The 55,998-nt window shown below is 59.2% G+C and carries 54 protein-coding genes and 1 pseudogene; 34 read left to right on the top strand and 21 right to left on the bottom strand.

Features of this window, described 5'->3' with window-relative positions; translation table 11 throughout:
* Window positions 1-75: 75 nt before the first annotated feature.
* A complete protein-coding gene (locus tag RPMA_RS19485; RefSeq protein ID WP_211909324.1) occupies window positions 76-1,098 on the bottom strand; it encodes a methionine synthase in 1,023 nt (340 codons plus the stop codon).
* Window positions 1,099-1,270: 172 nt separating this feature from the next.
* Here RPMA_RS19485 and RPMA_RS19480 point away from each other — a divergent pair, with 172 nt between their 5' ends.
* From RPMA_RS19480 to RPMA_RS19465, 4 genes are all read left to right on the top strand, one after another.
* Window positions 1,271-1,981 carry a glutathione S-transferase N-terminal domain-containing protein gene (locus tag RPMA_RS19480; protein ID WP_211909323.1) on the top strand — a complete coding sequence of 237 codons (711 nt, stop codon included), beginning with the start codon at window positions 1,271-1,273 and terminating at the stop codon, window positions 1,979-1,981.
* 155 nt (window positions 1,982-2,136) lie between these two features.
* Window positions 2,137-2,751 carry a 2-hydroxychromene-2-carboxylate isomerase gene (locus RPMA_RS19475; protein WP_211909322.1) on the top strand — a complete coding sequence of 205 codons (615 nt, stop codon included), beginning with the start codon at window positions 2,137-2,139 and terminating at the stop codon, window positions 2,749-2,751.
* Window positions 2,751-3,728 (top strand): NADPH:quinone oxidoreductase family protein, encoded by a 978-nt coding sequence (locus tag RPMA_RS19470; RefSeq protein WP_211909321.1) that lies wholly within the window; start codon window positions 2,751-2,753, stop codon window positions 3,726-3,728. The genes RPMA_RS19475 and RPMA_RS19470 overlap by 1 nt, the downstream gene beginning before the upstream one ends.
* A gap of 76 nt (window positions 3,729-3,804) precedes the next feature.
* Entirely contained in the window at window positions 3,805-5,850 is a 2,046-nt protein-coding gene (locus tag RPMA_RS19465; protein WP_211909320.1) for a methyl-accepting chemotaxis protein, read from the top strand.
* Between the two features lie 96 nt (window positions 5,851-5,946).
* Here the strand turns inward: RPMA_RS19465 and RPMA_RS19460 are convergent, their stop codons facing one another.
* The 8 genes from RPMA_RS19460 to RPMA_RS19425 form a co-directional block, all read right to left on the bottom strand.
* Window positions 5,947-6,621, bottom strand: a complete 675-nt coding sequence (locus tag RPMA_RS19460; RefSeq protein WP_211909319.1) for an alpha/beta fold hydrolase — start codon at window positions 6,619-6,621, stop codon at window positions 5,947-5,949.
* A gap of 18 nt (window positions 6,622-6,639) precedes the next feature.
* Window positions 6,640-7,530, bottom strand: a complete 891-nt coding sequence (locus RPMA_RS19455) for a crotonase/enoyl-CoA hydratase family protein (protein ID WP_211909318.1) — start codon at window positions 7,528-7,530, stop codon at window positions 6,640-6,642.
* Between the two features lie 181 nt (window positions 7,531-7,711).
* Window positions 7,712-8,872 (bottom strand): M20 aminoacylase family protein, encoded by a 1,161-nt coding sequence (locus RPMA_RS19450; protein WP_211909317.1) that lies wholly within the window; start codon window positions 8,870-8,872, stop codon window positions 7,712-7,714.
* Between the two features lie 54 nt (window positions 8,873-8,926).
* On the bottom strand, window positions 8,927-10,450 hold the full coding sequence (locus tag RPMA_RS19445; RefSeq protein ID WP_211909316.1) for a M81 family metallopeptidase: 1,524 nt from the start codon (window positions 10,448-10,450) through the stop codon (window positions 8,927-8,929).
* Between the two features lie 109 nt (window positions 10,451-10,559).
* Entirely contained in the window at window positions 10,560-12,254 is a 1,695-nt protein-coding gene (locus tag RPMA_RS19440; RefSeq protein ID WP_211909315.1) for an ABC transporter ATP-binding protein, read from the bottom strand.
* A complete protein-coding gene (locus tag RPMA_RS19435; RefSeq protein WP_211909314.1) occupies window positions 12,251-13,135 on the bottom strand; it encodes an ABC transporter permease in 885 nt (294 codons plus the stop codon). Before RPMA_RS19435 ends, RPMA_RS19440 begins: the two co-directional genes overlap by 4 nt.
* 12 nt (window positions 13,136-13,147) lie before the next feature.
* A complete protein-coding gene (locus tag RPMA_RS19430; RefSeq protein ID WP_211909313.1) occupies window positions 13,148-14,089 on the bottom strand; it encodes an ABC transporter permease in 942 nt (313 codons plus the stop codon).
* 210 nt (window positions 14,090-14,299) lie between these two features.
* Window positions 14,300-15,433, bottom strand: coding sequence for a M20/M25/M40 family metallo-hydrolase (locus RPMA_RS19425; RefSeq protein WP_211909312.1), 1,134 nt, complete (start codon window positions 15,431-15,433; stop codon window positions 14,300-14,302).
* 432 nt (window positions 15,434-15,865) lie between these two features.
* Between RPMA_RS19425 and RPMA_RS19420 the strand changes: the two genes are divergently transcribed.
* Window positions 15,866-17,404: an ABC transporter substrate-binding protein gene (locus tag RPMA_RS19420; RefSeq protein ID WP_408056557.1), complete on the top strand. Its 1,539-nt coding sequence runs from the start codon at window positions 15,866-15,868 to the stop codon at window positions 17,402-17,404.
* Window positions 17,405-17,737: 333 nt separating this feature from the next.
* Here RPMA_RS19420 and RPMA_RS19415 read toward each other — a convergent pair whose 3' ends face one another.
* Window positions 17,738-18,046: a GIY-YIG nuclease family protein gene (locus tag RPMA_RS19415; RefSeq protein ID WP_211909311.1), complete on the bottom strand. Its 309-nt coding sequence runs from the start codon at window positions 18,044-18,046 to the stop codon at window positions 17,738-17,740.
* A 406-nt stretch (window positions 18,047-18,452) separates the two neighbouring features.
* On the opposite strand from RPMA_RS19415, the gene RPMA_RS19410 reads away from it, so the two are divergent.
* The 15 genes from RPMA_RS19410 to RPMA_RS19340 all read left to right on the top strand — a co-directional run bounded on the left by RPMA_RS19410 (window position 18,453) and on the right by RPMA_RS19340 (window position 31,725).
* Window positions 18,453-20,081, top strand: a complete 1,629-nt coding sequence (locus tag RPMA_RS19410) for an ABC transporter substrate-binding protein (RefSeq protein ID WP_211909310.1) — start codon at window positions 18,453-18,455, stop codon at window positions 20,079-20,081.
* A gap of 369 nt (window positions 20,082-20,450) precedes the next feature.
* On the top strand, window positions 20,451-21,482 hold the full coding sequence (locus tag RPMA_RS19405) for a 2-keto-3-deoxygluconate permease (protein WP_211909309.1): 1,032 nt from the start codon (window positions 20,451-20,453) through the stop codon (window positions 21,480-21,482).
* Between the two features lie 2 nt (window positions 21,483-21,484).
* Entirely contained in the window at window positions 21,485-22,738 is a 1,254-nt protein-coding gene (locus RPMA_RS19400) for a four-carbon acid sugar kinase family protein (protein ID WP_211909308.1), read from the top strand.
* Window positions 22,735-23,730, top strand: a complete 996-nt coding sequence (gene pdxA, locus RPMA_RS19395) for a 4-hydroxythreonine-4-phosphate dehydrogenase PdxA (RefSeq protein ID WP_211909307.1) — start codon at window positions 22,735-22,737, stop codon at window positions 23,728-23,730. The genes RPMA_RS19400 and pdxA overlap by 4 nt, the downstream gene beginning before the upstream one ends.
* A gap of 74 nt (window positions 23,731-23,804) precedes the next feature.
* Window positions 23,805-24,560: a DeoR/GlpR family DNA-binding transcription regulator gene (locus RPMA_RS19390; RefSeq protein ID WP_249225303.1), complete on the top strand. Its 756-nt coding sequence runs from the start codon at window positions 23,805-23,807 to the stop codon at window positions 24,558-24,560.
* Window positions 24,561-24,745: 185 nt separating this feature from the next.
* On the top strand, window positions 24,746-25,969 hold the full coding sequence (locus RPMA_RS19385) for an ABC transporter substrate-binding protein (protein ID WP_211909305.1): 1,224 nt from the start codon (window positions 24,746-24,748) through the stop codon (window positions 25,967-25,969).
* A gap of 611 nt (window positions 25,970-26,580) precedes the next feature.
* The gene (locus RPMA_RS19380; protein WP_211909304.1) at window positions 26,581-27,117 is read left to right on the top strand and encodes a hypothetical protein; all 537 of its coding nucleotides are present in this window, start codon (window positions 26,581-26,583) and stop codon (window positions 27,115-27,117) included.
* A gap of 86 nt (window positions 27,118-27,203) precedes the next feature.
* Window positions 27,204-27,524: a helix-turn-helix transcriptional regulator gene (locus RPMA_RS19375; RefSeq protein WP_211909303.1), complete on the top strand. Its 321-nt coding sequence runs from the start codon at window positions 27,204-27,206 to the stop codon at window positions 27,522-27,524.
* A 64-nt stretch (window positions 27,525-27,588) separates the two neighbouring features.
* Window positions 27,589-27,792 carry a hypothetical protein gene (locus tag RPMA_RS19370; RefSeq protein ID WP_211909302.1) on the top strand — a complete coding sequence of 68 codons (204 nt, stop codon included), beginning with the start codon at window positions 27,589-27,591 and terminating at the stop codon, window positions 27,790-27,792.
* A gap of 8 nt (window positions 27,793-27,800) precedes the next feature.
* Window positions 27,801-28,397, top strand: a complete 597-nt coding sequence (locus RPMA_RS19365; protein WP_211909301.1) for a hypothetical protein — start codon at window positions 27,801-27,803, stop codon at window positions 28,395-28,397.
* A gap of 152 nt (window positions 28,398-28,549) precedes the next feature.
* Window positions 28,550-29,449 carry a hypothetical protein gene (locus RPMA_RS19360; RefSeq protein WP_211909300.1) on the top strand — a complete coding sequence of 300 codons (900 nt, stop codon included), beginning with the start codon at window positions 28,550-28,552 and terminating at the stop codon, window positions 29,447-29,449.
* A gap of 131 nt (window positions 29,450-29,580) precedes the next feature.
* A complete protein-coding gene (locus RPMA_RS19355) occupies window positions 29,581-29,988 on the top strand; it encodes a hypothetical protein (protein WP_211909299.1) in 408 nt (135 codons plus the stop codon).
* Between the two features lie 329 nt (window positions 29,989-30,317).
* Window positions 30,318-30,794: a hypothetical protein gene (locus tag RPMA_RS19350; protein WP_211909298.1), complete on the top strand. Its 477-nt coding sequence runs from the start codon at window positions 30,318-30,320 to the stop codon at window positions 30,792-30,794.
* Window positions 30,795-30,914: 120 nt separating this feature from the next.
* Window positions 30,915-31,121, top strand: coding sequence for a hypothetical protein (locus tag RPMA_RS19345; protein ID WP_211909297.1), 207 nt, complete (start codon window positions 30,915-30,917; stop codon window positions 31,119-31,121).
* Window positions 31,122-31,212: 91 nt separating this feature from the next.
* Window positions 31,213-31,725 (top strand): hypothetical protein, encoded by a 513-nt coding sequence (locus RPMA_RS19340; protein ID WP_211909296.1) that lies wholly within the window; start codon window positions 31,213-31,215, stop codon window positions 31,723-31,725.
* A 1-nt stretch (window position 31,726) separates the two neighbouring features.
* On the opposite strand, the gene RPMA_RS19335 is transcribed toward RPMA_RS19340, so the two are convergent.
* Together RPMA_RS19335 and RPMA_RS19330 are read right to left on the bottom strand one after the other, a co-directional pair.
* Entirely contained in the window at window positions 31,727-32,047 is a 321-nt protein-coding gene (locus RPMA_RS19335; protein WP_211909295.1) for a hypothetical protein, read from the bottom strand.
* A 3-nt stretch (window positions 32,048-32,050) separates the two neighbouring features.
* A complete protein-coding gene (locus tag RPMA_RS19330; protein ID WP_211909294.1) occupies window positions 32,051-33,508 on the bottom strand; it encodes a DUF4041 domain-containing protein in 1,458 nt (485 codons plus the stop codon).
* 483 nt (window positions 33,509-33,991) lie between these two features.
* Here RPMA_RS19330 and RPMA_RS19325 point away from each other — a divergent pair, with 483 nt between their 5' ends.
* Genes RPMA_RS19325 through RPMA_RS19315 form a run of 3 tightly spaced genes read left to right on the top strand, consistent with a single transcriptional unit; the run spans window position 33,992 to window position 35,236 of the window.
* Window positions 33,992-34,384 (top strand): hypothetical protein, encoded by a 393-nt coding sequence (locus tag RPMA_RS19325; protein ID WP_211909293.1) that lies wholly within the window; start codon window positions 33,992-33,994, stop codon window positions 34,382-34,384.
* A 17-nt stretch (window positions 34,385-34,401) separates the two neighbouring features.
* Complete coding sequence (locus RPMA_RS19320) at window positions 34,402-34,764, top strand: DUF3768 domain-containing protein (RefSeq protein WP_211909292.1); 363 nt, start codon at window positions 34,402-34,404, stop codon at window positions 34,762-34,764.
* Window positions 34,765-34,777: 13 nt separating this feature from the next.
* Window positions 34,778-35,236 (top strand): hypothetical protein, encoded by a 459-nt coding sequence (locus RPMA_RS19315; RefSeq protein ID WP_211909291.1) that lies wholly within the window; start codon window positions 34,778-34,780, stop codon window positions 35,234-35,236.
* 918 nt (window positions 35,237-36,154) lie between these two features.
* Here the strand turns inward: RPMA_RS19315 and RPMA_RS19310 are convergent.
* The 3 genes and pseudogenes from RPMA_RS19310 to RPMA_RS19300 form a co-directional block, all read right to left on the bottom strand.
* Entirely contained in the window at window positions 36,155-36,409 is a 255-nt protein-coding gene (locus RPMA_RS19310) for a hypothetical protein (RefSeq protein ID WP_211909290.1), read from the bottom strand.
* A 101-nt stretch (window positions 36,410-36,510) separates the two neighbouring features.
* Complete coding sequence (nhaA, locus tag RPMA_RS19305; protein WP_211909289.1) at window positions 36,511-37,689, bottom strand: Na+/H+ antiporter NhaA; 1,179 nt, start codon at window positions 37,687-37,689, stop codon at window positions 36,511-36,513.
* Window positions 37,690-38,068: 379 nt separating this feature from the next.
* Window positions 38,069-38,511, bottom strand: a pseudogene (locus RPMA_RS19300) (DUF1330 domain-containing protein).
* 299 nt (window positions 38,512-38,810) lie between these two features.
* On the opposite strand from RPMA_RS19300, the gene RPMA_RS19295 reads away from it, so the two are divergent.
* Complete coding sequence (locus RPMA_RS19295) at window positions 38,811-40,055, top strand: DUF2254 domain-containing protein (RefSeq protein ID WP_211909288.1); 1,245 nt, start codon at window positions 38,811-38,813, stop codon at window positions 40,053-40,055.
* 399 nt (window positions 40,056-40,454) lie between these two features.
* Here RPMA_RS19295 and RPMA_RS19290 read toward each other — a convergent pair whose 3' ends face one another.
* Window positions 40,455-40,721: a PRC-barrel domain-containing protein gene (locus tag RPMA_RS19290; protein WP_249225302.1), complete on the bottom strand. Its 267-nt coding sequence runs from the start codon at window positions 40,719-40,721 to the stop codon at window positions 40,455-40,457.
* 152 nt (window positions 40,722-40,873) lie between these two features.
* On the opposite strand from RPMA_RS19290, the gene RPMA_RS19285 reads away from it, so the two are divergent.
* Both RPMA_RS19285 and RPMA_RS28590 read left to right on the top strand, forming a co-directional pair.
* Window positions 40,874-41,098, top strand: coding sequence for a hypothetical protein (locus RPMA_RS19285; protein WP_211909287.1), 225 nt, complete (start codon window positions 40,874-40,876; stop codon window positions 41,096-41,098).
* Window positions 41,099-41,230: 132 nt separating this feature from the next.
* On the top strand, window positions 41,231-41,464 hold the full coding sequence (locus tag RPMA_RS28590; RefSeq protein WP_408056556.1) for an SH3 domain-containing protein: 234 nt from the start codon (window positions 41,231-41,233) through the stop codon (window positions 41,462-41,464).
* 47 nt (window positions 41,465-41,511) lie between these two features.
* On the opposite strand, the gene RPMA_RS19275 is transcribed toward RPMA_RS28590, so the two are convergent.
* From RPMA_RS19275 to RPMA_RS19255, 5 genes are all read right to left on the bottom strand, one after another.
* Window positions 41,512-42,360, bottom strand: a complete 849-nt coding sequence (locus tag RPMA_RS19275; RefSeq protein ID WP_211909285.1) for a universal stress protein — start codon at window positions 42,358-42,360, stop codon at window positions 41,512-41,514.
* Between the two features lie 93 nt (window positions 42,361-42,453).
* Window positions 42,454-42,678, bottom strand: coding sequence for a hypothetical protein (locus RPMA_RS19270; RefSeq protein ID WP_211909284.1), 225 nt, complete (start codon window positions 42,676-42,678; stop codon window positions 42,454-42,456).
* A 102-nt stretch (window positions 42,679-42,780) separates the two neighbouring features.
* Window positions 42,781-42,858, bottom strand: coding sequence for a BA14K family protein (locus RPMA_RS28585; RefSeq protein WP_398464510.1), 78 nt, complete (start codon window positions 42,856-42,858; stop codon window positions 42,781-42,783).
* A gap of 406 nt (window positions 42,859-43,264) precedes the next feature.
* Complete coding sequence (locus RPMA_RS19260) at window positions 43,265-43,924, bottom strand: response regulator transcription factor (protein WP_211909283.1); 660 nt, start codon at window positions 43,922-43,924, stop codon at window positions 43,265-43,267.
* Window positions 43,921-45,897 (bottom strand): sensor histidine kinase, encoded by a 1,977-nt coding sequence (locus RPMA_RS19255; protein ID WP_249225301.1) that lies wholly within the window; start codon window positions 45,895-45,897, stop codon window positions 43,921-43,923. The genes RPMA_RS19260 and RPMA_RS19255 overlap by 4 nt, the downstream gene beginning before the upstream one ends.
* A 251-nt stretch (window positions 45,898-46,148) precedes the next feature.
* On the opposite strand from RPMA_RS19255, the gene RPMA_RS19250 reads away from it, so the two are divergent.
* From RPMA_RS19250 to RPMA_RS19215, 8 genes are all read left to right on the top strand, one after another.
* Window positions 46,149-47,003 carry a Crp/Fnr family transcriptional regulator gene (locus tag RPMA_RS19250; protein WP_211909281.1) on the top strand — a complete coding sequence of 285 codons (855 nt, stop codon included), beginning with the start codon at window positions 46,149-46,151 and terminating at the stop codon, window positions 47,001-47,003.
* 761 nt (window positions 47,004-47,764) lie between these two features.
* Window positions 47,765-50,029, top strand: a complete 2,265-nt coding sequence (locus RPMA_RS19245; RefSeq protein WP_249225300.1) for a DUF3772 domain-containing protein — start codon at window positions 47,765-47,767, stop codon at window positions 50,027-50,029.
* On the top strand, window positions 50,022-50,237 hold the full coding sequence (locus RPMA_RS19240) for a hypothetical protein (protein ID WP_211909279.1): 216 nt from the start codon (window positions 50,022-50,024) through the stop codon (window positions 50,235-50,237). The genes RPMA_RS19245 and RPMA_RS19240 overlap by 8 nt, the downstream gene beginning before the upstream one ends.
* Before the next feature lie 219 nt (window positions 50,238-50,456).
* A complete protein-coding gene (dctP, locus tag RPMA_RS19235; protein WP_211909278.1) occupies window positions 50,457-51,506 on the top strand; it encodes a TRAP transporter substrate-binding protein DctP in 1,050 nt (349 codons plus the stop codon).
* A gap of 104 nt (window positions 51,507-51,610) precedes the next feature.
* Window positions 51,611-52,153, top strand: a complete 543-nt coding sequence (locus RPMA_RS19230) for a TRAP transporter small permease subunit (protein ID WP_211909277.1) — start codon at window positions 51,611-51,613, stop codon at window positions 52,151-52,153.
* A 15-nt stretch (window positions 52,154-52,168) separates the two neighbouring features.
* On the top strand, window positions 52,169-53,491 hold the full coding sequence (locus RPMA_RS19225) for a TRAP transporter large permease (RefSeq protein WP_211909276.1): 1,323 nt from the start codon (window positions 52,169-52,171) through the stop codon (window positions 53,489-53,491).
* 504 nt (window positions 53,492-53,995) lie between these two features.
* Window positions 53,996-55,033, top strand: coding sequence for a zinc-dependent alcohol dehydrogenase family protein (locus RPMA_RS19220; protein WP_211909275.1), 1,038 nt, complete (start codon window positions 53,996-53,998; stop codon window positions 55,031-55,033).
* A 211-nt stretch (window positions 55,034-55,244) separates the two neighbouring features.
* Entirely contained in the window at window positions 55,245-55,787 is a 543-nt protein-coding gene (locus RPMA_RS19215) for a recombinase family protein (RefSeq protein WP_211909274.1), read from the top strand.
* Window positions 55,788-55,998: the final 211 nt, after the last annotated feature.

Genomic DNA, 55,998 nt, shown 5'->3' with positions numbered 1-55,998 from the left:
GTGCCCGCCGTCGTCCTTCGAGGCTCGCCGAAGTCGGCGAGCACCTCAGGATGACGGCTTTGGAGTGGACGGAGGCTACCCCAACTTCTCCCGCGCCAGCTTCGCCCCCGCACCCAGCGCCCGCAGTTTTGCTTCCGAAATATTCCGCTGCATCGGCGCCATGCCGCAATTGGTCGTGGCGACGATGCGCTCCTTCGGCACGTGCTTCATCACCGCCTCGATGGTGGCGACCACATCTTCCGGAGTCTCCACCTCATCGCTGGCGACGTCGATCACGCCGGCCTGTACGACCTTGTTCTTCAAGAGGCCGAGCAATTCCAGCGGCACGCGCGAATTGCGGCATTCGATGGCGACCTGCTGGATCGGCGACGCGTCGATGGCCGGGAAGATCTCTTCGTACTGCCGCCATTCGCCGCCCAGCGTTTCCTTCCAGTCCGTATTGGCCTTGATGCCGTAGCCGTAGCAGATGTGAACGGCGGTGGCGCAAGTGAGGCCGCGCGCTGCGCGCTCCAGCGCCTTGACGCCCCAGTCGGCGGCGTCCTTCATGAACACATTGAAGGCGGGCTCGTCGAACTGGATCATGTCGACGCCATCGGCCTGCAGCGCGAGAGCTTCCTGATTGAGGAGTTCGGCGAAGGCAAATGCCATCTCGACGCGATCGCCATAATGGCTGTTCGAGAGCGTGTCGATGATGGTCATCGGGCCGGGCAAAGTGAACTTGAACTTGTTCCTGGTATGCGCGCGCACCACCTGCGCTTCGAAATCATGCACGCGGCCCCGGAGCTGCAGCGGCGCAACCACCTGCGGCACCATCGCCTTGTAGCGATCGTTGCGGATGCCCATTTCGACCTTGTTCTTGAAGTCGATGCCCTCGACCTTTTCGAGGAAGCCGTGAACGAAGTGCTGCCGCGCCAGTTCACCATCGGTGACGATGTCGATGCCCGCATCTTCCTGCACCTTGACCGCCAGCAGCGTGGCATCCCGCTTGGCGCGTTGCAGCTCCTCGCCCTGGGCACGCCAGGTCGGCCACAATTTATTGGGCTCGGCGAGCCATTCGGGCTTCGGCAATGAGCCGGCGATGGTGGTTGGAAACAGCATTGTTCGCTCCCCGGAATTGTTCGTTCTGGCCGCCTGTCTGCCATGTTCCACGGCCGCTGTACATGCTCCGTCATTGCGAGGAGCGGAGCGACGAAGCAATCCAGTCTTGTTGCCTTTGGATTGCTTCGCTACGCTCGCAATGACGACGGAGAAACAAGAGGGAAAAACCCCGATGATCGACCTGCATTACGCGCCGACGCCGAACGGCTGGAAGATCACCATCATGCTGGAGGAATGCGGCCTGCCTTACACGGTGGTGCCGATGCAACTCGGCCGCGGCGACCAGCACCAGCCGGATTTCCTTAAGCTTTCTCCTAATGGGCGCATGCCGGCCATTGTCGATCACGCGCCGGCCGATGGTGGCGATCCCATCACCATGTTCGAGAGTGGTGCGATCCTGATCTATCTCGCCGAAAAGTCCGGCCGCTTCATGCCATCCGACCAGCGCGGTCGGTTCAATGTGGTGCAATGGGTGATGTGGCAGATGGGCGGCCTCGGCCCGATGCTCGGCCAGAACGGGCACTTCCTGCTCTACGCCCCCGAAAAGATTCCCTATGCCATCGATCGCTACACCCGCGAGGCGAAGCGCCTCTATGGCGTGCTCAATGCGCATCTCGCTGATGGCCGCGACTATATCGCTGGCGACTATTCCATCGCCGACATGGCCTGTTTTCCGTGGATCATGACCCACAAGGCGCAGGGCCTTACGCTGGATGATTTCCCGCATGTGAAGCGCTGGTACGCACTGCTCCGTGCCCGGCCGCAGGTGCAGGCGGGTCTGGCGGTGGGGAAGGCCGAGCGCAAGCCGATGGATGAACAGGCGCGGAAGATCATGTTCGGCGTCGATCAGCCATCGCACGCGCAGGCGCAGCAGCAGCAATAAACTTCCTTGTCATCGCCCGGCCGTGCGCGCAATTGCGCGCTAGGACCGGGCGATCCAGTAAACACCGCTGCTTCGGAGTGTACTGGATCACCCGCTTTCGCGGGTGATGACATGGGGAGCGAGTTGACAAAGAAAACAAAGCGAGGAAACACCCCATGATCGAATTCTTCTTCGACTGCTCGAGCCCCTGGACTTATCTCGCCTTCCACAACATCCAGCCGCTGGCGAAGGAGGTCAATGTCGAGATCTCCTGGCGCCCGATCCTGGTAGGCGGCATTTTCAACACCATCAATCCGTCGGTCTATGCGTCGCGTGAAACACCGGTGCCCGCCAAGGCGCGCTACATGAAGAAGGACCTCGGCGACTGGGCACGCCACTCCGGCCTTGCCATCAAGATGCCGCCCACCGTGTTTCCCGTGAACAGCGTCAAGGCCATGCGCGGCTGCATCTGGCTGTTGCATGAACAGCCGGAAAACATGGTGCCTTTCGCGCGCCATGTGTTCGAGATCTACTGGGGCGAGGATCAGGACATCTCGAAGGACGACGTCCTGACGGAAGTCTGCAAGCGCACCGGTCTCGATCCCGCGCCGTTCTTCGCTGGGATCAGTGAGCAGGCCATCAAGGATGAATTGAAACGCAACACGGACGAAGTCATGGCGCGCGGCGGCTTCGGCTCGCCCACCATCTATCTCGACAAGACCGACATGTATTTCGGCAATGATCGGATGCCGCTGATCCGCGAAGCGCTGCAGCGCCGGAGTGCTGCCTGATGCCGAAAGCGATTGTCTGCCGTGAACTTGGTTCGCCCGAAACGTTGCGCCTTGAAGAGTTTGCCTCGCAGGTGCTGAAGCCCGGCCAGGTCCGCGTCCGCATCCGCGCCGCTGGGATCAACTTTCCGGATATCCTGATGGCCGCCGGCGAGTATCAGCTCAAGCCCGAACTGCCCTTCACGCCTGGCATGGAAGCCGCTGGCGATATCAGTGAGGTCGCAGGTGATGTGACCGGATTCAAGGTCGGCGATCGCGTCATCGTCAAGCTGCGCTTCGGCGGCTATGCGGAGGAAGTCGTGGTGACGCCGTCGCAACTCACGCCGCTGCCCTCGACCTTCGACTATGCGGAAGGCGCCACCTTCCTCGCCGCGCACGGCACCGCGCATCATGCGCTGGTGGATCGCGGGCAGTTGCGCGCAAGCGAAGTGCTTCTGGTGCATGGTGCAGGCGGTGGCGTTGGTCTCGCCGCAGTCGAGATCGGCAAGCTCCTCGGCGCCACGGTCATCGCTGCAGCATCCTCGCAGCAGAAGCTCGATGTCGCCAAAGCCCGCGGTGCCGATCACGGCATCCTCTATAGCGCCGGACCGTTCAAGGATGCTGTCAAGCGCATCACCGACGGGCGGGGCGCCGATGTCGTGTTCGATCCTGTCGGCGGTGATATTTTCGAGCAGAGCCTCCGCTGCATCAATTGGGGAGCCCGCCTGCTGGTGATAGGCTTCACCGGCGGCATTGGCGTGGCGAAGACGAACCTCGTCCTCATCAAGGGCGCCAGCGTGCTCGGCGTCCGTGCCGGCGAAGCCGCGCGGCGCGATCCGAAGATCGGCGAAGAGCGCATCAAGACTCTGCTCGCATGGGCCGAAGCTGGAAAGATCCGTCCAAACATTTCCGATCGGTTACCGCTTGCCGATGTTGCTCAAGCGATGCGCTTGTTGACCGATCGAAAGGCAATTGGCCGTGTGGCACTGCTGATGGAGTGACCAAACTTTGGTCACTTCGATCCACCGGTTCCTTTACCATTATACGCGTAAAACGTGTGTCATCCCCGAGGTGACCATGTTGAAGCACACCAAGATTCTTTATCGCATTGCTCTCTCCGCCATTCTTCCTCTGATCATCGTTGCCGCGCTGGCGGCCTATGAAGTCGCCAGCAAGGCGCGCGTCTATGGCGAGATGGATCGGCTGCAGCCGGTCGCAGCAGGTGTCACGAAACTCAGCCGCCTCGTGCATGAACTGCAAAAGGAACGCGGCATGACCTCCGCCTTCCTCAGCAGCAAGGGCGCGCAGATGCGCAGCGAATTGCCGGAGCAGCGGAAGCGCACGGATGTCGAACGCGCCGTCGCGCTTCCGGCACTTGGCGAATTGAAGCGTGCACCCGCAAGCGATCTCGCAGCGGCAGCGGATCGCGCCGCCGACGTCATCGGCAAACTCGATGCGCTGCGCAGTGACGTCGATGCACTCTCCATCGCGCCACCCGCCGCTGTCGGCCGCATGACCGAGAACATTGCGCGCCAGATCGCGGTCATCACCGGCATCGCAAAGCTCAGCAGCGATGATGATATCTCCAAAGCGATCTCTGCCTATGCCAATCTGATCGAAGGCAAGGAACGCGCAGGGCAGGAGCGGGCGCTCAATGCCGGCGCCATCGCCGCTGGCAAGTTCGAACTGCCGGCCTTTTCGCGCGGCATCGGCCTTGCGGCCGGGCAGGAAGGCTTCTTCGCTGCCTTCCGCGCATCGGCAACGCCGCAGGCGTTGGAACTGTTTACGCGCACCTTGGCTGGCCCCGTCATCGAGCGCGTCGATGCCATGCGCAAGACCATCGAGCAGGGCGGCCTTACCGGCGACTTCAAGGGGCTGGACAGCAAGACCTGGTTCGACGCGAGCACCGCGCGCATCGACCTCCTGAAAGCCATCGAAGACGGTCTCGCCGATCAACTCTCCAGGACCGTGACAAGCAAGAAGGCCGATGCCGCCAGCACGCTGACAATCGCCTCGGTGCTGATGCTGTTGGCGCTCTTGATCAGCGGCGCTGCGGTGCTGGCCATGGCACGCAGCATCACCCGTCCGATCGGCGACCTATCGGCATCGATGACCGATCTCGCCAATGGTGATGTGACCACAGACATTGGCGGCACCGATCGCCGCGACGAGATCGGCGGCATGGCGCGCGCGGTCGCCTTCTTCAAGGACAATATGATCAAGACGAATGAACTCAGCGCCCGCGAGGCCGAGGAGATCAACCGCCGCAGCCAGCGCACCGCGCGCGTCACCGAGCTCACCGGTCGCTTCGATGACGAGATCGGAGCTTTGCTGTCGTCGTTGACCACGGCGTCCTCGCAGCTTCACGGCACCGCGGAGTCGCTCTCTACCACGGCCGGCGAAACCATCCGTCAGGCTACGGTGGTGACGGCGGCCTCCACCGAAACGTCCACCAATGTGCAGACCGTTGCCGCGGCTGCGGAAGAGCTATCGAGTTCTGTGGTCGAGATCGGTCGTCAGGTGTCGCATTCCGCCGCCATCGCCCAGAAGGCGGTGGAGGAGGCCGGCCGCACCAACGACACCGTGATGGCGCTGTCATCTGCCGCCGAGCGGATCGGCGACGTCGTCAATCTCATCACCGAAATCGCCAGCCAGACCAATCTGCTGGCGCTCAACGCCACCATCGAAGCGGCGCGCGCCGGCGAGGCCGGTCGCGGCTTCTCGGTCGTGGCGTCCGAGGTGAAGAGCCTTGCGGGCCAGACAGCGAAGGCCACCGAGGAAATCCGCACCCAGATCGCGGCGATCCAGTCGTCATCCGGCGATGCCGTGGATGCCATTCGTGCCATTACCGGCACCATCGGCGCCATGAACGAGATCGCATCTTCCATCGCCAGCGCTGTGGAAGAGCAGGGCGCCGCGACGCAGGAAATCGCGCGCAACGTCCAGCATGCTGCGCAGGGCGCCAACGAAATCTCGCGCACCATCAGCGGCGTCACCGACATGGCGGGCGACACCGGATCATCGGCCGGCGATGTGCTCGCGGCGTCCGACGATCTGTCGCGCCAGTCGGGCCAGATGCGCGATCAGGTCGAGCGTTTTCTCGCCGCGATCAAGACGGCCTGATCTTTTGTAGGGTGGGCAAAGGCGCTCTTGCGCCGTGCCCACCTTCAAGTGTCGTGCGCGTGACGGTGGGCACGCTGCGCTTTGCCCACCCTACAGTCAGCAATTGAACCGGCCATCCTGCAAAAACGCGATCGTCTGTGCGATCGCCGCTTTGGTCTTCATCATGAACGCATGCGACGCCGGGATCACGACGTGATCCGCCATCCCATCGAGCTTCGTGCGTTCAACGGTGACGCGCCCGTCGTCCGCACCCGGCAGCATGAAACGCGAGGCGATGGGGTCGAGCGAGCGATTGCCGGCGATGATGCCGACGGGATAATCCACCGGTGGCAGCAGCGCTTCGGTGTCCGCGTCGCGCTTCGTCACCAGCTGCTGTCCTGCCGGGCCAAAATACAGCCGATAGAGCATCCTGTCCTTCAGCCGGTCCGCGATCTCGCTGCCGCCATTCGGCGTGCCCAACATCACCACGCGACCCAGCCGAGCAGGGCGATAGCGCGCGATATAGGCGCGCGCCAGCAGGCCGCCCATGGAATGGCAGACGAAATGCGTGGCGCCGTCATTCGCTTCGGTAAAGGGCGCGATGGCTGGATGAATGTCATCCACCAGATCGGACAGCGGCTTCTCGCGGCTGGGATAGCCGATGTTCCGCGTGGCAAAGCCGGCTTTGTCCACGGCCTGCTGCAGCTTGATGAGGGAACGGAAGGAGCGGCTGATGCCGTGCAGAAAAACGACGCCCTCGGATGGACGATCGGAGGGCGTCGAATAAGTCATGATCTCGCTTGCAAGGTCCTATTTGTAACCGCGCTCGTCCCACCACGGAAAATAATCGGGCATGTCGGCGCTGACCTTGTTCTTAAACTCCGCCGGGCGTTTTTCAAGGAAGGCGACGACGCCTTCTTTCACATCGTCCGAGCGGCCACGGGCATAGATGCCGCGGCTGTCGATCTTGTGGGCTTCCATGGGATCGTCCATGGCGGAGAGGCGCCACATCATCTGCCGGATCAGTGCGACCGAGACCGGCGCCGTCTTCTCCATGAACGACTTGGCCAGCGCGCGTGCGGTGGGCAACAGCTCGTCATGCGGCACCACCTTGCTGACGAGGCGGCCGGCGAGGGCTTCCTGCGCCGGGAAGACGCGGCCGGAATAACACCATTCCAGCGCCTGGGAGATGCCGACGATGCGCGGCAGGAACCAGCTCGATGCGGCCTCTGGCACAATGCCGCGCTGGGAGAACACGAAACCGAAGCGCGCATTTTCCGAGGCGATGCGGATATCCATGGCGAGTTGCATGGTGGCGCCGATGCCGACCGCGGGGCCATTGATGGCGCCGATGACGGGCTTGAGGCACTTGAACATGCGCAGCGTCACCTGTCCGCCGCCGTCGCGCACCATCTCGTCGCTGTAATCGACGCTGCCATCGGCATTGCGGCGCACCGGGCCGCGCCGCGCATCGCGGTCGAACGTATTGCCGCCGGAGGATAGGTCCGCGCCTGCGCAAAACCCGCGGCCGGCGCCGGTGATGATGATGGCGCGCACATTGTCGTCGGCATCCGCCTTGTCGAAGGCGTCGATCATCTCCGCCTGCATGGTGGCGTTATAGGCGTTGAGCTTGTCGGGGCGATTTAGCGTGATGGTGAGGATCTGGTCCTCGACGCTGTAAAGAATGGTCTCATAGGCCATGTCGGTTTCTCTCCCGTTATTATTATTGTTTTTGAAGCACGTCCGGCCGTGTTGTTCAACGCCGTCATTGCGAGGATCCTTGGCGAATTGGCAAAGCCAATTCGCTAGGGCGACGAAGCAATCCAGTTCTTCCTGACGGAAAAAGGCTGGATTGCTTCGCTGTGCTCGCAATGACGGAGAGTTACGCCGGCAGCCGGGTTTCGATGATGCGGGCAAACATGCTGGCACCGATCGGGAGGATCTTGTCATCGAGATAGAAGCCGGGATTGTGCACCGGCACCGAGCCTTCATGACCGACCCAGAAGTAAGCGCCGGGCACGGCATGAAGCATGTCGGCGAAATCTTCCGAGCCCATCTTCGGCTTCGAGCGCGTGATCACATTGGCATCGCCGACAATGGTGCGCGCAACGTCTTCCACGGCCTTGCTGTGCTCTTCCTGATTCACCAGCACGCTGAAACCGTCGCGGATATCGACCTTGATTTCGACATCGAAAGCGGTCGCGATGCCCGCGGCGAGCTTGTGCATGCGATCGCGGATCTGCTGGCGTACGGTTTCCGAGAAGCAGCGCACGGTGCCGCAGAGCTTCGCGTCGTCGGGAATGACGTTATAGGCCGAGCCCGAATGGATCTGGGTGATCGACAACACGGCCGATTGGAACGGATCGACATTGCGGCTCACAATGGACTGCATCGCCTGGCCGAGCGTCATTGCGATGACTACCGGATCCTTCGAGCGCTCCGGCATCGCGCCGTGTGCGCCATAGCCCTTGATATGGATGTCGAAGAAGTCCGCTGCTGCCATGGCCGGGCCGGGGAAGATGCCGACTTCGCCGTGATTCATGTCGGGCGCGTTATGCAGGCCGTAGATCTCGTCACACGGAAACTGCTTGAACAGCCCGTCCTTGATCATCGCGCGCGCTCCGCCGAGACCTTCTTCGGCGGGCTGGAAGATGAAATGCACGGTGCCGTCGAAATTGCGGGTTTCGGCGAGATAGCGCGCGGTGCCGAGCAGCATGGTGGTGTGGCCGTCATGGCCGCAACCGTGGAAGCGGCCGGGAATGGTGGAGCGCCAGGCGAGATTGGTGTTCTCTTCCATCGGCAGCGCGTCCATGTCGGCGCGCAGACCAATGCGCTTGGTGCCCGAACCCTTGCCCTTCAGCGTGCCAACAACGCCGGTGCCGCCGAGGCCGCGATGCACGTCGATGCCCCAGCTTGCGAGCTTGTCGGCGACGATGCCGGAGGTGCGGACTTCCTCAAAACCGATTTCCGGATGCGCGTGAAGATCACGACGGATGGCGGTGAGTTCGTCGGCGAAAGCGTCGATGCGTTCGAGTGTGGGCATGGGGTTTCCTCGGATAAGAGCGTTTCAACGATCTTGCTTGTTCAAGAACCCTCGCTAGGGAGCGAGGGTCGGCGATGCAGTATCAGGCGTGAACGGCGCCCCATTCGGCTTCAGCTTGATGCCGGGGCGCAAATGCTTCCAGGGCAGCACGGATGTATCCGCCGGCATCGCGCCGGGCGCCGCGCAGATCATCAGCTGGCCTGCGATCGGCTCGAAATCGGCACGGAAATGCACCGAGCTCTTGTTGACCAGAATGTTCTGCTCGGTTGGCTCGATGCCGACATAGCGATACATGGCCTGATCGGCGAGCTGCGCCTTGTGAGAGGAGATGACGACGCGGACATCGTCGATGCGCAGGCAGGCGGAGGGGCCCATGTCCATGTCACGGCCGCCGTAATAGGGGCCGGGCGCGACGAATTTGCCGTCGGAGAGTTTCTCGACGACGAACGTGTTCTCATAAGGCGCATCGCCGGGAATGCCGGACTTGCCGCCGATGGAGAGTTTGACGGTTGCGCCTTCACCGGCTTCATGCGCGGCCTTGGCGGCAGCGGGATCATAGATCACGCCATGGGCGGCCTTGATCGCCTTGTTCTTCACCAGCGCGCGCAGCATACCGGTGGTGTCACTGTCGCCGCCGGCGCCGGGATTGTCTTGCGTGTCGGCGATGACGACCGGCTTGTCGAGTGTCTTCGCGAGCTCCATCGCATGCAGCACGCCTTCATCGGGCTGCCAGATCTTGCCGTCGAAATCGTTCTCATGGCCGAGCACCAGATTGACCACGGTGTCTGCCGCCGCATCGGCATCGGCCTGAGTCACGCCATAGGCGAACACGCTCGGGCAGCAATGCTCGAAATCCGCGGCGGGGAATCCGGGGCAGAAGGAGAGCGTCGGCACCTGGTCATGCTCGATCGCCGCCAGCATCTGGTAGATGCGCTTGGTCGGCTCGTCATTGGTGCACTGCCAGGAGATCGGGATCAGGAACGGCAGTTGCCGGAACGCTTTTGCGAAGCGGTTGCCGGCGAGCAGCAGCTCCATATGACGGGCGCAGGCGCGGCCGGTATCGGCCATGTCCACATGCGGATAGGTGCGATAGGCGATCAGCGCATCGGTGTATTCGACGCTCTCCGGCGAGATGTTGCCGTGCAGATCGAGACTCACGACAAAGGGAATATCCGGCCCGATGACCTCGCGCACGCGACGCGCGATCTCGCCTTCGCCATCGTCGAGATGTTCGGTCACCATGGCGCCGTGCAAATCGAGATAGACCGCATCCAGCGGCATCGCCTTCCTGATGCCGTCGATCATCTCGCCGACGATGCGCTCATAGGCGTCTTCGGTGACATGCGCCGACGGGCTGGCGCCACAGGCGATGGTGGGGATCAGCTCCCAGCCGCGGGCTTCCGCTTCCTCGACAAAGCCGGCCAGGCCGACATTGATGCCGCGCATCACTTTCAGCACATCGGCGCCATGGGTCATCGACGGCCAGCCGCCGCCATGCACGAAGGCCTCATAGGTGGCCTTGGTAGGGGCAAAAGTATTGGTTTCGTGCAGGAAGCCGCCGACGGCGATACGGGTCATGAAGTGCTCAATGCTTTCAGTCGTCGTTGCGAGCGAAGCGAAGCAATCCAGAAAGCCAAGAACTGGATTGCTTCGTCGCTTCGCTCCTCGCAATGACGGGGAGGATGGGTTAGGCCGAAGCCACCACGGCGGGATCGACCGGACGGAAATTGGCGAAATCCCATCCTCGTCCGGGCGCTGCGTCAAGCAGCTGCTTCGTATAGGCCTGCTGCGGATTTGCGAGGACTTCCGCCGCCGGCCCCTGTTCCACAACCTTGCCGTGCTGCATCACCGCGACATCGTCGCAGATCTGCGCGGCGACGCGGAGATCGTGGGTGATGAACAGGATCGCGATGCCAAGCCGGGTCTGGATGTCGTCCAGCAGCTTCAGCACCTGCGCCTGCACCGACACGTCGAGTGCCGACACCGCTTCGTCCGCCACGAGAACTTCCGGATCGAGGGCGAGCGCACGCGCAATGGCGATACGCTGGCGCTGGCCGCCGGAGAACTGGTGCGGATAACGCGACACCGCGTCCGCGGGCAGATCGACCAGTTCGAGCAATTCGCGCGCACGTGCCATCGCCACCGAGCGCTTGACGCCGTAATTGATCGGCCCCTCGATGATGGATTCACCAACGGTGATGCGCGGATTGAGCGAGCGATACGGATCCTGGAATACGATCTGGATCTTCTTGCGGTGCGGTTGCAATGCGCCACGCGACAGGCCGGAAATCTCGCGGCCGGCGAGACGAATACCGCCCGAGGTCGGATCGATCAGACGGACGATGCAGCGGGCTACAGTGGATTTGCCTGAGCCACTCTCTCCGACGATGCCGAGGGTGCGGCCCTTGCGCAGGGTCAGCGTCACGTCCTTCGCCGCATGCACTTCGCGGGCTTTACCGAAGAACGAGCGCTCGCGATAGACCTTGCCGAGCTCGTTGGCTTCCAGCACCACCGGATGGAAACCGTCTTCCGCGCGTGCCGCGCGCGGCACCAGACTCGGCACCGAGGATAGCAGGTTGCGGGTGTAATCCATCTCCGGCTTGGCCAGGATCTGCTTCAGCGGCCCCGTCTCCACCAGACGACCGCTGCGCATCACAGCGACGCGGTCGGCGATGTCCGCGACCACGCCCATGTCATGGGTGATGAACAGCACGGCGGTGCCGTGGTCCTTCTGCAGGTCGCGGATCAGTTTTAGAATTTGCGCCTGTGTCGTCACGTCGAGCGCCGTCGTGGGTTCGTCGGCGATCAGGAGCTTCGGTTCGAGCACGAGCGCCATCGCGATCATGATGCGCTGGCGCTGGCCGCCGGAGAGGCGATGCGGATAGGACGAATAGATCCGCTTCACGTCGGGCAGGCGAACCTGCTCCATCATGTCGAGAATTTTTGCACGACGCGCCGAAGCCGACAGGTCGGTATGCGTGCGGAGCACTTCGTCGATCTGCTTGCCCACGGGGATGACCGGATTGAGCGCCGTCATCGGCTCCTGAAAGATCATCGCCATGGTGGTGGCGCGCAGATCACGCAGGCGGCCGTCGCTGGCCTTCAGCACGTCCTCGCCTACCAGCTTGATAGTGCCGCCGATGGCTTTGAGCGAATCCTTTGGCAACAGGCCCATGGTGGCGAGCGAGGTCACCGATTTGCCGGAGCCGCTTTCGCCGACCACGCAGAGCGTCTCGCCTTCGCGCACCTGCAGCGAAATGCCGTCGATGATCTTCTTGCCTTTGCCGTCCTTGCCGACGCCGACAACGAGGTTTTCGATTTCGAGTGCGATGGGACGGTCGTTAGGACTTGCGTTCACAGAGTTGCTCACTGATGCGTTCATTTGCCGGCCTCCCGCTGCTTCATGCGGGGATCGAGTGCGTCGCGCGCGGCGTCGCCGATCAGGTTGACCGAAAGGATGGCGATAGAGAGCAGGAGACCCGGCCAGAAGATCAGCGAGGGCTTGATCTGGAAGAACTGGCGGCCTTCGGCCATGATGTTGCCCCAGCTCGGCGTTTCCGGCGAGATGCCGGCGCCCAAGAAGGAGAGGATCGCTTCGGTGAGGATCGCCGAGGCTGCCACATAGGTGCCCTGGACGATCAGCGGCGCCACGGTGTTCGGCACCAGATGCTTCCACATGATCTTCGGCATGCTGGTGCCGAGCGAGATCGCCGCTTCCACATAGGGCTCTTCACGCGCCGACAGCACCACCGAGCGGACCAGACGCGCGACGCGCGGGATTTCCGGAATGGTGATCGCGATCAGCACCGTGGTGAGGCTGGCGCCGGACAGCGACACGACGGCGATGGCGAGCAGGATGCTCGGAATGGCCATCAGGCCGTCCATGATGCGCATCATCACGGCATCCACATAACGGAAGAAGCCGGAGACGAGGCCGATGAACAGGCCGATCGCAATCGAGGTCACGGCGGCGCCGAGGCCGATCAGCAGCGAGATACGGCCGCCATACAGAATACGCGACAAGAGATCGCGGCCGTAAGCGTCGGTGCCGAGCAAGAATTCGCCGCCCGCCGGCTTCAGGCGGTTGGCGGGCACCAGTTGCTGCGGATCATGTGAGGTGAGCCACGGCGCGAAAATCGCCGAAGCGATGACCAGCACCAGGCAGATCGTCGCGATTGCGATGATCGGTGAGGAGGTGAGGAAGCCGAAGGACGGACCGCGTCGCGACGGTACGGCTGCGTTGGGGAGTGTATCGATCGCCATCTGTCTTCAGTCCTAGTAACGAATACGGGGATCGAGCAGCGAGTAGGCGAGGTCGATCAGCAAGTTGATGGTCACGTAGATGCCGGAGGTGAGCAGGATCATGGCCTGGATCACCGGATAGTCGCGCGCCAGCACCGCATCCACGGTGAGACGGCCGATGCCCGGCAGGTTGAACACGCTCTCGGTCACGACGACGCCGGAGATCAGCAGCGCGAGACCGGTACCGATCACGGTGATGACGGGCACCGCGGCGTTACGCAGCGCGTGGCGCATCAGCACGCCGCGCTCGGTGATGCCCTTGGCGCGTGCGGTGCGGACATAGTCCTCGCCGAGTACGTTGAGCATCGCCGCGCGCGTCATGCGGGCGATCAGCGCGACATAGATGAAGGAGAGCGCGATCGTCGGCAGCACCATGCGTTCGAAGAACGGGCCAAATCCCTTGAATATACTGCGGAAGCCCTGCACCGGCACCCAGCGCAGTTCGATCGCAAAGATCTGGATCAGCACATAGCCGATCACGAAGACGGGGACGGAGAAGCCGATCACCGACAGCGCCATCACGAAACGATCGATCCAAGTGCCATGCTTCCATGCGGCGATCACGCCGAGCGGCACGGCAACGAGGATCGAGACAATCATCACGCTGACGGCGATCGAGATCGAAGGCTCCATGCGCTGGGAGATCATCTTCAGCACCGGCACATTGGAAATCAGCGAGGTGCCGAGATCGCCATGCAGCAGACGACCGATCCAGGTGACGAACTGGATATAGAGCGGCTCATTGAGACCGAGCTGGGTGCGAATGCGCTCCAGGGTTTCGGGCGTCGCATTGTCGCCGGCGATGATCGCGGCGGGATCGCCTGGCGTCAGTCGCAACAGCAGGAACACAAACAGCGCCACCACGCCCATCACGGGAATGGCCGCCAGAATTCGGCGAATGAGATATCCGAGCATAACGTTGTCCTATTGGTCGTGTTGATCGAACGTAACTGGACCGTATCGGTCAACCGGAAACGTCACGGGCGCACAGCAATTGATCTTCATCAGTGAGAACAGTGGCGATACACCTCAACCCGAAATTCAGTGATCAAAAAGGTAGCAAGTAGCGTGCCACTTTTTGTGGTCCGCGCATCCCATGCGATGCGCGGACCGGTCGAAACTGCATCAATCGAGTGTCGCCAGCAATCCCGCCATCAGGCGACCGCGATCGACCAAGCTCTGCGCGATGATATATTCGTTGAGCGTGTGCATGTCGGCGCCATGCACGCCAAGGCCGTCGAGCGTCGGGATACCCATGGCGCCGGTAAAATTGCCGTCCGAACCGCCGCCCTTGCTGCCATGGGTGAGTTCGGGCAGGCCGAGGCTTGCATTGATGGCCTTGGCTTTTTCGAATAGTGCCAGCGTTGCTGCGGAAGGTTCCCAGACCGGGCGGGTAACGCCGCGGGTGACCTTGAACTGCACGTCATTCTCGGTGCCTGAGAGAGCAAGCATGCGCTCGACACCCTTGTCGAGATCCTCCTGACGCTTCGCCATACTGAGTGCTTCGCCGGTGCAGGATGAGGCAACACAGTTGACCCATTGTCCGCCATGCACGATGCCGACGCTAAAGGTGCAATCGGGGCCGGTCATCTCGTCGATCTGCACGATCTTCTTGGCCATCTCGCGGATCGCCGAGCGACCGTTCGACAACGTTGCGCCGGAATGGCTGGGGCGACCGATCGCTTCGAGGTTGAAACGGGCGATGGCGTAGCGACCGGAGGTCGTGCCGTTGTTGGCGCTACCGGGCTCCGGAACCAGCACATATTTGTTACGGGCAGCTTCGGCTTCGATCACGTCGCGGGTGGAGGGGGTGCCGACTTCTTCATCCGGCGTGAACAGAACGGTGATGGGCAGCGGCGTGGTGTAGGAAATTTTGGCCAGTTGGCGGATCGCTTCGACCGACAGGTAATTGCCGCCCTTCATGTCGCAGATGGCAGGGCCGTAGCAGAGCTCGCCATCACGGCGCCATTTCAGTTTCTCGATGGTGCCGACCGGATGCACCGTGTCCATGTGACCGGCGATCAGAATGCCGGGCTCGCCAAACTTCGGGTGGGGGAAGCGGGCGCGAATGCAACCGCCGAAACCCTGACGTCCCGCGATGCGCTCGATGGTCGCACCCATGATCTGCATATCGCGCGCAGCGAGATCGAGCATGCTGTTGACAGCGTTCGCATCCCAGGTGGGGCTTTCGCACTCGACCCAGACGCGCAGGCCTTTGAGCATGTCATCGAGATCGAAGGGGAGTTCGGCGGGATTCATCAAGTCATTCCTCTTGGGTGAGAATTTCGTCGTCGATGGTCGCGCGACACAGGTTGATCATTGGGGATACGTCGCGGGCTCTCATTCCCGACTTTGCAGCAGTGCGATTGCCTTTGCAAATTAACGATGTGCATCGCCCGTTTCGTTGCGCACAGATTCTGTCAAATGCGTTGTTTGGAGCGAGTCGATGCATCGCGTCGAAAACACGATTGACCGGCATCGCGCATGATGCAAGGCTCGAATGCCTAATTAACAAAGGCAATACGCGAAGCAGCCTAAAATTCTATCGCGTTGCACAATCGATCGTCGGTCGATGGTGAGAATCCAGTCAGGAGAGCTTGAGTGTTTGATATGTTACGTTGGCGGCAGTCTGCGGCCATCACGAAGTTTACGTTGCCGGGTTTGGCAGTCGCCGTCGCGCTCGCGCTGCCGATGATGTCGTCGCCCGCGGACGCCGCCGGCAAGACCATCACCGCGGTGATGCATTCCGATCTGCGCGTGCTCGATCCGATCATCACCACCGCCTATATCACCCGCGACCACGGCTATATGGTGTATGACACCTTGCTTGGCATGAACTCGAAATACGAGATCAAGCCGCAGATGGCCGACTGGAAGGTCTCCGACGACAAGCTCGTCTATACATTTACCCTGCGCGACGGCCTGCTGTGGCATGACGGCAAGCCGGTGACCGCGGAAGACTGCGTTGCCTCGCTGAAGCGCTGGGGCGCCCGCGACGGCATGGGCCAGAAGCTCATGGACTTCACCAAGAGCATCGAGGCGCCCGATGCCAAGACGATCGTGCTGACGCTGAAGGAGCCCTACGGCCTTGTGCTCGAGTCGATCGGCAAGCCGTCTTCGGCCGTGCCGTTCATGATGCCGAAGCGCCTCGCCGAGACCGCGCCGGACAAGTCGATTCCCGAACAGATCGGCTCCGGTCCGTTCAAATTCGTGCAGTCGGAATTCCAGCCGGGCGTGAAGGCCGTCTACGACAAGTTCAAGGAGTACAAGCCGCGCTCCGAGCCGACCGACTGGCAGGCCGGCGGCAAGGTGGTCAAGGTCGATCGCGTCGAATGGATCACCATGCCCGATGCGCAGACCGCGGTGAATGCGCTGCAGTCCGGCGACATCGACTTCATGGAGAATGGTCCCTACGACCTGCTGCCGATCCTGTCGAAGGATCCGGAGCTGAAGATCGAGGTGCTCAATCCGCTGGGCTTCCAGACCTTCACGCGCATGAACTTCCTCAATCCGCCTTTCGACAATCCGAAGATCCGCCGCGCGGCCTTCCTGGCGATGAACCAGAAGCCGGTGCTGGATGCGCTGGTCGGCGATCCCAAATACTTCAAGGTCTGCGGTGCGGTGTTCGGCTGCGATACGCCGAATGCCACCGATGTCGGCGCCGAAACCCTTATCAAGGGCAATGGCGTCGCCGAGGCCAAGAAGCTGCTTGCCGAAGCTGGATATGACGGCACCCCGGTGGTCATCATGGCGCCGACTGACGTGACCACGCTGAAGACGCAGCCAATCGTCGGTGCTCAGCTGCTGCGCGATGCCGGCTTCAAGGTCGAAGTGCAGGCCACCGACTGGCAGACCATCATCAGCCGTCGTTCCAGCCAGAAGCCTGTGAAGGAAGGCGGCTGGAACATGTTCTTCTCCAACTGGGTCGGTGCGGACATCCTGAACCCGATCGCCAACGTCGCGACCTCCGGCCGCGGCAAGAGCAATGGCGGCTGGTTCGGCTGGAGCGAAGATGCCGAGCTGGAAGTGATGCGCGACAAGTATGCCCGTGCGACCAGCGTTGACGAGCAGAAGAAGCTTGCCGCCGAGATCCAGAAGGAGATCTACGACAAGGTGATCTACATTCCGCTCGGCGAATACAAGGTGCCCAGCATCTGGCGCACTTCGATCACCGGCCTGACCCAGGGCGCGGCCATTCCGATGTTCTGGAACGTCGACAAGAAGGACTGATCACCTCTGCTTCGGCGGTCCGTGTGAAGCAACCGAACGCCGACCTGAGCAATCAGGCCGGCGTTTTTTGTTTTTGGAGCGCACACTCACAGTCCCTCATGGTGAGGAGGCGCCACTTGGCGCCGTCTCGAACCATGAGTTGGTTTGGCTCGGAGCTTGCCGCCATCCTTCGAGACGCGCGCAAGAGCGCGCTCCTCAGGATGAGGGCGGAGTTTGATAAGGGGAGAGCTTGCGGCCGCTTCGTCCATATCCAGCCCCACCCACCACCTTCGTGGTGAGGAGCGCGCCAAAGGCCCGCGTCTCGAATCATGTGCAGAAAAGCTCCAGCGGTCGTCACACGCACGGTTTGCTCCGCCCCTTCCGCGACGCCAGCATCCGCAATGCGGCAAAATCGCCTCGGATCAGGGCTTCCTTCTTGGCGCGGCTCCAGCGCTTGATCTGGCGCTCGCTTTCAATGGCATCAGTGATCCGCTCGAACCACTCGACGAACACCATTTCAACGGGACGGCGTGTGATTGTATAGCTGGGAAAGCTCCCGACATTGTGCTGCGCTAGTCGCAGTTCGGGATCGCCGCGCGTGATGCCGACATAGTAGCTACGGTCGGCGCATCGCAAGATGTAGACACAAGCCCCTTCCAGCATGCGCGTCTCGCCCCGCTTTAAGCCGAGTGAGGATGGCGGCTGGGGCCGTGGAGTCAAGCGCTACAGCGCAGCCCTCATGGTGAGGAGGCGCGCAGCGCCGTCTCGAACCATGAGCTGGCTCGGCTCCGAGCGTGCCGCCATCCTTCGAGACGCGCACAAGAGTGCGCTCCTCAGGATGAGGGACAAGTGCGCGCAGCTTCCGACCCTCTCTCTTCGCTCGCACTCCGCATATTCCGTCGCGCGCTGCGACGTTTCGGTACGCGACGAAATCGCGATTGACGCGCCTCCTGCTTGATGCAAGTCTTTGAAGTCTAAATCATAAAGACAAATGCGAAACGCTCAAAAATGGATCGCATTGCATAAGCAATCATCGGCCTATGACCAGATTCAAGTCAGGAGAGATCGAATGTCTATGATGTCACGTTGGCGGCACTCCACTTCCTTCACAAAAGTCACGCTGCCTGGCCTGGCACTCGCTGCTGCGCTCGCGCTGCCGATGATGTCGTCGCCCGCGGATGCGGCCGGCAAGACGATTACCGCGGTGATGCATTCGGATCTCCGCGTGATCGATCCGATCATTACCACGGCCTACATCACCCGCGATCACGGCTACATGGTGTACGACACGCTGCTCGGCATGAACTCGAAATACGAGATCAAGCCGCAGATGGCCGACTGGAAGGTCTCCGACGACAAGCTGGTCTATACGTTCACGCTCCGCGACGGCCTGTTGTGGCACGACGGCAAACCGGTGACGGCAGAAGATTGCGTCGCCTCGCTGAAGCGCTGGGGTGCCCGCGACGGCATGGGCCAGAAGCTCATGGACTTCACCAAGAGCATCGAGGCACCCGATGCCAAGACCATCGTGCTGACGCTGAAGGAGCCCTACGGCCTCGTTCTGGAATCGATCGGCAAGCCGTCCTCGGCCGTGCCGTTCATGATGCCGAAGCGTCTTGCTGAAACGCCGACCGACAAGTCGATCCCTGAGCAGATCGGTTCGGGTCCGTTCAAATTCGTGCAGGCTGAATTCCAGCCGGGCGTGAAGGTCGTTTACGAGAAGTTCAAGGAGTACAAGCCGCGCTCCGAGCCGATCGATTGGCAGGCCGGTGGCAAGGTGGTGAAGGTCGATCGCGTCGAATGGATCACCATGCCCGACGCACAGACCGCAGTGAATGCGCTGCAATCCGGCGACATCGATTTCATGGAGAACGGTCCGTTCGACTTGTTACCGATCCTGTCGAAGGACAAGGATCTGCAGGTCGAGGTACTCAACACACTCGGCTTCCAGACGCTGGGTCGCATGAACTTCCTCAATCCGCCCTTCGATAATCCGAAAGTCCGGCGCGCGGCATTTTTGGCGCTGAGCCAGAAGCCTGTGCTTGATGCGTTGGTCGGCGATCCCAAATACTACACGGTGTGCGGCGCGGTGTTCGGCTGCAACACGCCAAATGCCACCGATGCCGGCGCTGAAACGCTGATCAAGGGCAACGGCATGGAGGCCGCAAAGAAGGCGCTCGCGGAATCCGGTTACGACGGCACGCCCGTCGTCATCATGGCGCCGACCGACGTCACCACGCTGAAGGCGCAGCCGATCGTCGCCGCACAGCAGTTGCGTGATGCCGGCTTCAAGGTCGAGGTGCAGGCCACCGACTGGCAGACCGTCGTCACCCGCCGCGCCAGCCAGAAGCCTGTGAAGGAAGGCGGCTGGAACATGTTCTTCACCAACTGGGTCGTCGCCGACATCCTGAATCCGATCGCCAACGTCTCGACCTCGGGTCGCGGCAAGAGCAATGGCGGCTGGTTCGGCTGGACCGAAGACGCCAAGCTGGAAGAGCTGCGCGACAAATATGCGCGTGCGACCTCGCCGGACGAGCAGAAGAAGCTCGCCGCCGAAGTGCAGAAGGAAGTCTATGACAAGGTGATCTACATCCCGCTCGGCGAATACAAGGTGCCAAGCGTGTGGCGGAAATCGCTGACCGGCGTCACCTCGGGCGCGGCTATCCCGATGTTCTGGAACATCGACAAGAAGGACTGATCGCGGCAGGCGACTGATCGCCTCATTGCCGTCACATCCTGACGAACCGGCGCGCCGGCCTGAACCTTCAGGCCGGCGCTTTTTGTTGCGGCAAGGCTGCGGCCGCTGCGACGGGCTTGCAGCGTCCTTGCGTAAAACGTCTCCAGCCACCTTTGTTCAGCGCTGTTTTGCACCGATCCGACGTCGATTTCGGGAATATTGCGAGATTTCCGTGGCAGGGGAGCCGGGAACCAGCCGGCGTTAAGACACTTTTAGAAGATGCGCACAATGCGCAAAACAGGGTTGTCATTTGCGTGTCATGCGCATAAACCGCCGCCCGCGCTGGGGCCGTTAGGGCAAAATGCGCAAAATAGGCAGAGGAATACGAAAATGCAGATTCCAATTAAACGGGCGATTGAAAAAGTCCCGGGCGGTATGATGGTGGTCCCGCTTCTGGCCGGCGCGCTTATCGCGACCTTCTTCCCCGGCACCCCGAAATATTTCGGCTCCTTCACCGGCGCGCTGTTCTCGGGCGCCCTGACCATTCTCGCCGTGTTCTATGTCTGCATGGGCGCCAGCATCGACATCAAGGCGACCCCCTACATCGTCAAAAAGGGCGGCACGCTGCTGATCGTAAAGGTCGCCACCGCCATGGTGCTCGGCCTGATCTTCGGCCGCGTCCTCGGCTTCGCTGAAGCCCCTGTGACCGCCGGCATGTTCGCCGGTCTCTCGACCCTCGCCATCGTCGCCTCGATGAACGACACCAATGGCGGCCTCTACATGGCGCTGATGGGCCAGTATGGCCGTCCGCGTGACGTCGGTGCCTACACCATCATGTCGCTGGAAAGCGGCCCGTTCCTCACCATGATCACGCTCGGTGTCGCCGGTCTGTCGGCATTCCCGGTGCAGACGCTGGTCGGCGCGATCCTGCCGCTGGCCGTCGGCATGCTCATCGGCAATCTCGATCGCGAGATGCGCGAATTCCTCAGCAAGGCGATCCCGGTGATGATTCCGTTCTTCGCCTTCGCGCTCGGTGCAGGTCTCGATCTCAGCAAGGTCTGGCAGGCTGGTCTGCTCGGCCTCGGCATGGGCGTCGCCGTCGTCGTGTTCACCGGCATTCCGCTGTTCTTCGCTGACCGCCTGATCGGCGGCAATGGCGTCGCCGGTGTCGCAGCGGCTTCGACCGCAGGGAACGCGGCTGCCGTGCCCGCCATCGTCGCTGCCGCCAACCCGGCCTATGCGGAAGCCGCCGCACCTGCGACCATCCTGGTTGCAGCCTGCGTCGTCGTCACCGCCATCCTGGTGCCGATCGCCACCGCCTGGACTGCAAAGATCGTCGGCCGAGAAGTCGAGCCGGCAGAAGAAGCAGCCGCCACGCCTGCAGAAGTGCCGGCATCCTCGGCTCCAGCAGCTGGACACTAAACATGACTGATCGCTGGCTGATCCTCGCGGACGATCTCACCGGTGCTGCAGACTGCGCCATCGCTTTTGGGCGAAGGGGACAGGCAGCCGCGGTGACATGGGGCGAAATATCCGATGCGTCGGATCACCAGCTTCCGGTCATGGCCTATGATGCGGCGAGCCGCGGCATGAGTGCCGCGGACGCAGCAAAGCGGCATGCGGATATCCTGGCTCGTTTGTGCGAGCCCGGCCGCACGCTGTTCAAGAAAATCGACTCGACGCTGCGGGGCCAACCCGCAGCTGAGACGAAGGCTGCGCTCGATTATCTCAAAACCAATGTCGGCGCCGGCTTTGGTGTGTTCGCTCCGGCGTTTCCGGCCACCGGCCGTACCACGATCGATGGCCGTATCCTTGTGAAGGGCGCGCCGCTTGAAGACGCCGAAGTCTGGCAGCGCGACCACACCTATCCCAATGCCGATCTCGTCGATGTGCTGGCCACCGCCGGCATCCGCGGCGAGAAGGTGACGCTCGCCACCATCCGTGGCGGCAATCTCAAATCCGTCTTTGCCAAGCTCGCAGCCGAAGGCGATGTCGTCGCGTCCTGTGACGCCGAGACCGATCACGATCTGCATTTGATTGCCGAAGCGAGCCTGCATGCGTCGAAGGCGACCTTCTTCATCGGCAGCGCCGGTCTCGCCCATGCGCTGGCTGGCCTCGATGCCGGCAATGCAGTCGAGCCTTTGAAGATTCCCGTGAGTGAGCAGGGCACCTTGATCGTGGTGGGCTCGGTCGCCGGCGCCTCGCGCTCGGCTGCGCGAAAGCTCGAAGCAACCGGCACCGTGAAACATTTCCCGGTGGCGCCTGAGACTCTGCTCGATGCCAATGCACCAGAGCGCGTAACGCTCGCAGCGAGCGTCTCGAAGCATCTTGGCTCCGGCGGCGACGCGCTGGTGGAGATCATGATGGAAGGCGAACTCAATATGGCGCTCGGCCCCAAGCTCGCTGAAGGCCTCGCCGTGACGCTGGAAAGCGTCGCGCCATCCATCGGTGCCTTCGCGGCCACTGGCGGCGAGACCGCTGCAGCGCTGCTGTCGCGCTTCGGCGTCAACGGCATCCGCCTTGCCGATGAAATCGAGCCGGGCGTGTCGCTCGGCCTTACGCTTGGCCAACTCTCCGTGCCCATCGCCACCAAGGCCGGTGCCTTTGGTGACGAGATGAGCCTTATCCGTATCAGCGAACGTCTTCGCGCCGTCCGAACCAAAGGAAGCTTCTCATGACCCGTCCGACCATTGCGATCACCATGGGCGATCCGGCCGGCATTGGCCCCGAAGTGATCATGAAGGCGCTCGCCCAGCCGGAAGCGCAGGCGCTGTGCAACATGTTGGTGATCGGCGATGCTGGCCGCCTGCGTCAGGCCGGCAAGATCGTCGGCTCGTCGCTCGAAGTCGATGCGCTCGCGGATGCAAAAGATGCGAATTTCGCGTCGAAGAATGTGCAGTGCGTCGATCTGAAGAACGTGCCGGCCGATTTGCCGTTCGGACAGAACTCGCCGGTGGCTGGTGAAGCCGCCTATCGTTATATCGAAAAGGCCGTGCAGGTGGTGCAGGCCGGGCTCGCCCAGGGCATCTGCACCGCGCCGCTCTCGAAGGAAGCGCTGCATGCGGCCGGGCACAAATATCCGGGCCATACCGAGCTGCTCGCGCATCTCACCGGCACGCCGGAAGTGTCGATGATGCTGGTCTCGCCGAAGCTGCGCGTCATTCACGTGACCACGCATATCGGCCTGATCGACGCCATCAAGAAGATCGAGCCGGGCCTGGTCGAGCGCGTCATCACGCGCGGCCATGAGGTGCTGGTAAAGGCCGGCATCAAGAATCCGAAGATCGGCGTCTGCGCCATCAATCCGCATGCCGGCGAGAACGGCCTGTTCGGATATGGCGAGGAAGCCGAGAAGATCACGCCTGCCGTCGAGAAGTGCCAGGCCAAGGGCTGGGACGTGCGTGGCCCGCTGCCGGCCGATACGCTGTTCTTCCTCGCTGGTCGCGGCGACTACGACATGGTGGTCGCCATGTATCACGATCAGGGCCATGGTCCGATCAAGGTGCTCGGCCTCGAATCCGGCGTCAACATCACCGTTGGCCTGCCTGTGATCCGCACTTCGGTGGACCACGGCACTGCCTTTGACATCGCCGGCAAGGGCATTGCCGACGAGCGCAGCCTGATCGAGGCGCTGCGCCAGGCGGTCGATCTCGCGCCGAAGGCGGCTTAAGTCGGCTTGACGTCCCCGGCTCCTGACGCGATGACGTAACGAAGCGTCAGGGAAGGGGCCGGGAAACAATGTCGATGCGCAGCAAGGAACGGCGGGCGCGCCTGTTGGATGCGCTCAATGCCGGCGAGATCGATGTCGACGATCTCGCGCGTCGTTTCGACGTGTCCGCCTCGACCGTCCGCCGCGACCTGCAGTTTCTTTCCAAGAACAATCATGTGCGCCGCACCTATGGCGGCGCCATTCTCACCGGCCATGTGGCCGAGGCGACGCTCGACCAGCGTATCGCCGTGCAGGGCAAAGCCAAGCAGGCGATCGCCCAGGCAGCCGCCGATCTCATCACGGATGGCGAGACGCTGATCCTCGATGCCGGCTCCACGGTGGCAGCCTTTGGTCGGATGCTGCTGCAACGCAAGCTGCGCATCATCACCAATAATCTCGCGCTGTTGCCTTTCCTCGCCAAGGCGCCGGGGATCGAGCTGATCGTGCTCGGCGGCACCATTCGCGCCACCAGCATGAGCACCATGGGGCCGCTGGCGGCCGAAGCACTTCGCCGCATGACGGCTGACCGCGCTATCATGAGCGCCGATGGCGTGGTCGATGGCCGCGGGCTTTGCGAAGCTGATCTCGAACAGGTCGCTCTGAAGTCGCTGATGATGCAGCAGGCCAAAGATGTGATCGTGCTGGCCGACGCAGCCAAGCTCGGACGCGCCGAACAGGATGCCTGGGCACCGTTGCCGCCGCACTGGACGCTCGTGACAGATGGCGATGCGGCCAACAGTCAGCGCGTGATGTTCGCGGCTAGCGGGGCGCGGGTCGTGATCGCCGGGTGACACGCCCTACATTCTTCGTCCAATTCACATATGTGAATGGCTCGCTGACTTATGGTTGCGGCAATCGCGCTTGGTCATCTCAATTCGCGCGTCTTTGATCCGAAAACACGCCGCAGCGTCTTGCGTCACCGCGCATCGCAACGCAATCTCCCCGCAAATACAAAATCAACAGGGAGAAAACTGATATGAAGCGTCGTACGTTTTTGGCTGGCGTGGGTGCCACCGGTCTCGGTCTCATCGCATCACCGGCCATCGTCCGCGCAGCGAACGACAGCCCGCTCAAATTCGGCGTACTCACCGACATGACCGGTTTGTTCGCCGACAATGGTGGTGCAGGCTCGGTGGCGGCCGCACAACTCGCCATCGAGGAATGCGGCGGCAAGGCGCTCGGCAAGCCGATCCAGATCATCCAGGCCGACCATCTCAACAAGCCCGATGTCGGCGGCAATATCGCGCGCCAGTGGTACGATCAAGAAGGCGTCGATGTCATTCTCGACGTGCCGGTGTCGTCGGTCTGCATCGCCGTGCAGACCTTCGCCAAAGAGCGCAACAAGATGTTCATTACATCTGCCGGCGGTTCGGCAGATCTGAGCGGAAAATTCTGTTCGCCGAATTTCATCCAGTGGACCTACAACACCTATGCGCTCGCCAATGTCGCCGCCAAGGCGATGATCCAGCGCGGCGACAACACCTTCTTCTTCATCGTCGCGGACTATGCGTTCGGCCATGCGCTGGAGCGCGATGTCACCGAGGTGGCGGTGAAGGGCGGCGGCAAGGCACTCGGCCGCGCACCGCATCCGATCAACACGGCGGATTTCTCGTCGCAACTGCTGACGGCGAAATCATCGGGCGCCAAGGTGATCGCCGTGGCCAATGCCGGCAGCGACACGCAGAACGTCATCAAGCAGGCGGAGGAATTCGGCCTGATGGGCGGCGATCAGAAGATGATCGCGCTGCTGCTCGATGTGAACGACATCCGCAGCGTCGGCCTCAAGAGCGCGCAGGGGCTGCTCGTCACCTCCGGCTTCTACTGGAACATGGATGATCGCACCCGCGAATTCTCCAAGCGCTACGCCGCCAAGATGGGCAAGCCGCCGAGCATGATGCAGGCCGGTGTCTATTCATCGACGCTGAACTACATCAAGTCGGTGGAAGCGGCGAACACAAAGGATCCGGCAGCTGTGGTGAAGGATCTGCAGGGCCGTACTTTCGACGACGCCTTCCTGCGCAACGGCAAGCTGCGTCCGGACAATCTGATGGTCCATGACATGTATCTGGCCGAAGTGAGGAAGCAGAGCGAGGTCAAGGACCCCTATGACGTGCTCAAGATCCTCTCCACGGTGAAAGCCGATGAAGCCTTCGCGCCGCTCTCGGCCAGCGCATGCCCGATGGTGACGGCGAAGAAGTAGCAAGACGACCGGTCGCTGAACCTGCAGACGCGACGATCATCGCGCCTGCAGGTGATCTCATGTCACATGCGCAGATGCAGACATTCTTCGGATGGCGCCGGAACCGGTGAGGCTACCGGCGGCTCCGATGGTCGTTCCGGCTGATGTGAGATCGATGGTGCCCCTGCCGGACTCGCATTCGACGGCTAAAATACTGGGAATACTCACATTTAATCTGTCGAAGAGTGCGGAAAACCACATTTGGACCAACACTCGACGGTAGCGGGGCAGCAGCTAGAATTACGGCTCCAATTGATTCATGCAAGTCGAGCCCTAATGAAAGCCCAGCCAGCCCAGGCAAAGTCACGCCATTTGCTGAAGTACATCAACAAACAGGCGCCCAAGACCTTCGTCGCAGTACACGATGCGTTGAACATTATTGGTGAGGGGATGCATGGGCGATCTTGGGGGCAGGGCGAGCCTGGAGGCTGTTGCCATATCGTGTAATGGGAGAGCGGACATTAGCGCGGGACGTGTATTCGCCGCTTTCGAAAAATCTTACTGCAAAGAAGGTCGCTTATCGAGGGCGGCACTATCTTACGGTCGGAAGGACGTTCGCTGCATCTTGTCGTGTGTTGTTCGATGCAATCAATTCGGGAAAAGCAACGGCCTTTGGCTGGGATGGTAAGGGCCCTCCACGACCGTTCGATATCAAGTCGCTGCCTTATTGGCTCGACGATCTGCGGTTAGTTCTGTTCGCTGGAGTTGTTCGTGACCCCGAGACCTGGCCGAAGCGCTCCATGCTGTACGTGGTACTTAAGCAGGCCCAAATTGCCCGCCTTTTGCGGGCTAAGAAGTCAAAGAAGAAACGAACAGAACTGTGCGAGTTTGAAATCGACGGCCTCGTCACACTGATAGAGGAATTCGCCGAAGAACATGGGACCCTGATTCCCTTTGAACCGCTTTGGGATTTGCTCCGCCCCCATCTTAGTCGGCATATGGGCCGTGACCTGTTCAATACGTCAATCTACATGAAACTGCGCTGTGCATTGCCTACGGGAGGCGGGGGACGGAGAAAGAAATCCGTTGTGGTTGGCTTCCATAATTCTCGCGAAGAACTTCGTGAATTGGTTGGGAAATTTATCAATACCCCTTTCCTGGCAGAATAATCCGCAGAAAAAATCTGGGAAATTCTCAGAATTCGCGGAATTAGAAACAGCTAATACTCTCTGCAGAATTGGTTCATCGTTCAGGTATGGATGATGAATCTCAAATTCCGAAAATACTTGATGACGGGCTGCCAGCTACTGGCACCGTGCGTATCGAGCGGCTGTACGCTGTTGGTGGCCCTGTCCATGGCGTGTCACGATCGACAGTATGGAAATGGATCGCCGAAGGAAGGCTCGCGACCCTCAAGTTGTCTGAGCGCGTGACTGTAGTACAGGTCGCGAGCGTTCGCGCCTTCCTGAAGGCGGCGAGCGATCGAGCGCGACACGCCAACGTGCGTGCTCTGTACGACGGCAACTCATCGCCAGCCAGCAATATGAGCAGCGGCACGAAGTTAGATTCGGACTGACAGGTGGGCGGTCAGCGGAGATCCTCCGTAATACCATCAGTAAAATAATTGTCAGGACACAGCGATGACAAGTGAGTCCATCAAAAGCTCGGCTGGTCGCGGCAATCCGGAGCCGCACGCGGCGCAGATTGGCGAAAAGCTCGGGAAAAATTCCGGATTCCCGATTATCGAGCCGGAAGATTTCGCCGATGCAATTGAACTGCAGACGCGGATAATTGCTAATGCCGATATCGCTCGCGTTGGCCCCTCCAAATGTTGGGGAGGTTGAACAATGCAATGAGTGCACTCGACCAAGCTGAGACCGTTGCTAGACGCAATCTAATCGCGTCAGCTTATGAAGTGGCGAATACGCTTCGGCAGGATACTGAGGCGCTGCTTAAGTTTCGAGACGATCAGTTTTGGGAAGGGTACCCACGGCCAAAGGCGAATGGCGATAACGTTCTGCGGTTTGCACTAATCGCGATACGTGGAAACTCCAAAGCTCAGCGTGCATGGGCAAGCGAGTGGGCGAAGCGCTTGGAGCCCGCATTTGAGAAGCGGATTCCGGCCGAACAAATACCGGCTTTTCTTGAAGCCTCTGCGCAGATTAACACGTCGAAACGCAAAACTAGGGCGGCGCTGAAGGTCGTCGAAATGGCCCAGACGGTTGTTCGCATCGGCGGTGAGGCAGGTCATCGGAGTTTTGAGGAGACTCTTGAGATCGGCGAGCGCCGGAATTTCGAAGTTATAGCCGACCAGCGAACGCGCATTTTCATATCGGTGACCGCGCCCGTCCGCCCTCATCGCCGACGCCGCCGATGTGTTGATGACGGTTACAATTTAGACGCAGAGAAAGTTATCCAGCGCGTACCCGGCCGTGCTCCTCCCGGCTAATCGGCAGGTAAAGGACCTTTGGTGGGGCGGTTACCTGTAACCCCACTTCCCCCACCGACACCTCACCAATAGGCCTATCCAGCTTATCGATTAAGCCCGCTAGGCCCTGTTGACCACACCCCCGTACACAATCCTCAATCGATAGGTGCCTCATGCATCCACGAAACGATGTCGCATGGCCCGTTTTCTGGGCCAAGCATAATGAGCAATTCCAGAAGCTGAAGAAGCATATCCGATCAGGGTACTGCCGAAAAACCCGGAAGGAGAAGAAGGCGTTGCTGAGGGAGCTGCGGAAGCGCGATGCGCCTTTTCTGGCCGCCAATAACCTTCAAGCGCGGGTTAATTTTGCAAAAATTTGGCTGCGCGAAGGGTTCAAGTATGGCCACCGTCGGCAATGCTACCTCGTCACGCTGACACCTAGCGACTTCGCCATGTCCTTCGATCACGCGATGGAGTTCGACGTTCGCCACATCCACCGTTGGGCAAAGAGGGTTCTGACTGGCTTCGATTACATCGCCAACGTGGAGATCGCTCCGTACACGAATTGGCAATATCTGCTGCTTCGCGGTCACGCTTATCATTATCACGTCCACGCGATCGTGTTTTCGCCTGATATTGTCGCGCTGGAGCAGCGGTTTGCGGAGGCCAATCGCGCCTATTCGAGCTTGCTTCCAAGCCGCCCAGCCTTTCACAAAGAGCTAATCGCAGCGAGCGACCTGAAGTGGGTCCTACTGTATCCGTTGAAGGGCATTGTCAAAAACTATCGTGCTTATCCCGTCATGCGCGAGCGTGTCGACGAGGATGGCATGGTGCAGAAAGAGCCTACCGGGGCGTTCCGTCAGCGAGATAAACCTGCCAATCCCGGCCTGGCGATCAAGGTTCGGGCGCTCATGCAGAATGCACACCTCGACAAGTGGGTATTCGCTGGCGGTGCAGGAAAACCCATCCTGAAAGCAATCAAAGAGGAAGCGTTGCGCCGGTTGCCCCATCGTTTGCGCTCCAAGCGTCAGTCAGCATTCCGCGATCACTTCACGCCTGAAGAAGACTCTTAACACGTTGGATCCGCTCAGGTGGTGAACCGCAAGAATGGTTGACTGACAGATCGCATCCCCGGGCATGTACACGCAAGTAAAGGATATCGACCGAACTAATTTGGTCGCGCAACCACGCAAGGAGAGAAAACATGATCGACGTGATGACCTTCAATGAAGAACTTCTCGACCAATTAGGTAAGGGCAACTCAATGAAGGCGCTATTTTTATTCAGCAGCAAGGTGTTGTGCCTCATGGCACGGCATAGCCTTGTGGAGAAAGTTGATGCCGCTGATCGCCGCAAATTGGAGCAGATGCAGCAGGAAGTCACCGAATTCTTGACCATCGCGAAATCTCTACCGAAGGCGCCACTCAAGCGTCACTACATCGAGAGACAGCGTCGATTATTTTTCTGCGCAAGCCAACTCGCAAACTTCTTGCAGACGACGTCGTCTGGCGGTCGATGGACGATCGATGCTGTCGATTTTGAGTTAGGGGAGGAGGCTGTACCGCAAGATATCAAGGACCTAATGGTGCATTGCGAATTCTTCGAATCATAAGCTCATTCCTGATCTTTCTAAATTGAGCTAAATCAGTTCGAGCAAAATGGCTGGGCGGGCATGATTGCCCGCCTATTTTGTCAGAGAACATGGAGGGCTCGAAGCGCCAATCCACATTCAGCGGTCATTTCGCGCGTACGGAAAATATCTAACGCGAAAAAGAAATGGCTCGAAATCCAGCCCTGTGAAGCTCCATCGCATTGACCTATCGGATCGGCAGGTGCTCGCTGTGGTGTCGCCGATCACAGGGCGTGCGCTAAGCTCATTCGGGTCGATGCGATAGGTAAAAGCTTCGTGGGCTGCTTTTAACCTGAATGGAGACAAACGAGATGAGAAGAAAGTATCTGAGCACGGGTCGACGCATCAATGAGCATCTTGAAGTTGGCAATGAGCTAAAGGCGTTCGCACTCTTTTCGAACCGACTATTGTGGATCGCTGCCGACGTACGTTTGTTTGAGAACATCGTTTCCCAAAGAGGCCGCAAACTGCGAAGGCTTCGATCTGAATTGATTGCGTTCAATTTCCTAGTGCAATCGGTGGAAGCTCGAGATGTTCGCGACTACTTCAATGACAAGCGATATGAGCTGCTGTGCGCAGGTACAGAGCTTATGAAATTTATGATCATCACCTTGTCGGGCGCCACGTGGATAGAGTTCGGAACAGAACTCTACAGGGGCCACGATCCGATACCGGCCGAACTGGATGACCTCATGGCCGCATACGAATACTTTGATGAAGAGGCGTATGCGGCAGCTGATGTTGAGGAATTGTGTGATGACGACGTAAGCGAACTAGCCAGCGTGTGAAACCCATCGGGCACCTGCTTCACACGGCCGGTGCCCGAGCCTGCTTGTTTCTTTGGATTCCCGATAGCTCGATGTTCGGCTGCATCCAGGCCGAATAGCGCTGTCGATTTGTCGCGCAGAATGATCGCGCCTGCCTGCAACGGCGAGCTCATCGCCGAGCGCTGGAATCGTGATGGCCAACTAATGTTCACCGTCACCGAGCAGGGCGCACCAAAGTACGGCGCACCTGCTGGCACCGATGATCTGATGTCGGTCATCGGTTTCCAGCGGACAGGAAGCGGCCAAGGTTATTCACCCATCGCGCTCCGCTTTTCCTTCTCCGATTGAAGGAATGGCCAGAGCTTCCAGATCGCGCGATTCCGAATGAGGCGCGCGTAAAGGAAGTGTGGGCGGGGTCTAACCATAAAAGGAGAACTATATGTCCGATAAACGAACTCCGAAAAAGCTTCTGAAGCGTGCCACGCGGGTGAAGTTAAAAGAGAAACTTCGATCATCACGCCGAGCCATGCTCGCACTCGGTTGGGGAGATCTAGATGAAGATAGAGATGAACCGAACTTTGGATCGGTGTGCTTTGTCGCAGTCGACGCACTACTAAGGGTCGAAATCGAACGCTTATCGGCAAAAGCCGTCTCGCAAATTACGACGTTTGTCGATTATCTAATGAAGGCTATCGTGGGTCGTTTCGAGGGGCCCGCGCCCCTCAGCGATCCGAAAGACCCTAAAGCATATTTGTGCTCGGCCTCGCTCTTTACATGCGCGGCAGTGCTTTCGACCGGCGGTGTCTGGAACGGCATATATGACGAGATGTCCGACGGACGCTATCCGATGGACGGCCTGCTGATTGATTGGAATGAGGACTCGCTTTACTTCTGGTGGGTTATAGGCGACGTCACGCTTGATGACATCAAGACTGCCTTAGAGATCACGTAGCTTAGTCGATACGTACTAGCGTCACGTTGAATATTACATCGGGCACCTGCTTCACGCGGCCGGTGCCCGAACCTGTTCGATCTTTGAACTTGCCGGCAAGGGTAATGTTGATTTCATCCAGACCGAATAGCGCGATGCCACCCGGCGAATGTCGTTCGGTTCGTATGGTCGCCGTGAACTGGTCCTGGTCCTGCGTATACGTGCCGAAATAGCTCAAGCCGGTATCGCCACCTGTAATCCGGCCAGCCTTCAACTCGATAACACCCATTCCTTCGGCATCATCAGTTCGGAACCATGCAGAGTAGCGTCCCTCGGGCAACATTGGTCATCCTGTCGCTGTGACGAACTGCGGCTCAATGACCGAAATCGAGAGCTGTTCCGAGACCGATCCACTAAGGCGAAGTGTTTGGCGATATTCGTCAGCCTCAGCGAACTCGTTGAATTCAAGAAGCTCTCCAGCCAGTTCGCTTAAATGCACCTTGGCGTCGGAGATAGATACGCTAAAGAATTCGCGCCTTGTGTTAATAGCGTTCACCCGGAAGGCAGCTAGCCGGTCGTGCATGGCTGATTCGATGCCGACAGCGTCCTTTGAAAAGAAAAGAGCATGAACATCGAAGTCAAACGGCACGGAAGCGTCGCCCAACTCCTTGATGCGGTCTCGGGGTTCTAGACGACGGGTCATGCCAACTTTGACGACGCTCTCTCCAAAAGATCCCACATTCGAGATGACGTACACAAAGCCTGCACGAGTGTGCGTCGCGCGGAAGTCGACGTCCTCGATGGACTTGGCGACGTCATTGAGCTGTTCACGGACCCGCTCGGCAGCCTCGACGTCGCCTTTATCTTCCAGAACTTGCAGGGCGTTCGCGAAGTGCTGACGTTCCTTTTCGAGTTTGGCGCGTTCACGTTCAATTTCCTGAAGAACCTTCCGCTCCTCTCGTAACCGCTCGCGTTCCTGCCGGTCGGCTTCCTTCTGCTCGGCTTGCTTTTGCAAATAGTCCGACGTGAGGTCGATTTCGTCGATACGAAGCTGGAGATACGCGCGCGATATTTGGATATTCATACTGGTGCCAAGGCGACGGATCGTCTCCTCAACTTTCTGCAGTCTATCAACCGCACTATCGCGCTTATAAGGTTTCAAGCCACGGATGATCGCCTCAGCTTCAGCATTGAAGGCTCTTAGCATCAGTTTGGAGGTTTCGCGCACCATGCGCTGCCCCTCAGATTTCGAGCCGTTGACTGTCCAGTCGGTCGTTGCCTGAATGGCGTGCCCATCACGTTTCACAGCTGCCTTGATGCTATCATCAAGCCGCTTCAGCGCGCTTTGATAGGCGACGACATCTTGGAGCGGATGCCGATATTCATAGATCCCGGCTTCTTGCAGCAGCGCAATCTCGTTGGTCTCAACGATTTTCGTTCGTGCGGTCAAAACTTGCTGCTTCAACTGCTCACGTTCGCTTTCGATCAACGACCGCTGTGCAGAGATCTGCTTGGTCAAGGCCTCCGTTTCGGCTTGCAGGACTAATCGGCTTTCCTGTAACTCCATCGCCGACAGGAAGCCGAGTCTGTCCATCTGAGCTTTCAGTTGCTCGTTCTCTTTCTGAATTTCCTTCGCGTCGTTGAGTAGGTTCTGCGCAATTTCACCCAACCGTCGCGTCTTCACCTTTTCCGCTTCAACCTCGTGGGCGAGTTTACTCACCTCACCGAGCAAGGCCCGCGCGTATTTGCGTGCGCCCCACCAAGGCACGTCGCCACTGGGCTCTCCCGCCGCATAATCAGCCATTGCTCGCCTCCGGCATCGCTTGGGGAATCGAGCGGCCATCGTGGCTGTTTGCAAGAGGTGCTGTGAGCATTGCGACAGCCGCTAGGCTGTTGAGCATTAGAACCAAGCCCATGCGTAAGCCTCCCCCAGTACTTTCCTCGATCATAGCCGCACCATCCCGGTTTGAAGCAAGGGCTGAGTTGAGCGCAGGGTAAATCGCTGGTGTCCTCCGTAGTGGCTGCGGTGGTTGCACGGGGACATCGACGGAAGTATCTGAATTCCCCATCAGAATAATAGGATTTTATTCTTGACAAGGCATTGGGCCACTGATATAATCCCGACAGGGCGCATTTCGCGCCCGCTAGGAGCCCCTAATGTCCCGTCGAAACTGTCCTCAACGGCCGCGCCCTATAGGCGCTTTCCGCCACCGCAGTGCCGCACGCCCGATCAATCGATTTCAAAAGGCCCCTTCCGGGGTCTTATTTATTGGAAGGGCTTGAACCCATGGTGACCGCGAAGAAAGTCAACGCCAAGGGGAAACCCTCGAAGCCAAAATCCAAACTTACCGCGAATAAGGCCGCGTCAAAAAAATCGAAGCCCGTTAAGGCAATTGCCAATCAAATCGAGGCCGACCCCGCTTCCGATGTCGAGGCTACCAGTCCGATGCCAGTCATCGAACCACCGAAGCCGATCTCTGTGGAGCCATGGTCCGAGCTAACCATTGGTCACATCGTGGCAGCGTTCGATAAACGAGGTGCCGGATATTTTCCGGCCATGATCGTTGCGATGAGCGATGGCAAGCTCACCATGCGATGGCACAAGTACGACGAGGACACAGCCAAGTTCACGCGCAAGGTTGAGCAAGTCGCGCTCCTTCATCCATCGGTGAAATCGTGATGGAGGTTGTAACAGCCATGGCAAAGCCATTCAGCGAGAACACATCCCGCCCAGTAACGATCCGAGAATTCAACGATCAATTACGGCGCCGGCTGCCTTTAGCTCAGCCCGGCAGTCGCGTGCTCCTCACGGCTGGTGTGCAGCGACTGCGTGAGCACGAGTTGACCGCATTGATTATGGCGATCCGCGATTTCTCCGATTTCACGGCCGACAACGATCCGCATGGTGAGCACGACTTCGGAGCAGTCGAGCAGAATGGCGAGCGCTTCTTTTGGAAGATCGACGCCTACGACCGCCAAATGGAGTTTGGCTCACCTGATCCGCTTGACCCGTCAGTAACGATGCGCGTTTTGACAATTTTACGAGCCGATGAGTGGTGAACGAGGAACGGGTATGAAAAAGCGCTATTGGATTATTGGCGGATTGGCCGCGCTTGGCCTCGTCGCAGTCATCGCAGGTCGTTCTACAACCTCGAACCTGTGCTCCAAAACGAAAACCGTGGCGGAGTTGCATCGAGTGTTCACGAGCAAGCTATCTAGGTTGGGAGGCAAGCTGCTCGACGACTTCGCAGTCCACGGCAAGCGGGGTAACGACCTCATTTGCTCGGTCAGCTTTGCGTTGGCTGCAGCCAAGGGGAACCCAGAAGAGGTCATCGGAAGCGCTCCGACTACTCCAGCGGAAATGGAGACTTACACTTGGGCCATGGCGATGCTGCCGAACGTGATGGTGGCCGCTGCAACATCACCGGGAAAGCCGTTGGTACAGCGTTTGACCTATCAAGTCGCTGAAACGGCCTCTGGAAGTATAGCGGTCCGGATACTCGACTTCCCGGGCGCCAAAAACTTGCGATGAGCCCCGTCACCGGCCAGGGTGGCCCTCCACCCTGGCCCTGGCGGTAATTAGGTAGGATTTTATGATTTCCTATGGTTGCCGACAGCCAGGGTGGGGTGGGCAATAATGGTGCCTTGCCGATGGCATTGGATAGGCCCGCAAACCGACAGGGCGAGTCGCTGGCAAGGGGAGGGGGCTATAGGGCTACTACCCCACGTGCGAGCAGGGGCGCGACTGTAGGGCCGCCATTTGAGCATACGCTAGGTCGCCAAATGCCGGGATGGTTCCATGATACCGCTAAGGCGATAATAGTTTTTATAAAAAGCTTTTAGATGGAGCGAGATGTTTGGCGCATCTCGCTGTGATCTCAGGTAGCCAGATTTAAACGCAAGCAGGGCGCCACTTTTAGCCATACAAAAAAACGCAGCAGAATTCGAGGCGCTGCCGCTTCTGGCAAAGCCGACATTCTTCTGAAATGCGGATATACGGTGTGAGCCGAGCAGTTGCGGCAACGACGTACTCGCACTTCATCCGGCTTGCGGCGTCTTTTCCTTGGTCACAGTATCCCTCGGCGGAAGGACGCAGCGCAGCTGCGGCTCAGGCGCTCCCGGTTGTCGTGGAGACACTCCGAGACACGCCTGGTGTCCGGAATGGCATCGAAGCACAAGGTGACTGCGTCGCGAGTGCATGCACGTCTTTGCTCGGCGGTTCCTTGCGGATATGCGGCCGTCGCCACCGACAGTGCAGATATGGAGCATACGGCGAGCAGGCGCATCGTGTCTCCTCCGATCAACGTAGAAGTTGCACCAAGAAGGCCAGCGCGGTCGTCGAGGCCACAGTCGCTGCTATGCCGATGCAAAGAGCCACGAGCACAGCGCCTGCTCCCCGTCTCGCACGTCCATCATCTTGCTGGTGACGCCAGTGCTGTCCCATCGTTGATCACCGTTTGCGGCTCCAAAACGGTTCGATGCGCTGCGCATTGCGGATGAATATTGTCATCACCACAACACCCAGACACATCAACACCGCCTGCAAGATGTATGTCGCGTTGTCGCTCAGCCCGAGCAGGATGCCAAATGCCCAGCCGCCGGCGAACGCCGCCCCGAAAACCTCGGCGCCGATGAGGATCGCCGCGGAGATGACGGTGAGGATACTCGGCCAGTGTATTGTATTTGGCTTGTTGTTGCCGGACATCGTTGCTCCAATCGCCGACTGGCTATCCCTGTTCGCCTAGAAAACAAAGGGCCTTCGGCGCGTCATTTTGACCGTAGACCTGCCTCAAATGTGAGTTGCAGTCACGTCGGCCGCGTTGGCGTATTACTGATGGCAAGCACGGCTACGCCGACCATCCCTGCAGCGAGCGATCCGAGGAGGACGCCGACTTTGACTTCGTTCTGTAGGAGCTCGTCATCCGGGAACGCCAGCAATCCGATGAAGAGGCTCATCGTGAAACCGATGCCGCAGAGCAAAGAAACTCCATAGACCTGAGGCCAGCTCGCGCCCGCCGGGGGCCGTGCCAGCTTTAACGCAACCACTCCCCAACTTGCGAGGAACACACCGATCTGCTTGCCGAAGAACAAGCCCGCCGCAATGCCAAGCGTGACCGGCGCCATCAGTACCGATGCTGTCATGCCTGCAAAAGACACACCTGCGTTTGCGAAACCGAAGATCGGAACCACAAGGTAAGCGACCCATGGTTGAAGGGCGTGTTCGAGAACGATGAGCGGCCGGTGATCTTCGCCGCCCTCTGTCTTGCGCGGCAGCGGGATCGCAAAGGCGAGCAGCACGCCGGCTAAGGTCGCGTGAACGCCGGATTTGAGCGTAAAGAACCACAAGAAGACACCTAGGATCAGATAGAGCCAGAGCGACTGCCGCCCGATCAGTTGAAAGGCGAAAAGCATTACGACAATAGCGCCGGCAGCCATCAGCCAGCTCATCTGCAAGTTGTCCGTATAGACCAGCGCAATAATCGTAATCGCGCCCAAGTCGTCGAGTATGGCAAGGGCTGTAAGGAATATCTTGAGCGAGACTGGGACACGTTTGCCCAGTATCGCAATCGCACCGAGCGCGAATGCAATGTCTGTCGCCGTGGGTATCGCCCATCCTCTCGCGGTAGGAGCAGAAATGCCGTTGATGAAAAGATAGACGAGTGCTGGAACAAGCATGCCGCCAAGCGCAGCGACACCCGGCAAGATCCGGTCTTCCCACTTCGCCAATTGGCCTTCCAAAAGCTCGCGCTTGATCTCCAGGCCTACCAGCAGAAAAAAAACTGCCATGAGCCCATCGTTGATCCAGTGCAGAGCGGATAGCCCCGCGATCTTCACATGGAGAGCATCGAAATACAGAGGCGCCAGCCGCGAGTTGGCGACAAGCAAGGCGACGGCTGCGGCTAACATCAAAACGATGCCGCCAGCGGCCTCATTGGCAAGCAGAGCGCGTAGCGCCGAGGTCGGACCGGAACGGAGTAAAGTCATGCGGCTGGGTCGCATGCACCTGCTGTTTGGACAACCCTAATCAGTGTGGCTCATTGTCACTTTTGCAACTTCAGCGGAAGCTGATCCCCGTGACAATCTGGACGAAGATCAGCAAGAAACTGCCAACGCTGAGTATTCCAAAAAAACGCTGCATGCCATCACCTCTGTAAGCTGTTACCTCCATGTTTATGGTTAATGCTCTGTAAATTGTTGGACGAACGCGTCAGCATGACGCGATCGCAAAGCCGCAGGTATCGGCCGCTTCTGTGAGCCAGCGTTGGAAAGCGCGCCCCGCATCGCCCGCAAATTCAGTGAGGGGCCGCCTAGAAAGGTAGCGCGTTCAATCCGCATGAGGGCGAGGCTGTGGTTGTCGGGCGGCTTATGTCTCCGACTGAACAGGAATTTCTCCGAAGTTTTCGCCAATCGGTAAGGGTGCAGTTCGGATCAAACGAGAATCTTCAACCGCAGCTTGGCGGTGCTTCACCGCTTCGCGGTATACCGGATCCCTAAGCATCTGAACAAAGGCATCGACGCTTGGGTATTCGGAATGAAACAGTGGTCCCAGCGTTCATGCGCAGGTCCGATGAGCATCAGCTCGAATCGACCTTGCCAAATTATTCGCCCGCCCAGGCGCCGAAAGACGGGGCCACTTTCTTCGCCGTAACGCGCGTAGGCTTCCGCGCCGGTCGCTGTGCGTAAATCCGGATACTTGGCTTCAGGTAGCAGCCGCACCAAGTTCAACATCTGTATCGCGCCAGGCCGATCATTCTTGCGAAAGAGCGAAAATGTTTCCTTAGTCGGATCAACGAAACCTTGAGTCATTTTTACCTCCAGTGATTTTGTAATGCAGAGAAACACAAACGATCCCTGGCGAGAACGACTTTTGGATCCTTGGGAGCGCATAGCCAAGGTGCAGCGAATTCACTGGTCACGCGTTTGGGTTTGCGTCATTTCGTGAAGGCAATAGGCGCAAAGCCGACATTCATGAGCTTGGCAGTCCTGCTTTTCAGAATGTGACATTTGGCATGACGAGTTCGCCTCGGCGCAATACGTGGTCTATAGGAGTTGCAGCGATTGGCTTCGCATCACACCGGTTGTCAGATTAGATCTCGGGGTATTCAATGAGACTGAAACTGGATTGGATCGCCAGGGACGTTGCAAATCAGCTTTGGTTCACCGTCGGACTTTATTGCTTGCTCGGCGTCACAGCCGCCCTCAGTGCGCTTTTTCTCGATCGCCTCATTCCTGACGCCGTGTCGAGCCGCGTGGGCGCCGACGCCGTCGATCGCATTCTCGGCATTATTGCAGCCAGTATGCTCGCTGTCGCGACATTCTCCATCTCTACGATGGTTCAGGCCTTTGCTTCGGCGGCCACGGGAGCGACACCGCGCGCGGCCCAACTGGTAGTCGAAGACAGGACGGCTCAGCGCGCCCTTGCTACCTTTATCGGCGCTTTTGTATTCAGTTTGGTCGGATTGATCGCGCTGTCTACAGGCGCTTATGGCTCAAGCGGGCGATTGATCTTGTTCGCAGCCACTGTCGTCGTCGTTGTACTGATCGTTGTGATGCTGCTGCGCTGGATCCATCGTTTGTCGCGACTCGGGCGGCTTGGTGAAACCATAGATCAGGTCGAGCGAGCGGTGAACAAGGCGATTGATGATCGTCGCCAAAACCCTTGTCTCGGCGGCAGGCGGGCTCCATTGCTGGAGCCGCCCGGAACGCCCGTCGTCTCTCGGAAGATTGGATATGTCCGGCGGATCGATATGGGTGGGCTCTCACGCATTGCAGAACGCGGCCAATTCGACATCTGCGTCACGGCGCTTCCAGGAACCTTTGCGACATTGGACCGCAGGCTTGCGGTCATGGTCGCGTGTCACGACGACGAGATCGCACGGGAGGTCGCCAATTGTTTCCAGATTGGCGACCAGCGATCATACGAACAGGACCCACGCTTCGGGTTGATCGTTCTGTCGGAGGTGGCGTCGCGGGCGCTGTCACCGGCAGTCAATGATCCCGGCACTGCTATAGACGTCATAGGGACGATGGTGCGCGTACTTTCGAACTGGACGGATGGAGCTGATTGTCCGCGCGATGAGATCAAGTATCCGAGGATATTTGTGCCAGCCGTGGCAGCGCGTGATTTGCTTGACGACGCTGTCGCCCCGATTGCCAGGGATGGTGCCGGACTGGTGGAGGTGGGTATGCGTCTGCAGAAGGCGATGCAGGCATTGGCGAATCTTGGCAACGCAGAGATGACCGAAGCCGCGACGGCGCATGCGGAACTGGCTCTTGCTCGTGCCAGACAAGCCCTCAGCTTTGCTCCCGACATCCAAAGGTTGAGCAGCGCTTCGACCAGGGACACGTAACGGCACCATCGTCTCGAAGTCAGGAGATCAACGCTGTAGGCGCAAAGCCATTCTTTGGCCAAGGGCACAATTGGTTCCGCGTACGTCGCGATGAATCAGGGACATACATGCACCGCAATAGTTCGCGCATCAAAGCTTACTGTTGAAAGAAGGGCGGTTGCATGAGTGCTGGAAGGAATTGAAAGCGGCATCTTGCCAACGATTGATCACCGAGGGCGACATGGCCGTCGGACGGATATTCCGGCGGCCATGTAGATCGATAGGCTTACTTCGGATATTTGAACTCAGGCGCGTTCTTCAGGGTGTCCTTATTTGTATCCATGGTGGCGGTCCACTTCTCCGCCTTCGCATCGTACATCATCTTCACCGAATCCGGAGCCACGGCGACATAGCGCTCTCCTACCCAAGGAAGCCGCCAACAGACAGAATCAAGGCGCTGATCTCCTTGCCCTTAAAGGCAATGTCGCTGATTTCGCCAATCGTCTCCTTTTGATTGTTCATGACGTTGAGCCCCTTGAGCTTCGACGTGAACATCTCGTCCTTTGTGACCGTGGCAAACTTGGCGGCAGTAGCTGCCGGGGCGGCTGGTGTCGTCGTCGCAGTCTGTGCGAGAGCGGGAGATGCGAGCAGGGCCAGCGATGCAGCGGTCAAAAGCAGTTTATTCATAGTCTTCTCCATTTCGATCCAGAAGGTAGGATCGATGGTTTGGCAACCGACCGCCTGGCTTATCGTTCCTCGCGGCCTTGTCAGGATTTTCCGCAATTGATTTTCTCGCCGATGTAGCCCTGTTACGGTGGAATGAATTGCATAGAGGCGTCATGCGAAAGTTTCAGTCGCCGTGGACACCGGACGAAATTGCCAAGCTGATCGAACTCGCCGATAGCGGGGCGACCCTGATACGAGCCGCAGCTATCCTCAACAGACCGCAGATCTCGGTGCGACGACAAGCAGCGGTGCTGGGCAGGTTTTTGCCGAGCGCGACGAAGGCTCTTTCAGGTGCCGACGTCGTCAGTGCTATGCAGACGTTTGGCAAGGACGATTAGCGACGCCCGGGAAGCGTCAGACCGCGCTGCATATCAGCGAGATCAGCCTGTACCATCTCCCCGTGAGAAGCAGAGAGCGAGCCGACGCAGGTGAATGTGAAGAATTTGATAGTTAGATCGGCAATTGTCGTGATGTTTGGTTCGGTATTCATAGTCGAAGCCGAAGCTGATCCGGCGCGTTCCCGGGGACCGGTCAAGCTACGCGCAGCACCGGACGCGAGCTTTGCAGTGATCGACGTCATTCCGGGAGGAGCACGTGTCGATACACGATACTGCATCAGCAATCGCTGGTGCAGGGTCATATGGCGTGGGAGTATTGGCTGGGTGGAATATCGGCAACTTCGACTGCTCAGCAGGAAATCTTGAGTTGGTTCGCGGCAGCGGTCGTGTCCGCCATCGAGCGAACGCAGCCATCAATGTGCAATGACTGTTGGCACCTCCACGTGGGATAAGATCGAGCGTGTCACGCCGCCGAAAACCAGTTGCTTGAGCCGGTTATGGCTGTAAGCGCCGATCGCAATCAGGTCACATTGCAGGTCATGCGCAGTTTTTCGTAATACGGTAGCGATAGGCAGGCCGGCTGATTGTCTCTGCTCGACACTGACATTGGCCCCATGACGACAGAGATACTGTGCGACGTCTGCCCCCGGTTGTTCACCATATGAGGCATTGTCATGAGCATCGACAACTGTAACGGTGACAGACTTGGCCGCTTTGAGAAGCGGCAACGTGTCTGTGATAGCTCTGCGTGCCTCTCGACTGGCGTTCCATGCGATCATGATGTTCTGTGCAACCGGCGCGGTCCGATGCCAGTCGTCTGGGACGATTAAGAAGGGCACGCCGGTCTTGACCAGCATTGCGTCGGGCGAAGACGCATGGGGCAAGCCGTCCGGTCGGGAGTGGCCGACAATGACAAGATCGGCATGTAATGCGTGAAGTCTCGCGATCTGATCCGCCTCCATCTCACGAATAGCGCGAAACTCATGACTAAGGCCCGTTGGCCTGAGCAACTCATCGAAAGCGCGTTTCGACGTTTCGTGAGTGGCGCCTTCCTGCGCGCTGTGGCGCTCAACCATCTCCTCAACGGCAGAAGTCCCTCGCGTGTAATCAATCGCTCCGTTGGTTCGCGTCCAGAGCGGCGGCGATACGGAAATGCCGATGAGATGTGCTTCGTGCTGCTCTGCCAGATTGAGCGCATATGTCATCCGCGCATTCATTCCGGAGGTTGCGTCGAGAAATACGATGAGAGATTTGATCGACATAAACGGTTCCTCAAAGGCCGAACGCCGATCTCTTGCTGAGCGGAAATCGGCGCTGAAAGGTCCGGGTCCTTCCATATTTGCGCGAACGATGCGTCAGTGCGCAGCAACGGCTGCCACGATCTGGACAGCCCCGATCGCCAGCAACGAGGCAATGATGGCAGGATATATCAGGGTAAGGCCGCTCCGCGTCATGAAGAAAGGACTTTGTCCGTACCGGTTCGGCAGGCCGCTATAGGCGAGCGCAGCGCCTGACATCATGAGTAGTAGTCCCAGCAACAGCGGATTGTGCATCTGTCCCTCGATCGGCGTCTTCAGCATTCGGGACCAGGTTGATGCTTCAAGAGGCTGACCACCAGTCAGGCGGCGCGAGGGGATGTCAGGATTTTCCTGACATCCCCGGCCGGCTCAGGTGAGTACTGGCTATGGGCACGGATGCCGGTTGCCATCGTATCCCAGATAGGTGCCAGAGCCCGGATCGTACGACTTGTAGCGGTTCATGCAGTAAGCCTCGTCGTTGGCCGCTCGCGCGTTGCTGTTTGCAATCGCTCCACCAATGATCGCTCCTGCAGCAAGGCCGCCGAGAGCCGGTCCCCATCCCGGGCCCCGATTATAATAACCGTGGCGCCACCCACGATGCCCATGATGCCATCCACGCCCCTCCAGCGGATATCGACGACGTTGTCGTTCCGGTCCGCGTGTGCAGCCTGTGCCAGAAGGGGCGCGGCTGACGCTGGCCCGGCACTTGGGAAGGCGCTTGAGGCGGCCAGCAAAGTGGCTGCGAGTACCAAGGTTAATCTCATGCCGTTATCTCCTGTCTGTGTGCCGATTGACGCGACGACAAACCCCGGAGACATCAAGAGTTTCAGATAAAGCCGGTACGCTGGCGTACACTATGTTGCGTTGGCTATTCGCTCAGGTTGTCCAGCCATCTATGAGCAATCCCGTATCGGACGATTTCCGCCCGCGTGCGCAAGCCAAGTTTCTCCAGGGCGCGCGCCTTGTGAGTCTCTACGGTCTTGACGCTGATCTCCAGACGGCCTCCGATCTCCTTGTTGCTAAGTCCTTGAGATATCAACTGAAGAACTTCGGTCTCGCGCTGGCTTAGCTCCGCCGCCGCAATCTTACCAAGACCGCCGCTGTCGCCGGGTAGATCAGGGATCGCTTTGCCTGCGATTGCTGGATCGAGATAGACGCCGCCACCGTCGATGGCACGGATGGCACGGATCAGCTCGTCTGCAGCAGAGCGCTTGAGGAGATATCCCTTAGCTCCGGCCTTGAGCAGCGGCTGGACATAGGCACGATCTTCGTGAACGGTAAGTGCGAGCAATTTGACGCTCGGCACTTTTTCCGCAACTTGCTTTGCTAATTCAAGGCCGTTGATCTCTGGCAACGATATGTCGATGACCGCGATGTCGGGCTTGCGGTCGCTGATGAGCTGGATCGCTTCGGTTCCTGTTGTCGCTTCGCCCACGACATCAATATCGCTGACATTATCCAAGAGAGCCTTGATCCCTGCCAATACCACCGGATGATCATCGGCCAGAGTGATTCGGATGACGCTCATGTCGGACCTGCTGCAGTGATAAGCGAAATTACGATGAATATGGTCGTTCCCGCGTTTGGCTCGGATTCGATGGTCATGGTCCCCGAAATCAGGCTCAAACGTTCGTGCATTCCCGAAAGACCGAGCCTCACCGGCATAGGTTGACCTGCAGGCTCGGAGGGGATGGGATTGAACCCAATCCCGTCATCCTCGACGATGATCCGCAGTTCTGTCGCCCGCCTGTCGATCAAGAGGCTGACGTTCTTGGCCCTCGCATGCTTGAGGATATTGGTCAACGCCTCCTGAACCACCCGGTAGACGACAATCTCGATGTCGGATGGCACTCTGGAGACCTCACCAGAGATCTGTAGATCGAGCACGATGTCGAAACGTGTGCTCCATTCCGCAGCAAGCGCACGCAAGGCGTCATACAAGCCGAGATCATCGAGCGCAGTTGGTCTCAGATCTGCCGCAACGCGATGGATGTCGCGGCCAATGTCGTTGGCGAGTTCCCGCAACCAAGCGATGCGGTCATATCCGGGCTTGCCGTCACCTGTTTCGATCGACTGCTCAAGGTTCTTGAGCCCGAGAAGCAGTCCTGTCACGCTCTGGCCGATCTGATCATGTAGTTCACGCGCGATTCGGCGACGTTCGTTTTCCTCTGCCTGGGCCAGCCTCAACAGCAGTTGCTGGCGTTCAGCTTCAGCTCTTTTCCCCGCATCAATATCGATGATGACGCCGAGGACGGTTCGCGTGGTGTCGATCTGCGATGGTCGCCCTGTAGCGCGACGCCATTGGAGTTCGCCGCCAGCCGAGACTGTTCGAAACTCGACATCGACCAATCCGTCCGCAAAGCATTGGTCAAATGCATCGGCGACGATAGCTCGATCGGCGGGCGCAACACCTTTCAGAAATGCTTCCCGACTGTAGCGTCGATCGCTACCGAGCTGCGGAGCGTCGGGCAGATTAAGTAGATCTCGCGATCGCGTGGAGGCCACCACGTGACTACCTTGCGTGTTCCAATTGAACACGCCCATCGCGGCGGTGTCGATGGCCAGTCGTCGCCGCTCTTCGCTCAGACCGAGCTCAAGCGCCGCTTTGGCCTCCTGATCAAGTCTCCTTTGGGCGATATCACGGCCTGTTAGCCAGGCAAGTATGACGGCAAGACAGAGACTAACGGTTCCACCTGCAGCAAGCAGGTATCCTGATCGCTTCACCGGCGCATTTAACGCGTCGGATGGGATACCGAAATGGACTGACCAACCACCGGTGCCGGGCAAGGTGCGATAGATCGTATCTACCTCGATCCCCTCCAGCGAGTGGCCTACATATGAGCCTTCCGGGGCGCGCTCGATTGCGGCTCGGACTGAAGGGCTCGCAGCGCTCCCGAGTTCAAAATGCTTGGCCATTGTGCGCGCGACGATGTTGCCTTTGGCGTCCACGACTTCGCCAACCCATCCCTTCGGCGCTCCCGCGCTGCGCAGGATCTGACTGACAGCGTCCGGCACGAGCGCAACGGTAAGAACGTAGTTGACCTTGCCACCACGCTCCACAGGAGCACGGAGCGCGATAAGTCGCTTTCCTGAAATCGGTCCCAGCGGCCCGATCCCACCGATGGCAGCCTTTTTTGTTTCCATGACCTTGTCGAAATTGTCGCGATCGGCGGTCGCACCAAGTTCCGAGCCCATGGGTCTGAGGAGGTTCAGTACCTGGCTGCCATCGCGGTCCACAAGCTCGATGGTCTCCCACAACGGACGAGCGTCCTTGAGACGCTTGGCCTCACGGTAGAACATGGGAAGGTCCGGTTGGTCGAGTGAAGCGGATGCTGCGAGTGTTTCGGCGACCTCGATCTGCGTCACGAGTTCCGAAGAGACCCGCGTCACAACACGATCGAGCGTATCGAAGGCTGCGTTCAGCGACGCCGTGCGCTCCTCACGGGCGCTGAGAAATATCACCCAGCCCCCAAACACCAGCAATGGAATTGCTGCCGCCATGACGAGTAGAATCAATGAGTGGCGAGCAACGTGTGAGTGAGAGGCCATGATGTCCCTTTGATCGGCCCGACGACGTTAACGATGCGCTTCGGATAATCAATTCGCGCTGTGATCGGTGTCACCGCACGCGATTGTCAGGATTTCCCCGACCCGGAGGCACGCTGCGCCTGACTGGTAGGCATCATTTCGGCGCTTAGGTTCATGTTTTGAAGGCTTAGAACAGAATCTTTGCCTTGAAGCGAAGGAATCTGATGCTCGCTTTGGATGATGCACGTCACCGCAAGCCGAATGTCGCGCGCGAGAGCGTGCCGGCGTTCTGTAACAACCAACTCGTCGCACGTCTTTCGGGGGCCTGTCGGGCGGCCATCTTGCGTCACGCGGAACCGACACCGCTGGAGACACGTCAGATGCTTCAGGAGCGGAATGTTCAGTTGCAGAATGTTTATCTGATCGAGAGCGGCATGGCTTCGATGGTGGCCAAGGCCGATGAGGGGCGCTCGACAGTGGAGGTCCAGACTCTGGGTGTCCACGATTTTGTTGGCTTGCCACTATTGCACGGTGTCGAAGCGTCTCCTCACCGATGTATTGTGCGGGCTGCCGGAATGGCGCTTCGCATCGATGCAAGGACATTTAGGGAAATTCTTTTGGCGCAGCCGGAGTTTCAAAAGCTCCTGCTACGTTATTCACATGAGGTGGCCGTGCATGCATCGCAACTGATCGCATGCAATACAAAGCATAACCTGCGACAGCGTCTCGCCCGCTGGCTCCTCGTCGCGAGCTCCCGATTGGGAGCAGATCGTATCGACATCACTCATGACGGATTAAGCCGAGCAATTGCAGTCCGACGCGCAGGTGTCACCACTGAGATGGGTCGTATGGAGCAGGTCGGCCTCATTCGGCGAAGTAGGGGCGCCATACTTATTGAGAATCGCAAGGGACTTGAAGCGACCTCTTGCGCTTGCCATCGGCTGCTGAGAGCCGGAAGCTCAAACTTAATTAGCTCTACTCAGGCGCAAAGTCGGTGTGATGCACTTCGTACTGTTGAAACTTCGCAGGTTAAGCGCAGGTCGTCCCTGCTGATCGAGCCTCCTCAGCTGCACTCATGAGTAATGCAAAGCGAAACACGGCCGCTAAGACCCTCGCTTCGATGACGATGGAAACGTCTCGCGAGGCGGGTAACGACAATCGCATCAACGTACATGATCTCCGAATGAGCAACAGGCAGGAGAGCAACCGCGACGCAGTCGTAGTGGTGCTCGCAATTCTAACACTGATCACATTGTTACCGTTCTTGCTGATCTGAGCGTGAAGCGATGAGGAGGGAGTATGAAACGGACTGAAGGGACTTGGGATAGTGCCACCAAGATCAGGGCAACTATCGACGCAATGGTCGAGGAGGCGGCGCGTCGGACCGCAAGCGCTGCATTCAGGATGATTGAGCGATGCCGCCAAGTAGCGAGGCAGGCAGCCGGCGGAACATTATGCGTCAACAGGCGTCGCCAACCGTCTTCGCGCCGGGGGCGAGTACCCATCAATCGTCAAAAATCCATGCTCCGCTGATCCCGGCTCGCGCATTCAGAATCTCTAAGCCTTTGGATCACCCATGAATCTTTCGCGGCTCGTTGTAATCGCGGTCCTTCTGCTTGTATCGCCATCGCCCTTTGGGTTGGATGGCAGGGTTTCTCCAGCCGCTGCCGCGCCGGGCGAATCCCAAGCCGCACCTACAACCTCGGCTAAGGAAGCGGTCTCTCCAAAACGAGACGAAGATCTTCCGACAGTTCCAGCGCCGGTGTTTCCCGATGCTCAAGGCAAGTTGAATTCCTGGAAGGAGGCATTGGACACGGCGGAGCAGGCGCTCCGATTTCGCGTGATTTCCGAGACAACGCTCGATGACCTGCGCGATCGCGCTGGTCTCGTTCAAGCAGGTGTCCGCGAACTCATCGGTGAAATGACGCCAAAACTTGACGAAGTCACGCAACGCGCTGCGGAACTGGCGCCGAGCGCAGCGGATACGGCATCGCAGTCCGATGACATCAAGCTGGAGCGCGCCAAGCTTTTGGCGGAGAAAGTGGCGCAACAAGGAATCGTTCAACAGGCCAGACTGCTGAACGTGCGCGCGCAGCAAGTTTCTGACGCCATCTCGGACCGTCGCCGCGCAATTTTCACGGACTCAGTTACAGAACGCTCGCCCAGCGTTCTGAACCCTTCATTCTGGCTGGACCTTGCCGCGACCGTTCCCGACTCCGTCTCGCAACTGCGCGAGCTTGTGTCACGCTGGGTCAACAGTCTCGCGTCGCAGCCGTTGCGTGCTTTCTCGGGCGTTGCGATCGCGGCTCTTGTTGTCTTGGGATTCTTTCTTCCGCCCGGCCGCCGTTGGCAGTCGCGCTGGACGTCGCGCGACCCGCAAGTCGCCACTCTGCCGGAATTGCGCAAGGCAGGCAGTGCGGCGGCGATTGTTTTCGTTGGCACTGTGATCCCCGGTGTCGCGCTACTTGTGCTTTATCACGCCTTGATCGCGCTCGGCGTGCTGCCACTCGATGTTGCCGGAATCGTCCGCGCACTTTTCGTGGGAACGACATTTGCGGCATTTTTCTCCAGCCTTGCGACCGCTGTGCTGGCACCGGGACGTCCATCATGGCGATTGATCGAAATCGAAGATGCCGTCGCCGAGGGAGTCGTGCCGTTGGCCGTCTTGCTCGGTTTTGCCGCGGCCGCCGGCGTGCTCATCGACGCGACCAATCGAACGATCGCGGCACCGACCGCGCTGTTGACCTTTAGTCAGGCCAGCATCGCTTTGATCAAGGCCTTCCTGTTTATCGCGGTGTTGCGTGCATTTGCGCCGGCCACGACCGATGAGGATGAAACGGCCGCTGCGGATCTTCGCGGTCGCTCGGCGTGGCGGCTACTCATTCCGCTCGGATGGCTGGCGGCCGTGGCCACGGTCCTCGCCGCCATGAGCGGATATGTGGCCTTTGCGCGCTTCGTGACCGGGGAAATGACGATCATCTGCGCGGTGCTGATGAGCCTGATCCTGCTGAGCCAGCTCAGTGACGCGCTCGTCAGCGCAACCTTCGCCTTCCAGGGGCGGACAGGACGGTTTCTCCGGCAGACTGCCGGTCTGGGCAATGCGGCGGTCCGTCAAATCGCTACGCTGATCAGCGGATTGCTGCAACTGGCCCTGATCGGCATGGCCGCGTTCGCGGTGCTGGCCACATGGGGCATCAACTCCGATGATGTTCTCGGCTCCGTCTCTTCGGCTTTCTTCGGCTTCTCGATCGGGCAATTCACCATCTCGCCTTCGGCCATTCTCGGCGCCATCGTCGTTCTGATCGTTGGCATGGCAGCGACAAGGGCGTTGCAACGATGGCTCGATGGCCGCTTCCTTCCCGAAACCAATCTGGATCTCGGCGTCCGCAGTTCGATCCGCACCGGCGTCGGCTATCTCGGCATCATCCTGGCTGTGATTGTCGCGCTGTCATATGTCGGCCTCAACCTGCAGAACATCGCGATCGTCGCGGGCGCGCTGTCTGTCGGCATCGGCTTCGGTCTGCAGTCCATCATCAACAACTTCGTCTCGGGATTGATCTTGTTGGTCGAGCGACCCATCAAGGTTGGGGACCGGATCGAGGTTGGTGCCCGTATGGGCGTCGTCAAACGCATTAATGTCCGCGCCACCGAGATCGCGACCTACGACAATGTTTCGGTCATCGTGCCAAATGCTGATCTCATCAGCGGCCAGGTCGTCAACTGGATGCACGGCAGCTATTCCGCCCGCCTGTCGGTCATGGTTGGCACCGCATATGACACGGACCCCGATCAGGTCATCGCCATCCTGCTCGATATCGTCGGCCAACACGAGCGGGCACTGAAGACGCCCGAGCCTTTCGCAATTCTTGGCAATTTTGGCGCGGATGCGCTGGAATTCACCGTGTTCTTCCATGTCGGCAATATCAGCACCGATGCGGGCGTCGCCAATGACGTCCGGTTGGAGATACTGAGACGATTCAGGCGCGAAGGCATCGAGATCCCGTTAGCGCAGCGCGATCTCCGACTGCGCGACCTCGATCGGATCGAGGCGATCTTTCATCAGGCGGGAAAACCTGACTCCAAGAGCGAGGGGGCGAGTGGATAGATTCGTAGACCATCAACACATTCTGCAGCCGCCCGATCGGTTTGAGGTGCGTCGTCAGGCTGATTGCTGGAAAATATGGGACAAGGAAGGCGACACGATCGTGCCGGTTATCCAAGGGCAGGGCGATGCCATCCTGCGAGGAGAGGCTCAGTTGATTTGTGACTGGCTGAACCGGACCTGCTGCGATTTTGCCAGCAACGCAGCATGAACTCGCAGCCGACGCATCCTTCCGAGGTGAAGCAACATAGATCGACGTTCGGTGCGATGTATCAGCGCATGCATGCCAAACCTCGCAGCAATCACCGATCCTTCCAACGAGAGAGAAGTTATCTCATTGGTCAGTATGTTGACTTCGCCTTGGATCGCATGATCTGATTTCGAAAAATAAACATGTCTCGCTCGACGAGAAATTCAGGAGGACGCCTCGATGCCCGAACATGGCAAGACGATCAACCGACGTAACCTTGTGGGGGGATCGCTGGCAGCGGCAGCGGCATTGACATTGCCTGCGATTGTAAGCTCGGCCAACGCTCAGGAGAAAGTGTCCTGGAAGGTACAGGCGCATTGGCCAAAGGCGTCGGGGTCTTACAACGACAGTCTCGTCGTGTTGCAGAAGGAGCTTGAGCAGCGAACCGGCGGCCGCTTCAAGCTTGAATTGTTCGGTGCCGGCGAGATCGCCAAGGATCGCGAGATCTACAATATCGTGCGCCGCGGGGTCGTGCCGATGGGGACGATCTCACCCGGCTATGTGCTCGGCGAGGCGCAGGCGATGGGCCTGTATTACGGCGTCCCGGGTGCGCTGCGCGAGAGCTGGGAAATGATGCATGTCACCAAAAATCTCGGCATCGAGAAGATGGTGAATGACGAGCTGCAGCCGAAAGGTGTGATGATGCTCGGGGACAAGGCTTATCCGACAGAGATCGTGTTGAAGAAAAAGATCACGTCGGTCGCGGATCTTGGCTCGTTAAAGGTTCGTTCCGCGGGGACGATGCTTGAATATCTTGCCGCAGCAGGAATGGCGCCGCAGCAAGTCGCCGGGCCCGAGATCTATCAGGCAATGTCGACGGGGGTGGTCGATGGTGCCCATTGGGGCGCTGCGGTTGGTGCGTTGTCGATGAAGTTCTGGGAAGTCGCGCCATTTCACATGAAGCCTGCACTGGGCTTCACGAACGACGTCTATGTCTTCAATCTGGCGGCGCTGAACAAGCTTCCCGCCGATCTTCGGCTCATCCTGACGTCCCTCGTTGAGGAGCGCTATTACCGGCGGACGATCGAATACCTACAGCAGGAAGCCGTGGCCCTGAGCACGGGCCGGGCAAAGATGAATGTCGAGGTCGTCCGTTTTCCCGATGACGTTCTGAAGAAACTTTCCGAAGCCTCCAAGGTCATCATGCAGAAAGAGATCGACAAGGGGCCCATCGCGGCAGCAGGCGCCGAAGCGATGAACAAGCTGAGGGGCGACCTCGGCTACGTCTGACGACGGACCTGTCGATGACATCACCGCGAGCATACATGGCTGCGCGCAGGGGAGGCGGGTTCGATCCGCATCCCCGCTGCCGCTCAAGAGGTTCGGATGACGAGATGCTGAAACTGGCCAGAGCTGTGACATCGCTGAATGCGGTGATCGGACGGGTTGCCTCATGGCTGATCGTGCCGATGTTCGTCCTTCTGCTCGCCGATGTCGTCATGCGCTATGTGGTGGGTCGGGCCGCGATCTGGACGGCGGAATTTGCCCAGCTCATTTTCGGCGTCTATGCTGTCATCGCGGGCGGCTATCTGTTGGTTGAACGCGCGCATGTCAATGTCGACATCATCTATGGCCGCTTTAATCGCGTGAAGAAGGCTATCGTCGATCTCGCGACATCGTTTCTGTTCTACATTTTCATGGGCGTGCTGATCTATCAGGGTATCGATATGGCCTGGGAATCGGCGGCGCAGCTAGAGACGTCGTCGAGTATCTGGGATCCTTATATCTGGCCTGTAAAGATCATCATTCCGGTCGCCGGCATCCTCCTGCTTCTGCAGGGGATCGTGCGAACAGTATCGGACATCCGCACTGTGAAAGGGGTGGAGAACGATCCGGTCACGTTCGGCAAGCAGGCCTCCGACGATCCCACTCATTGAACGAACGGACCCATCGTGTCAGTCGAGCTTCTCACACTGCTGTTCTTCGGCTCTCTGCTATTCTTCCTTTTTGTCGGAACTCCGCTCGTCTTCACCCTGGGCGGCATCTCCTGCATCTTCCTGTATTTCACGATGGGGCCGGTCGGCTTCTATATCGTAGCGTCCAAGTTCTGGGACTCGATGATGAGTTTCACGCTCATCGCCATCCCGATGTATGTTTTCATGGCGATGCTGCTGGAGAAATCCGGCGTCGCCAATAATCTGTACCGGATGATGCATGTCTGGTTCGGCGGCTTTCGCGGCGGCCTTGCCATCGGGACCGTCGCGATCTGCGCGGTGTTCGCCGCGATGAGCGGCATCAGCGGCGCCGCTGTGGTCACCATGGGCACAATCGCGCTGCCGCGAATGCTTGAGCGCGGCTATGACAAGCGCCTTGCGGTGGGTGCGATCAATTGCGGCGGTGGCTGGGGCATCCTCATTCCGCCGTCGATCCTGATGGTGCTCTATGCCATGCTCACCGAGGTCTCGGTCGGGCGCCTCTTCGCATCAGGCATCGGCCCTGGAATTCTGCTGTTCGCGCTGGTGTCGATTTATATCGGGGTCCGCGCCTGGCTTCAGCCATCGCTTGCGCCGGCGCTGCCGGTAGAGGAGCGGGGCGACTGGCGCCTGAAGCTGGAGTCGCTAAAGGCTGTATTCCTGCCGCTCTTCATCGTGTTTCTTGTACTCGGCGCCATCTTCGGCGGGTTCGCGACGCCGACCGAAGCGGCTGCGCTCGGCGTGTTCGGTGCGCTGGTAGCCTCTGCGGTCCATCGCAAACTGACGGTCGCCGTGCTAAGCGACGCCGCAATCCAGACGCTGCGGCTCACTGCCCTGGTGATGTGGATACTGTTCGCGGCGCATGCCTTTTCGACGGCCTATACGACCCTCGGAGCCAATGAGTTGATGAACCACCTGATGACCCTGGTGCCGGGCGGCAAATGGGGGGCGCTGGCATTCATGCTCGTCGTGCTGCTGATCCTCGGAATGGTGCTCGACCCGGTCGGCATTATGCTGATCACGCTGCCGGTGTTCCTCCCGGTCGTTCAGTCCTATGGATTTGATGCGATCTGGTTCGGCGTGATTTTCATCATCATGATGGAAATCGGGTACATGACGCCGCCATTCGGGTTCAACCTGTTCTATCTAAAGAGCGTTGCACCGCCGGAAGTCACCATGAGCGACATCTATTGGTCGGTCATTCCATATGTGCTCGTGACGATGCTCGGCGTCCTCATCATCATCTTGTATCCAGACATCGCGCTGTATTTCCCGAACCTGTTCTTTGGTCCGGTAAAGTAGCGTCCCTTCACGAATTCGAGCAAACGGATTGGGGAAAGCGGCAGGTTAGCTGAGTATTGCTCAATCGGGAGGCGTCCCATCATCCATTGTGGCATTACCTGAGAGTCCCGCTGCGGCGCGTCGGGCTTTCCGAAATGGTTTTGAACGACCGAAAGCCGCACTTGCCGCCTAAAGAATGAGGTGGGGCCGCTCTTGGCGGATTGTGTGGAAGAAGTCAGCCAGTTGGCCATCGGCCCGTGCGCAAGTGAGCGGCGTGCAGGTATCTGTCCCAGTTCAGATGTGCATCGGATCCGCTGGCGGGATCAGTTTTGCCAGCTTTCGAAGGTTCTGGGCAGTGGCCGCGCGTACTGATGCGTTGCTGTCGCGACGCGAAACCGGAAAGACCGCCGCAGTCGGCTCCTTGATATATCATTCCACTTACTGGGATGAGCTCCGGGCGGCATTGAGGCGGTCTACCTACCTGAGGCAAAATGGCCTTTCAAACGACGAACTGGAGAAGATCGCATGCGCGCTATCGAGCTTTCGTATCCTTGGGGATCGAACAACTTGAACATAGTCGAGCGGCCAGACCCGAAGCCTGCTCATGGCGAAATCGTTGTCCGGATGCGGGCGATCTCGCTGAACTTCCGAGACACGGTCATCATCGCGAAGGGTGGCTATTCGGCGGGCGGGAAGGATGCGCCGCCGGTTGTTCCTTTTTCCGACGGTTGCGGCATCGTCGAGGCTGTCGGCGCAGGCGTGACGCGGGTCGCGGTTGGTGATCGCGTCTCGACCCTGTTCTTTCCCAACTGGGACGGAGGCCCACCGACGCCCGCTAAGCGCGAGGGGCCACTGGGGTCTCCAGGCGCTGAAGGAGCGGGACGCGACTTAGCGCTCTTTCCGGAAATCGCTGTATCCAAGGTGCCTGATTATCTGTCCGATCAGGAAGTTGCCACGTTGCCATGTGCAGCGCTCACCGCATGGCGGGCAATGTTTGTCGATGCGCGCCTCGAGCCAGGGGATACCGTCGTGCTTCAAGGAACCGGAGGCGTCTCGATCTTCGGTCTGCAGTTCGCTCGCGCGGCGGGGCTGCGCACAATCGTCACCTCGTCGTCTGACGAGAAGCTGGCTCGGGCAGAGCAACTCGGCGCGAGCCACGTGGTGAACTACAAACGCACGCCCGAATGGCACAAGGCCGTTCGCGATTTCACAAACGGTCGCGGGGCGGACTTTGTCATGGAGGTGGGCGGCGCGGGAACACTGAGCGAGAGCTTGAAGTCGGTCCGTCTCGCCGGCCACATTGCCGTAATCGGTGTGCTGACGGATGCGACGGCACCGCCCGCGAAGTTATCGGCGTCAGTAATGATCGGAACTTCCGCACGAGTGCAGGGCCTCTCTGTCGGGTCCCGGGAAATGTTCGAGGCCATGTGCCGCGCTTTGGCCCTTCATCAGATTCGTCCCGTGATCGATCGCGTCATGCCGTGGACAGAGGCGAGAAGAGCGATCGAGGAAATGGAGAACGGAAGTCATTTCGGCAAGATCGTCTTGTCATTTGACGCGTGATCCAGGCCTCCAAGCGCTCATTAGACCTGGAGCCCGAAACGTCCATTGATGGTGCAAAGTGGGCCTTGGCGCGCGTTTGCCTCCTTTTGGGGGCGAGGGCGGGCATTAGGCGCCTCGCTGCCTGCTCCATAAATCAACAAAAATGACACGCAGCCGAGCCACAAACATTTCAAAGGATTGACTGTGTCATATATCCGTGTCATAATTCGACATGAAAATCGGTTACGCGCGAGTTAGCACCACAGGCCAATCATCGGATAATCAGGCCGTTCAGTTGAAGGCTGCGGGTTGCGGTCGGGTTGTTCAGGAAACAGCAAGTGGCGCTAAGTCGGACCGGCAAGCGCTGGCGAAGCTTTTGTCATCGCTCGGGCAGGGCGACGTCCTCGTCGTCACACGCCTTGACCGGCTAGCCCGCTCAACAATCGACTTACTCACCATTTTAAAAGCCATCGCCGACCGTGGCGCATCGTTTCTGTCCCTGGCTGAGCAATGGGCAGACACGACCACTCCAGCCGGCCGGCTAATGTTAACGGTGATTGGCGGCCTCGCCGAATTCGAACGTGAGCTAATCAAAGCTCGCACGACCGAGGGAAGAGATCGTGCGAAGGCACGTGGTGTGCGAATGGGGCGAAAACATAAGCTTACAGCTCACCAGCAGCGCGAAGTTCGCGATCGGAAGGCGCAGGGCGAGTCCGTTCGAGAGATTGCTCGCACCTACAATGTATCGCCTAACACGATCAGCCGCGTGAAATAGCTGCGCTAGTCGAGAGTTTCTGGACCGACCAAATTCTCTATCGTCTTTGAGATTGAAAACACTCAACAATCGCTCCGGGCAACGGTGCGTAACGATGGCTAAAAGTGCTGAAAAATCAGCCCGGTCATTTAACGCGCCGTTGCAGTCTCGTTGCACCCGTATCATCAAGCCCTGTGTCTTGCCTCCGCAGCATCTGAGAACGCCGTAGAAG

The sequence above is a fragment of the Tardiphaga alba genome (genome assembly GCF_018279705.1).
Classification (GTDB): Bacteria; Pseudomonadota; Alphaproteobacteria; order Rhizobiales; family Xanthobacteraceae; genus Tardiphaga; species Tardiphaga alba.
The sequence above is the reverse complement of the archived record's forward strand: the minus strand, read 5'-3'. Positions and strand labels throughout refer to the sequence as shown.

What these genes read in the sequence shown, in the direction of transcription:
- RPMA_RS19485 (WP_211909324.1), bottom strand. Translation starts at nt 1,098, where the DNA reads ATGCTGTTTCCAACCACCATCGCCGGCTCATTGCCGAAGCCCGAATGG.
- RPMA_RS19480 (WP_211909323.1), top strand. Translation starts at nt 1,271, where the DNA reads ATGATCGACCTGCATTACGCGCCGACGCCGAACGGCTGGAAGATCACC.
- RPMA_RS19475 (WP_211909322.1), top strand. Translation starts at nt 2,137, where the DNA reads ATGATCGAATTCTTCTTCGACTGCTCGAGCCCCTGGACTTATCTCGCC.
- RPMA_RS19470 (WP_211909321.1), top strand. Translation starts at nt 2,751, where the DNA reads ATGCCGAAAGCGATTGTCTGCCGTGAACTTGGTTCGCCCGAAACGTTG.
- RPMA_RS19465 (WP_211909320.1), top strand. Translation starts at nt 3,805, where the DNA reads ATGTTGAAGCACACCAAGATTCTTTATCGCATTGCTCTCTCCGCCATT.
- RPMA_RS19460 (WP_211909319.1), bottom strand. Translation starts at nt 6,621, where the DNA reads ATGACTTATTCGACGCCCTCCGATCGTCCATCCGAGGGCGTCGTTTTT.
- RPMA_RS19455 (WP_211909318.1), bottom strand. Translation starts at nt 7,530, where the DNA reads ATGGCCTATGAGACCATTCTTTACAGCGTCGAGGACCAGATCCTCACC.
- RPMA_RS19450 (WP_211909317.1), bottom strand. Translation starts at nt 8,872, where the DNA reads ATGCCCACACTCGAACGCATCGACGCTTTCGCCGACGAACTCACCGCC.
- RPMA_RS19445 (WP_211909316.1), bottom strand. Translation starts at nt 10,450, where the DNA reads ATGACCCGTATCGCCGTCGGCGGCTTCCTGCACGAAACCAATACTTTT.
- RPMA_RS19440 (WP_211909315.1), bottom strand. Translation starts at nt 12,254, where the DNA reads ATGAACGCATCAGTGAGCAACTCTGTGAACGCAAGTCCTAACGACCGT.
- RPMA_RS19435 (WP_211909314.1), bottom strand. Translation starts at nt 13,135, where the DNA reads ATGGCGATCGATACACTCCCCAACGCAGCCGTACCGTCGCGACGCGGT.
- RPMA_RS19430 (WP_211909313.1), bottom strand. Translation starts at nt 14,089, where the DNA reads ATGCTCGGATATCTCATTCGCCGAATTCTGGCGGCCATTCCCGTGATG.
- RPMA_RS19425 (WP_211909312.1), bottom strand. Translation starts at nt 15,433, where the DNA reads ATGAATCCCGCCGAACTCCCCTTCGATCTCGATGACATGCTCAAAGGC.
- RPMA_RS19420 (WP_408056557.1), top strand. Translation starts at nt 15,866, where the DNA reads ATGATGTCGTCGCCCGCGGACGCCGCCGGCAAGACCATCACCGCGGTG.
- RPMA_RS19415 (WP_211909311.1), bottom strand. Translation starts at nt 18,046, where the DNA reads ATGCTGGAAGGGGCTTGTGTCTACATCTTGCGATGCGCCGACCGTAGC.
- RPMA_RS19410 (WP_211909310.1), top strand. Translation starts at nt 18,453, where the DNA reads ATGTCTATGATGTCACGTTGGCGGCACTCCACTTCCTTCACAAAAGTC.
- RPMA_RS19405 (WP_211909309.1), top strand. Translation starts at nt 20,451, where the DNA reads ATGCAGATTCCAATTAAACGGGCGATTGAAAAAGTCCCGGGCGGTATG.
- RPMA_RS19400 (WP_211909308.1), top strand. Translation starts at nt 21,485, where the DNA reads ATGACTGATCGCTGGCTGATCCTCGCGGACGATCTCACCGGTGCTGCA.
- pdxA (WP_211909307.1), top strand. Translation starts at nt 22,735, where the DNA reads ATGACCCGTCCGACCATTGCGATCACCATGGGCGATCCGGCCGGCATT.
- RPMA_RS19390 (WP_249225303.1), top strand. Translation starts at nt 23,805, where the DNA reads ATGCGCAGCAAGGAACGGCGGGCGCGCCTGTTGGATGCGCTCAATGCC.
- RPMA_RS19385 (WP_211909305.1), top strand. Translation starts at nt 24,746, where the DNA reads ATGAAGCGTCGTACGTTTTTGGCTGGCGTGGGTGCCACCGGTCTCGGT.
- RPMA_RS19375 (WP_211909303.1), top strand. Translation starts at nt 27,204, where the DNA reads ATGGATGATGAATCTCAAATTCCGAAAATACTTGATGACGGGCTGCCA.
- RPMA_RS19370 (WP_211909302.1), top strand. Translation starts at nt 27,589, where the DNA reads ATGACAAGTGAGTCCATCAAAAGCTCGGCTGGTCGCGGCAATCCGGAG.
- RPMA_RS19365 (WP_211909301.1), top strand. Translation starts at nt 27,801, where the DNA reads ATGAGTGCACTCGACCAAGCTGAGACCGTTGCTAGACGCAATCTAATC.
- RPMA_RS19360 (WP_211909300.1), top strand. Translation starts at nt 28,550, where the DNA reads ATGCATCCACGAAACGATGTCGCATGGCCCGTTTTCTGGGCCAAGCAT.
- RPMA_RS19355 (WP_211909299.1), top strand. Translation starts at nt 29,581, where the DNA reads ATGATCGACGTGATGACCTTCAATGAAGAACTTCTCGACCAATTAGGT.
- RPMA_RS19350 (WP_211909298.1), top strand. Translation starts at nt 30,318, where the DNA reads ATGAGAAGAAAGTATCTGAGCACGGGTCGACGCATCAATGAGCATCTT.
- RPMA_RS19345 (WP_211909297.1), top strand. Translation starts at nt 30,915, where the DNA reads ATGATCGCGCCTGCCTGCAACGGCGAGCTCATCGCCGAGCGCTGGAAT.
- RPMA_RS19340 (WP_211909296.1), top strand. Translation starts at nt 31,213, where the DNA reads ATGTCCGATAAACGAACTCCGAAAAAGCTTCTGAAGCGTGCCACGCGG.
- RPMA_RS19335 (WP_211909295.1), bottom strand. Translation starts at nt 32,047, where the DNA reads ATGTTGCCCGAGGGACGCTACTCTGCATGGTTCCGAACTGATGATGCC.
- RPMA_RS19330 (WP_211909294.1), bottom strand. Translation starts at nt 33,508, where the DNA reads ATGGCTGATTATGCGGCGGGAGAGCCCAGTGGCGACGTGCCTTGGTGG.
- RPMA_RS19325 (WP_211909293.1), top strand. Translation starts at nt 33,992, where the DNA reads ATGGTGACCGCGAAGAAAGTCAACGCCAAGGGGAAACCCTCGAAGCCA.
- RPMA_RS19320 (WP_211909292.1), top strand. Translation starts at nt 34,402, where the DNA reads ATGGCAAAGCCATTCAGCGAGAACACATCCCGCCCAGTAACGATCCGA.
- RPMA_RS19315 (WP_211909291.1), top strand. Translation starts at nt 34,778, where the DNA reads ATGAAAAAGCGCTATTGGATTATTGGCGGATTGGCCGCGCTTGGCCTC.
- RPMA_RS19310 (WP_211909290.1), bottom strand. Translation starts at nt 36,409, where the DNA reads ATGTCCGGCAACAACAAGCCAAATACAATACACTGGCCGAGTATCCTC.
- nhaA (WP_211909289.1), bottom strand. Translation starts at nt 37,689, where the DNA reads ATGACTTTACTCCGTTCCGGTCCGACCTCGGCGCTACGCGCTCTGCTT.
- RPMA_RS19295 (WP_211909288.1), top strand. Translation starts at nt 38,811, where the DNA reads ATGAGACTGAAACTGGATTGGATCGCCAGGGACGTTGCAAATCAGCTT.
- RPMA_RS19290 (WP_249225302.1), bottom strand. Translation starts at nt 40,721, where the DNA reads ATGAATAAACTGCTTTTGACCGCTGCATCGCTGGCCCTGCTCGCATCT.
- RPMA_RS19285 (WP_211909287.1), top strand. Translation starts at nt 40,874, where the DNA reads ATGCGAAAGTTTCAGTCGCCGTGGACACCGGACGAAATTGCCAAGCTG.
- RPMA_RS28590 (WP_408056556.1), top strand. Translation starts at nt 41,231, where the DNA reads ATGTTTGGTTCGGTATTCATAGTCGAAGCCGAAGCTGATCCGGCGCGT.
- RPMA_RS19275 (WP_211909285.1), bottom strand. Translation starts at nt 42,360, where the DNA reads ATGTCGATCAAATCTCTCATCGTATTTCTCGACGCAACCTCCGGAATG.
- RPMA_RS19270 (WP_211909284.1), bottom strand. Translation starts at nt 42,678, where the DNA reads ATGCTGAAGACGCCGATCGAGGGACAGATGCACAATCCGCTGTTGCTG.
- RPMA_RS28585 (WP_398464510.1), bottom strand. Translation starts at nt 42,858, where the DNA reads ATGAACCGCTACAAGTCGTACGATCCGGGCTCTGGCACCTATCTGGGA.
- RPMA_RS19260 (WP_211909283.1), bottom strand. Translation starts at nt 43,924, where the DNA reads ATGAGCGTCATCCGAATCACTCTGGCCGATGATCATCCGGTGGTATTG.
- RPMA_RS19255 (WP_249225301.1), bottom strand. Translation starts at nt 45,897, where the DNA reads ATGGCGGCAGCAATTCCATTGCTGGTGTTTGGGGGCTGGGTGATATTT.
- RPMA_RS19250 (WP_211909281.1), top strand. Translation starts at nt 46,149, where the DNA reads ATGCTCGCTTTGGATGATGCACGTCACCGCAAGCCGAATGTCGCGCGC.
- dctP (WP_211909278.1), top strand. Translation starts at nt 50,457, where the DNA reads ATGCCCGAACATGGCAAGACGATCAACCGACGTAACCTTGTGGGGGGA.
- RPMA_RS19230 (WP_211909277.1), top strand. Translation starts at nt 51,611, where the DNA reads ATGCTGAAACTGGCCAGAGCTGTGACATCGCTGAATGCGGTGATCGGA.
- RPMA_RS19220 (WP_211909275.1), top strand. Translation starts at nt 53,996, where the DNA reads ATGCGCGCTATCGAGCTTTCGTATCCTTGGGGATCGAACAACTTGAAC.
- RPMA_RS19215 (WP_211909274.1), top strand. Translation starts at nt 55,245, where the DNA reads ATGAAAATCGGTTACGCGCGAGTTAGCACCACAGGCCAATCATCGGAT.